This window comes from Corynebacterium sp. LK33, from assembly GCF_014334955.1.
Lineage (GTDB): Bacteria > Actinomycetota > Actinomycetes > Mycobacteriales > Mycobacteriaceae > Corynebacterium > Corynebacterium jeikeium_D.
The window spans coordinates 1-57,671 of sequence record NZ_PDGU01000002.1 but is presented as its reverse complement, the minus strand read 5'-3'; the positions used below and the strand labels follow the sequence as shown (position 1 = coordinate 57,671).

At 59.8% G+C, this 57,671-nt stretch carries 49 protein-coding genes and 1 tRNA gene (1 of these 50 running past the window's edge); 13 read left to right on the top strand and 37 right to left on the bottom strand.

Features of this window, described 5'->3' with window-relative positions; all coding sequences use genetic code 11:
* Positions 1-282 carry the 5' portion of an NAD(P)/FAD-dependent oxidoreductase gene (locus CRD20_RS00435; RefSeq protein WP_016422826.1) on the bottom strand. It extends 1,140 nt beyond the left edge of the window, so 282 of the gene's 1,422 nt are visible here — the first part of the coding sequence; its start codon is at positions 280-282; its stop codon lies beyond the left edge, outside the window.
* Between the two features lie 187 nt (positions 283-469).
* Between CRD20_RS00435 and CRD20_RS11260 the strand changes: the two genes are divergently transcribed.
* Both CRD20_RS11260 and CRD20_RS00425 read left to right on the top strand, forming a co-directional pair.
* Positions 470-1,924, top strand: coding sequence for a class I SAM-dependent methyltransferase (locus tag CRD20_RS11260; RefSeq protein WP_187401155.1), 1,455 nt, complete (start codon positions 470-472; stop codon positions 1,922-1,924).
* Between the two features lie 117 nt (positions 1,925-2,041).
* Positions 2,042-3,751, top strand: a complete 1,710-nt coding sequence (locus CRD20_RS00425) for an FAD-binding dehydrogenase (RefSeq protein ID WP_049170503.1) — start codon at positions 2,042-2,044, stop codon at positions 3,749-3,751.
* A 38-nt stretch (positions 3,752-3,789) separates the two neighbouring features.
* On the opposite strand, the gene CRD20_RS00420 is transcribed toward CRD20_RS00425, so the two are convergent.
* Positions 3,790-4,074, bottom strand: coding sequence for an Lrp/AsnC family transcriptional regulator (locus CRD20_RS00420; protein ID WP_005511316.1), 285 nt, complete (start codon positions 4,072-4,074; stop codon positions 3,790-3,792).
* Positions 4,075-4,248: 174 nt separating this feature from the next.
* Between CRD20_RS00420 and tpx the strand changes: the two genes are divergently transcribed.
* Complete coding sequence (gene tpx / locus CRD20_RS00415; RefSeq protein ID WP_016422822.1) at positions 4,249-4,746, top strand: thiol peroxidase; 498 nt, start codon at positions 4,249-4,251, stop codon at positions 4,744-4,746.
* 64 nt (positions 4,747-4,810) lie between these two features.
* On the opposite strand, the gene CRD20_RS00410 is transcribed toward tpx, so the two are convergent.
* The 5 genes from CRD20_RS00410 to CRD20_RS00390 form a co-directional block, all read right to left on the bottom strand.
* Positions 4,811-5,848, bottom strand: a complete 1,038-nt coding sequence (locus tag CRD20_RS00410) for a hemolysin family protein (protein ID WP_187404642.1) — start codon at positions 5,846-5,848, stop codon at positions 4,811-4,813.
* Positions 5,849-5,851: 3 nt separating this feature from the next.
* Positions 5,852-7,288 carry a hemolysin family protein gene (locus CRD20_RS11255; protein WP_187404641.1) on the bottom strand — a complete coding sequence of 479 codons (1,437 nt, stop codon included), beginning with the start codon at positions 7,286-7,288 and terminating at the stop codon, positions 5,852-5,854.
* A 421-nt stretch (positions 7,289-7,709) separates the two neighbouring features.
* Entirely contained in the window at positions 7,710-7,928 is a 219-nt protein-coding gene (locus CRD20_RS00400) for a hypothetical protein (protein WP_187404640.1), read from the bottom strand.
* Positions 7,929-8,118: 190 nt separating this feature from the next.
* Positions 8,119-8,829 carry a YceI family protein gene (locus CRD20_RS00395; protein WP_187404639.1) on the bottom strand — a complete coding sequence of 237 codons (711 nt, stop codon included), beginning with the start codon at positions 8,827-8,829 and terminating at the stop codon, positions 8,119-8,121.
* A 17-nt stretch (positions 8,830-8,846) separates the two neighbouring features.
* Positions 8,847-9,239, bottom strand: coding sequence for a hypothetical protein (locus CRD20_RS00390; protein WP_241486342.1), 393 nt, complete (start codon positions 9,237-9,239; stop codon positions 8,847-8,849).
* Between the two features lie 81 nt (positions 9,240-9,320).
* On the opposite strand from CRD20_RS00390, the gene CRD20_RS00385 reads away from it, so the two are divergent.
* Entirely contained in the window at positions 9,321-9,710 is a 390-nt protein-coding gene (locus CRD20_RS00385) for an RNA polymerase-binding protein RbpA (protein ID WP_005511311.1), read from the top strand.
* Between the two features lie 321 nt (positions 9,711-10,031).
* Here CRD20_RS00385 and CRD20_RS00380 read toward each other — a convergent pair whose 3' ends face one another.
* From CRD20_RS00380 to CRD20_RS00360, 5 genes are all read right to left on the bottom strand, one after another.
* A complete protein-coding gene (locus tag CRD20_RS00380; RefSeq protein ID WP_187404638.1) occupies positions 10,032-10,847 on the bottom strand; it encodes a polyprenol monophosphomannose synthase in 816 nt (271 codons plus the stop codon).
* 12 nt (positions 10,848-10,859) lie between these two features.
* Entirely contained in the window at positions 10,860-12,548 is a 1,689-nt protein-coding gene (gene lnt, locus CRD20_RS00375; RefSeq protein WP_187404637.1) for an apolipoprotein N-acyltransferase, read from the bottom strand.
* A gap of 38 nt (positions 12,549-12,586) precedes the next feature.
* Positions 12,587-13,207 (bottom strand): FxsA family protein, encoded by a 621-nt coding sequence (locus CRD20_RS00370; protein WP_187404636.1) that lies wholly within the window; start codon positions 13,205-13,207, stop codon positions 12,587-12,589.
* Between the two features lie 87 nt (positions 13,208-13,294).
* Positions 13,295-16,945 carry a cobaltochelatase subunit CobN gene (gene cobN, locus CRD20_RS00365; protein WP_187404669.1) on the bottom strand — a complete coding sequence of 1,217 codons (3,651 nt, stop codon included), beginning with the start codon at positions 16,943-16,945 and terminating at the stop codon, positions 13,295-13,297.
* 173 nt (positions 16,946-17,118) lie between these two features.
* Entirely contained in the window at positions 17,119-18,681 is a 1,563-nt protein-coding gene (locus CRD20_RS00360) for a lipase family protein (RefSeq protein ID WP_187404635.1), read from the bottom strand.
* A 251-nt stretch (positions 18,682-18,932) separates the two neighbouring features.
* On the opposite strand from CRD20_RS00360, the gene cobG reads away from it, so the two are divergent.
* From cobG to cobJ, 3 genes are read left to right on the top strand one after another with little or no spacing between them, the layout of a single operon-like run.
* A complete protein-coding gene (cobG, locus tag CRD20_RS00355; protein ID WP_255468649.1) occupies positions 18,933-20,108 on the top strand; it encodes a precorrin-3B synthase in 1,176 nt (391 codons plus the stop codon).
* An 11-nt stretch (positions 20,109-20,119) separates the two neighbouring features.
* Positions 20,120-20,770 (top strand): precorrin-8X methylmutase, encoded by a 651-nt coding sequence (locus CRD20_RS00350; protein ID WP_070602648.1) that lies wholly within the window; start codon positions 20,120-20,122, stop codon positions 20,768-20,770.
* 3 nt (positions 20,771-20,773) lie between these two features.
* On the top strand, positions 20,774-22,384 hold the full coding sequence (gene cobJ, locus CRD20_RS00345) for a precorrin-3B C(17)-methyltransferase (protein ID WP_187404633.1): 1,611 nt from the start codon (positions 20,774-20,776) through the stop codon (positions 22,382-22,384).
* A gap of 3 nt (positions 22,385-22,387) precedes the next feature.
* Here cobJ and CRD20_RS00340 read toward each other — a convergent pair whose 3' ends face one another.
* The 15 genes from CRD20_RS00340 to CRD20_RS00270 form a co-directional block, all read right to left on the bottom strand.
* Positions 22,388-23,128 carry a cobalt-precorrin-6A reductase gene (locus CRD20_RS00340; protein WP_187404632.1) on the bottom strand — a complete coding sequence of 247 codons (741 nt, stop codon included), beginning with the start codon at positions 23,126-23,128 and terminating at the stop codon, positions 22,388-22,390.
* Positions 23,116-23,889 carry a precorrin-4 C(11)-methyltransferase gene (cobM, locus tag CRD20_RS00335; protein ID WP_070602643.1) on the bottom strand — a complete coding sequence of 258 codons (774 nt, stop codon included), beginning with the start codon at positions 23,887-23,889 and terminating at the stop codon, positions 23,116-23,118. Before cobM ends, CRD20_RS00340 begins: the two co-directional genes overlap by 13 nt.
* A 46-nt stretch (positions 23,890-23,935) precedes the next feature.
* Positions 23,936-25,162, bottom strand: a complete 1,227-nt coding sequence (gene cbiE / locus CRD20_RS00330) for a precorrin-6y C5,15-methyltransferase (decarboxylating) subunit CbiE (protein WP_187404631.1) — start codon at positions 25,160-25,162, stop codon at positions 23,936-23,938.
* A complete protein-coding gene (locus tag CRD20_RS00325) occupies positions 25,159-25,923 on the bottom strand; it encodes an SDR family NAD(P)-dependent oxidoreductase (protein WP_070602640.1) in 765 nt (254 codons plus the stop codon). The genes cbiE and CRD20_RS00325 overlap by 4 nt, the downstream gene beginning before the upstream one ends.
* 32 nt (positions 25,924-25,955) lie before the next feature.
* Positions 25,956-27,071, bottom strand: coding sequence for a Xaa-Pro peptidase family protein (locus CRD20_RS00320; RefSeq protein WP_069359532.1), 1,116 nt, complete (start codon positions 27,069-27,071; stop codon positions 25,956-25,958).
* An 89-nt stretch (positions 27,072-27,160) separates the two neighbouring features.
* Entirely contained in the window at positions 27,161-29,947 is a 2,787-nt protein-coding gene (locus CRD20_RS00315) for an RNA helicase (protein WP_187404630.1), read from the bottom strand.
* 24 nt (positions 29,948-29,971) lie between these two features.
* Positions 29,972-31,198: a twin-arginine translocase subunit TatC gene (gene tatC / locus CRD20_RS00310; RefSeq protein ID WP_070862689.1), complete on the bottom strand. Its 1,227-nt coding sequence runs from the start codon at positions 31,196-31,198 to the stop codon at positions 29,972-29,974.
* An 18-nt stretch (positions 31,199-31,216) separates the two neighbouring features.
* Positions 31,217-31,528: a Sec-independent protein translocase subunit TatA gene (gene tatA, locus CRD20_RS00305; RefSeq protein ID WP_187404629.1), complete on the bottom strand. Its 312-nt coding sequence runs from the start codon at positions 31,526-31,528 to the stop codon at positions 31,217-31,219.
* 74 nt (positions 31,529-31,602) lie between these two features.
* Positions 31,603-32,634, bottom strand: coding sequence for a YafY family protein (locus CRD20_RS00300; RefSeq protein ID WP_070862691.1), 1,032 nt, complete (start codon positions 32,632-32,634; stop codon positions 31,603-31,605).
* A complete protein-coding gene (locus CRD20_RS11250) occupies positions 32,634-33,662 on the bottom strand; it encodes a WYL domain-containing protein (protein ID WP_187404628.1) in 1,029 nt (342 codons plus the stop codon). The genes CRD20_RS00300 and CRD20_RS11250 overlap by 1 nt, the downstream gene beginning before the upstream one ends.
* Before the next feature lie 43 nt (positions 33,663-33,705).
* On the bottom strand, positions 33,706-35,166 hold the full coding sequence (gene pafA / locus CRD20_RS00290) for a Pup--protein ligase (protein ID WP_049189969.1): 1,461 nt from the start codon (positions 35,164-35,166) through the stop codon (positions 33,706-33,708).
* 69 nt (positions 35,167-35,235) lie between these two features.
* A complete protein-coding gene (locus tag CRD20_RS00285) occupies positions 35,236-35,430 on the bottom strand; it encodes a ubiquitin-like protein Pup (RefSeq protein ID WP_005510795.1) in 195 nt (64 codons plus the stop codon).
* 61 nt (positions 35,431-35,491) lie between these two features.
* On the bottom strand, positions 35,492-37,069 hold the full coding sequence (gene dop / locus CRD20_RS00280; RefSeq protein WP_187404627.1) for a depupylase/deamidase Dop: 1,578 nt from the start codon (positions 37,067-37,069) through the stop codon (positions 35,492-35,494).
* Positions 37,062-38,639: a proteasome ATPase gene (gene arc / locus CRD20_RS00275; protein WP_246819667.1), complete on the bottom strand. Its 1,578-nt coding sequence runs from the start codon at positions 38,637-38,639 to the stop codon at positions 37,062-37,064. The genes dop and arc overlap by 8 nt, the downstream gene beginning before the upstream one ends.
* Positions 38,640-38,748: 109 nt before the next feature.
* Positions 38,749-39,591: a tRNA (adenine-N1)-methyltransferase gene (locus CRD20_RS00270; protein WP_005510776.1), complete on the bottom strand. Its 843-nt coding sequence runs from the start codon at positions 39,589-39,591 to the stop codon at positions 38,749-38,751.
* A gap of 116 nt (positions 39,592-39,707) precedes the next feature.
* Between CRD20_RS00270 and CRD20_RS00265 the strand changes: the two genes are divergently transcribed.
* Positions 39,708-40,595: a RecB family exonuclease gene (locus CRD20_RS00265; RefSeq protein WP_187404626.1), complete on the top strand. Its 888-nt coding sequence runs from the start codon at positions 39,708-39,710 to the stop codon at positions 40,593-40,595.
* Between the two features lie 184 nt (positions 40,596-40,779).
* Here the strand turns inward: CRD20_RS00265 and CRD20_RS00260 are convergent, their stop codons facing one another.
* From CRD20_RS00260 to CRD20_RS00240, 5 genes are all read right to left on the bottom strand, one after another.
* On the bottom strand, positions 40,780-42,093 hold the full coding sequence (locus tag CRD20_RS00260) for an anaerobic C4-dicarboxylate transporter (RefSeq protein WP_187404625.1): 1,314 nt from the start codon (positions 42,091-42,093) through the stop codon (positions 40,780-40,782).
* A 39-nt stretch (positions 42,094-42,132) separates the two neighbouring features.
* Positions 42,133-43,581 carry an aspartate ammonia-lyase gene (gene aspA / locus CRD20_RS00255; RefSeq protein WP_069359542.1) on the bottom strand — a complete coding sequence of 483 codons (1,449 nt, stop codon included), beginning with the start codon at positions 43,579-43,581 and terminating at the stop codon, positions 42,133-42,135.
* A gap of 293 nt (positions 43,582-43,874) precedes the next feature.
* On the bottom strand, positions 43,875-44,720 hold the full coding sequence (gene hisG, locus CRD20_RS00250) for an ATP phosphoribosyltransferase (protein ID WP_016422792.1): 846 nt from the start codon (positions 44,718-44,720) through the stop codon (positions 43,875-43,877).
* A gap of 14 nt (positions 44,721-44,734) precedes the next feature.
* Positions 44,735-44,998, bottom strand: coding sequence for a phosphoribosyl-ATP diphosphatase (locus CRD20_RS00245; protein WP_005510825.1), 264 nt, complete (start codon positions 44,996-44,998; stop codon positions 44,735-44,737).
* Positions 44,999-45,020: 22 nt separating this feature from the next.
* Positions 45,021-45,704, bottom strand: a complete 684-nt coding sequence (locus CRD20_RS00240; RefSeq protein ID WP_187404624.1) for an HAD family phosphatase — start codon at positions 45,702-45,704, stop codon at positions 45,021-45,023.
* A gap of 155 nt (positions 45,705-45,859) precedes the next feature.
* Here CRD20_RS00240 and CRD20_RS00235 point away from each other — a divergent pair, with 155 nt between their 5' ends.
* Complete coding sequence (locus CRD20_RS00235) at positions 45,860-46,765, top strand: thioesterase family protein (protein ID WP_076772023.1); 906 nt, start codon at positions 45,860-45,862, stop codon at positions 46,763-46,765.
* A 7-nt stretch (positions 46,766-46,772) separates the two neighbouring features.
* Here CRD20_RS00235 and metH read toward each other — a convergent pair whose 3' ends face one another.
* The 4 genes from metH to CRD20_RS00215 are packed head-to-tail and all read right to left on the bottom strand — an operon-like array spanning position 46,773 to position 53,147.
* Complete coding sequence (metH, locus tag CRD20_RS00230; RefSeq protein WP_187404623.1) at positions 46,773-50,432, bottom strand: methionine synthase; 3,660 nt, start codon at positions 50,430-50,432, stop codon at positions 46,773-46,775.
* A 49-nt stretch (positions 50,433-50,481) separates the two neighbouring features.
* Positions 50,482-50,889, bottom strand: coding sequence for a hypothetical protein (locus CRD20_RS00225; RefSeq protein WP_016422788.1), 408 nt, complete (start codon positions 50,887-50,889; stop codon positions 50,482-50,484).
* Positions 50,890-50,891: 2 nt separating this feature from the next.
* On the bottom strand, positions 50,892-52,247 hold the full coding sequence (gene mshC / locus CRD20_RS00220) for a cysteine--1-D-myo-inosityl 2-amino-2-deoxy-alpha-D-glucopyranoside ligase (protein WP_076772024.1): 1,356 nt from the start codon (positions 52,245-52,247) through the stop codon (positions 50,892-50,894).
* 18 nt (positions 52,248-52,265) lie between these two features.
* Positions 52,266-53,147, bottom strand: a complete 882-nt coding sequence (locus tag CRD20_RS00215; protein ID WP_040361409.1) for an undecaprenyl-diphosphate phosphatase — start codon at positions 53,145-53,147, stop codon at positions 52,266-52,268.
* 132 nt (positions 53,148-53,279) lie between these two features.
* Here CRD20_RS00215 and CRD20_RS00210 point away from each other — a divergent pair, with 132 nt between their 5' ends.
* From CRD20_RS00210 to CRD20_RS00200, 3 genes are all read left to right on the top strand, one after another.
* The gene (locus CRD20_RS00210) at positions 53,280-54,215 is read left to right on the top strand and encodes an aldo/keto reductase (protein WP_016422785.1); all 936 of its coding nucleotides are present in this window, start codon (positions 53,280-53,282) and stop codon (positions 54,213-54,215) included.
* Between the two features lie 108 nt (positions 54,216-54,323).
* A complete protein-coding gene (locus CRD20_RS00205; protein ID WP_179078157.1) occupies positions 54,324-55,487 on the top strand; it encodes a hypothetical protein in 1,164 nt (387 codons plus the stop codon).
* Positions 55,488-56,588: a quinone-dependent dihydroorotate dehydrogenase gene (locus tag CRD20_RS00200; protein ID WP_076772026.1), complete on the top strand. Its 1,101-nt coding sequence runs from the start codon at positions 55,488-55,490 to the stop codon at positions 56,586-56,588. It begins immediately after the preceding gene.
* A 138-nt stretch (positions 56,589-56,726) separates the two neighbouring features.
* Here the strand turns inward: CRD20_RS00200 and CRD20_RS00195 are convergent, their stop codons facing one another.
* A complete protein-coding gene (locus CRD20_RS00195; protein WP_049170574.1) occupies positions 56,727-57,299 on the bottom strand; it encodes a YbhB/YbcL family Raf kinase inhibitor-like protein in 573 nt (190 codons plus the stop codon).
* A 226-nt stretch (positions 57,300-57,525) separates the two neighbouring features.
* On the opposite strand from CRD20_RS00195, the gene CRD20_RS00190 reads away from it, so the two are divergent.
* Positions 57,526-57,611: transfer RNA gene (locus tag CRD20_RS00190), tRNA-Leu, on the top strand.
* Positions 57,612-57,671 lie beyond the last annotated feature (60 nt).

Sequence of the window (57,671 nt, the reverse complement as noted above, 5' to 3'; positions counted from 1 at the left end):
CTTTTCGACGTCGATGTCGGTGACATCGCCCTTGACAACACGAACGTTCTGAACACCGTCGAAGATCGTACGAGTGGACGGAGCGATTTCGCCCGAGGACAGGATGCCCGTTGCTACCTGGTAGAGCAGTGGCTGGAACAGGTGGTGGTTAGTGCGGTCGATGAGAGTGACGTCGACCTCGGCGCCCTGCAACTTCTTCGCCGCGAACAAGCCACCGAAACCCGAACCGATGACGACCACGTGCGGGCGTCCGGAGTGCGGGCGGTACGGAGTCTCGGTCATGTATTTTCTCCTCACAGACTTTAAAGTTCTCGAAGTTTTAGATTCGGCTTTTAGCCGGCAAGCCACAATAGTAATCCTCTCGGTGCGCCACCGCCTATTCTGGGTCCCTGCGCGGTAGGCTGCGAGAGCAAACTCAGTTCGTTATTCGTACCTTTATGCGGCGCGATTGTTAGGAGGTTCGGGCAGGGTGAATTCGGCAAGCCGGCAGGCAATTGACGCAGAGCGATGGCCTCGGGTTGCGCGTATTCCAGAGGGGCGTTTTCTAGCGAAACGTGCCGAAATGATGGAACGCTCTTTTGAGCGACTCTGCCAGGATAACGGCATTGAGCTGGTTGAATCCGGTGAGTTTGTCGGGGAGTCTTTCATTACTCGGTCGACGGGTGACGCCGATTTGGCTGTCGACGGAGTCGGTGGTGCCAGCTCTAGCGGCGGCAGTGAATCTCCCACTAGTTCTGAATCGTGTCGTCCAGTCGTTTTCAGCGTCATTGATCCTGTTTTCTATTCTCGACTAGCTGATTCAGAATGGCTCGGATTGGGGGAGGCCTATCTCGCGGGCGAGTGGTCCAGTGATGACTTGCCAGAGCTTCTCAGCCGACTGCTTAGCGCCGAGCTTGATATTGCTTCGTTGGGGCCGTTGGCACGTGGTCTGATGAAAGTCGCGCGTTCACGTCCGCGTCTCGATGGGCCAGATATGGCGGGAGAGTTGCCGACCTCATTGCTGGAGCTCTATTCCGGCGAATTGCTGATGGGCGGTTCCGGCCTGTTCGCCTCCGGAGTGCGAACCTCGTCGCGGGAACAGATTCAAAACTATGCCCGTGGTGCTGGCAAGGGTGGGGTTCCCTCGCACTGGTCAGTTGACGTGACTTATGTCGATGCCCCGAAATCCGTCGCGCGTGCCGATTTTCTGCATGCCCAGGTGCGCAATATTGAGCACATGCTCGATCTGGCTCGAGTCCGGGCCGGCGACCGTGTCGCCGAATGGCCGTCGGCAGGCGGAGAAATTGCCCTTCGAGCTGCAGAAAGGGGAGCGGGCGCGGAGGTTATTACCGTCTCTGATGACCACACCGAAACGGTGCTGGAACGGGTGGAAAAAGCCGGATTGCGCGGCGCGGTCGATGTGATCCAGATGGATCGCAACATTCCGTCGCCACGCGAATTCGAGTCCGACTTCGAGGCGGTTATCAACGTCGGGCGTCTGGAGACCTTCGGTCGTGCAGGTGCGCTGCGCTGGCTGAAGAGCGCCGAGCGTCTGCTTGTCGACCGCGGCACCATCGTCGTCCAAATGGTGGTAGCGACGGACAAATTCGATGCGCTCGCCGAGCGCAGCTTGGACCTCGTACGCGCTTACGTGTGGCCGCAGCTGCAGCTTTTCACTGTAGAAGAGCTGCGCAAGATGGTGGACCGGGAAACCGGCCTGCGCATCGCGGCGGAAGAGTACATTCCGGCGCACTTCGCGACGACCTTGCAGCTCCAGCGAGATTTCTTTGCGGCGCATGCGCGCGAAGCCGCTGGTATCGGGTACGACAGAGTGTTCCGGAGGATGTGGAATTACTATCTGTCGCTGTTTGAAGCGCTCGTGCGCGCAGAGAAAGTCACGCTCGTACAGGTCGAGCTCGTGCATGCGCCACGCAGGCCTCACTAGCAGTGGGCAGCTCCGGGCGCGTTGGAAATTCGCCAGATAAATAAAGCCTGTAAAAATAAATCACGTTTTTAGGCAAAACCACCTCAAAGGCGATGTTTAGGGTCTAAAAACGAAACTATGAACGCACAGAGCACCACACGTACTGCAGACATTGTTGTCGTCGGCGCCGGACTTGCCGGATTGGTCGCGACGTATGAGGCCACGCAGGCCGGCAAGAAGGTCATCCTTGTCGACCAGGAGAATGCCAACAACCTCGGCGGACAGGCTTTCTGGTCGCTGGGAGGAATCTTTCTCGTCGACTCGCCAGAGCAGCGCCGCCTCGGAGTCAAGGACAACCGCGAGCTCGCTGAAGCTGACTGGTTCAACTCCGCGCAGTTCGACCGCGAGGAAGACAACTGGGGACGCAAGTGGGCCAAGGCCTACCTGAACTTCGCGGCAGGGGAGAAGCGTGACTACCTCCGCAATCTCGGCGTGAAGTTCCTGCCTGTCGTCGGGTGGGCTGAGCGCGGTGAAGGGCGTGCCGACGGTCACGGCAACTCGGTACCCCGATTCCACCTCACCTGGGGCACAGGCCCCGAAATCGTCCGCGTATTCGCAGAGCCGGTCGCTGAAGCTGCGAAGAAGGGGCTGGTGGAATACTGCCATCGCCACCGCGTTGACGAGGTAATCGTCGAAGATGGTCGCGCCGTCGGCGTGCGTGGCAAGATTCTGGTTCCCTGTGAATCGCTAGAGCGAGGAGTGGCGTCGTCACGCGAGGAAACAGGGGAGGACTTTGAGATCCGCGGGTCGGCCGTGTGCATTGCGACGGGCGGTGTTGGCGGCAACCTGGAAGCCGTGCGTAAGTGCTGGCCGACCGAGCGCCTGGGCGAGATGCCGAAGGATATGGTCTGCGGTGTGCCAGAGCATGTTGACGGTCGTGGTATCGAGATTGCAGAGCAGGCCGGCGCAAACCTCGTCAACCGTGACCGCATGTGGCATTACACCGAGGGCATGAAGAACTGGAATCCCGTGTGGCCGAATCACGGTATCCGTATCATCCCGGGGCCGTCGGCCATGTGGTTCGACGCAGAAGGAAACCGCCTGCCAGCGCCATATATTCCGGGCGCGGATACTGTCGGCACGATGAAGCACATTCTGGCCACCGGACACTCGTATTCCTGGTTTGTGCTGAATAAGAACATCGTGGGCAAGGAGTTTATTTTCTCTGGCTCAGAACAGAATCCGGATCTGACCGACAAGGAGATCAAGAAGCTGATTGGCAAGGTGACCTCTGGTGTTGCCGCACCTATTCAGGCGTTTATGGATAACGGCGAAGACTGGGTGGTTGCCGACGATCTGCCAAAGCTGGTCGAGGGGATGAACGAGATTGTGGAGGCGAGCTCGGGCGGGGAGTCCGGAGCCGCAGCGCCGAAGATTGACCTGGAGAAGCTCGAGGAGCAGATTCGTCAGCGCGATATGCAGACCGGTAACCCCTTCTCCAAGGACTACCAGGTCAATTACGTCAACGTGGCCCGGAACTTCCTCGGGGACAAGATCATCCGCTCCGTGCCGCCATCACCGATTTTGGATCCGAAGAACGGCCCACTGATTGCTATTCGTCTGCGCATGCTGACCCGCAAGACGCTCGGTGGCATCGAGACCACCCTCGACGGCCAGTGCTTGCACCCGGACGGAACTCCCTTCGAGGGGCTCTACGCCGCAGGCGAGGCCTCTGGCTTCGGTGGCGGCGGCGTCCACGGCAACAACGCGCTGGAAGGTACATTCCTGGGCGGCTGTATTTTCAGTGGCCGCCAGGCAGGCCGCGCGATGGCGGAAGTGGTTAAGTAGCTACCGCATACCGCACAGTTCGGTAGAAGAATCCGCGACTACTCCAGCCCGATGGAGAATGCACTTTCCAGGTCGTGCTGAGAGTAGGTGCGGAAAGCCAGCTGAGTCTGAGTGCGAATAACACCGTCGACCTTGCTGATGAGATTTGGAATGATTTCCGCCAAATCATCGTGATTAGTTGCGCGCACCACGACGACCAAGTCCCAGTCACCAGTAACGGAGTAGACCTCAGTCACGCCGTCGATCTCGACGATGGTCTCGGCGGCCTCCGGAATCTTGTCAGCTTCGACATCGATGGACACAATTGCGGTAATCAAACTCATGGCTGCCTTTCCTCGGAGTTTAAACGTGGGGCCCGCTGAATAGCGTGGCCCGGACCGCAAGGTACGCAAGATTGCTCAAGATACTGCGGCCCGGAATTTCATTTCTGTCACGATTCTACTGATTTCCAGAAAACAGCCTGGAGGATCCGGACGAAAGTCGGTAAAAAGGGCGCTATGACACAAACCGCATTTCAGTCCAACCCAGTCCAGCTTTCCGGAGACCTGCCCCAGGTGGGCAACAAGGCTCCGGAGTTTACCCTCACCGGTGGTGACCTCGGTGAGGTCACCAATGAGACCTTCGCTGGTAAGAAGGTCGTCTACAACATCTTCCCGTCGGTAGACACCGGTGTTTGTGCAGCTTCGGTGCGTCACTTCAACGAGGACGCTGCTGGGCTGGACAACACCGTCGTAGTTAATGTTTCGCGTGACCTGCCGTTCGCTCTCGGCCGCTTCTGCGCTGCAGAAGGCCTGGACAACGTTGAGGTTGCCTCGGACTTCCGCCACGGCTTCGGCGAAGCCTTCGGTGTTGTCCAGCAGGATGGCCCGCTCGCCGGCCTGCTTGCTCGGGCCGTAGTCGTCACTGACGAAGAGGGCAAGGTCATTTACAACCAGCTGGTCGATGAGATCACCACGGAGCCGGACTACGACTCCGCACTGGCTGCACTGAAGTAATTAGCTAACAAGCTTTCAGCAGCAAGTAACCAGCTGGAATCGACGGGGCTCGTCGGCGCACTCGCTAGGCTGTTGCCTGGCGGACTTCGCCGACGAGCTCTTCTAGTACGTCCTCCAGCGCAACGATTCCGCTGACAGAGTTCTCCGAAGTACTATCTTCCTCCGTCACCAAGGCGAAGTGAGCCTGCTCGCGCTGCATAAGCCGCATGACCGTCTGGAGCTTGGCATCCGGGCTGACGCTTGCGAAGGTGCGAATCAGATTCCGCGGGAAGGGTCGGTCGCGGTGACCGTCGTCAAGCGAGAGCAAATCCTTGACATGAAGGTAGCCGATGAAGCTGCTGTCGGCATCGGTGATGGGGAAGCGGGAAAAGCGCGTGCGTGCGCTGAGCTCTTCGATGTCGGCGACAGTGGCGTCGGGGCCAATGGTGACGAGGGTGTCGAGTTGCATAGTGACATCCGCGGCGGTCAGATGCTCGAAGCCGAGAGCTTTGTGGAGGAGCGCGAGCTCGTCATTGTCGAGAAGGCCCTGACGCCCGGACTCGGCGACGAAATCCTGCACCTGACTAGCGGTGAAGGAGGAATCGACCTCGTTCTTCGGAGTGGCGCGAAGAACCTTGCGAACCACGATGTTCGCGGTCGTATTCATCGCCCAGATAACCGGATTGAGCACCCGCACAATCACATACAGCGGAATAGCCACGAACTTCGCCGTCGGGCTGGGGGCCGCAATAGCGATGTTCTTCGGCACCATTTCGCCGACAACCATGTGTAAGAAAGTGACAATCAGCAGCGCCAACGCCAGCGCAACCACGTGGGCGGTGCCCGCGGGGAGTCCCAGCGCTGTCATGTAGGGCTCGAAGAAGTGCGCAATCGCAGGCTCGCCGACGGCACCGATGAGCAGGGAACAGGCGGTAATGCCCAGCTGTGTTGCCGCCAGGGAGACCGACACGTTTTCGATACCGCGCAGCGCGTACTTTGCGCTGGTAGAGCCGCTGACGGCATCCGGTTCAATCTGGTCGCGGCGAGCCGAGACCATCGCAAATTCAGCGGCGACAAACCAGGCATTGAGGGCCAACAGCAAAATAAGAGTAAGTAGTGGCATGTTCTAGCCCTCCTTTTCGCTGTTGTGCTCGACGTGGTTGTGACTGGTTCCGTCCTGGTGAGCGCCTTCGTCCGTGCGCGTGACCTTGTTGCCGGCGCGGTCCACCTGGACGCGAATACGGCCAACGCGGTGACGCGCCATGCGCTCGACTCGAAAAGCAACTTCAGCGGTGGTAGGCAAGTTCTCCTCATCGAGGTTCTCGTGGTCGGTGGCTTCGACCGTAATCGTGTCGCCGAAGCGAGGCATGCGATCCAAGCGTTCGGTGATAAATCCACCAATAGTGTCGGATTCTTCGCCCTCCGGCAGGACCAGGTTTAGAATCTCTCCCAACTCATCAGGGCGCATGAGACCGGAAACAATCACCGTATTGGGGCTAATCCGGCTGTAGAGCAACGAACGATCGTCCTGTTCATCGTCAATTTCACCGACGATTTCCTCGACGAGATCCTCCAACGTCACAATGCCGTCCGTGCCGCCGTACTCATCGACAACCACCGCGAACTGGTATGCATCCTCACGCAGTTGCCGCATCAGCGGATCAAGTGTGGTCGAGTCGTTTACCACGAGTACATCTTTGGCCAGGCTCGCAGCCGACGTCGTCAAGCGTTGTGCGTGTGGCACGCTGAGCAGGTCGGTGTAATGCACCACGCCGCGAATGTCGTCGACGCTGTTGCCGACGACGGGGAAGCGGGCGTGCCCGGAATCTGCGACGACCGTCAGCATCTCTGCGACGCTCTGATCTTCGATAAAGATGATCTGCGTGCGTGGCGTCATCACATCAGCCGCTGTGCGCTCGCCGAACTCGATCGATCGCGCCACCAACTCGGCGGTCTGCGGGTTAATCTTTCCTTCATCGCTAGAGCGCGTGACGACGGCACGGAGTTCCTCCGCGGTCCTGGCACTGGCGACCTCTTCCTCAGGGGAGAAGCCGAGCCGTTTTAGCACCCAATTAGCCGCGCTGTTGAGTAGCCAGACCAGCCAGCCGAATGCGAACATAAAGGCATTTTGTGGCCTGACCACCAGGTTTGCGACTTTAGCGGGCTCGGCGATGGCCCAGTTTTTGGGGACGAGTTCGCCAAAGACCATTTGAGTGAAGGTCGCGATAATGAAAGCGCCCGTAGTGCTGATTGCAGTGACGGTGGCGGGAGAGATGCTAGTGCCACCAAATGCGGCTTCGAGGAGGACGCCGAGGGAAGGCCCGGTCAGGAAACCAGCGACGAGGCTGGTGACGGTAATTCCCAGCTGTGCGCCGGAGAGGTTAGTAGAGGTGCGTGATAGAGCACGGTCTACTAAATATGCGGACCTTGAGCCGGCGTTTGCGGCGTTCTTGACATCGTTCCTATTAACCGTGAGGTAGGAAAACTCGACAGCAACGAAAATTGCATTGGCGAAAACGAGGAAAAGAAAGACCGCTAATACGATAAGCGCGGATACGATCACGCGGCATCACCTGAAGTGTTCGCTGCGTTCGCTGGGGATGCTGCGGCGGTTGCTGCGGTGATTGCGCTTACTGCGGCTACTGAGAGCCCGTCAACGTTGGCGCGAGGCTCTGGGTCGTCGGACGAGCCAGAGCTATCTGATGTGTCGGACGCATTGGATCTGTCTGAGCTGCTGGATGTGTCTGAGAGTTCAGGCATGCGAGAAATCTTACTAAAAATTCCTTAGACCTGACGGCAATGGCGCATCGGCGGTAATGGGGAGGACGAGACCTTAAGGCCAAAATGTCATAATGTATATTATCGGACAAATACTGAAAGTGGTTGGCCCTGGGGTTTTCTGAATTTCCAGGCCTGTCGCCTTTTTCGCCGCCGCCTTTTCTGCTGCCGTGTTCTATCTTGGCGCTTGATCCATGCCGTCGGGCTTATTGCTCATTGTCCTTGGCGTCCGATGCAAGCTCATCCGCGGTGCGAACGGCAATCTCTTCCCGCAGTCGCTTGTTCTGCCACAGGGTCATGCCAATCAGGAATGCGCCGACAGCCGCGAGCCACCACACGCCCTTGTAGGTCACGAACGCGATGAAGATAATGAGCAGCACCATTCGCACCTTTCGTGCGAGCAACATTGCTTCGTAGGTGTTCATATCGTTGTGACTCCCAACTAGCCAACCAAAAATGTTTTTGGTGGGATGTCTGTGGTGTGTGACTAAATGGCTTTATTACGTCACAGTGACGAATCGAGGTGTATTTTCGCTGGCTATAAGCCGATTTGGATTAGCGCTACTGCGATTCTCTTTAGATGGCTGTGTCTGCCAGCCGCGAAACCTACCCGTCCTACGCGTCCTGCTTCTCTGCGACAATGCGTAGATTGAGTTCGCCGTTTTCCTCGATGGATGCAGCTACAAACTGTGGCAGGCGCACGTTGTAATCCAGTCGGTTGATTGGCAGAGTGCCCGACAGCAAAACCAGGTTTTCGGTACGAGCGGCCTTCATCGGCACGGTGACATCATTGGTGACACCGCGGATGGTCAGGCGTCCCGGAATCTCGATATTCGCCCACTGGCCGTTATCTGGAATGTTTGAAATATCGAGCGGCTCTGCAAGCTCAAACTTGGCTTCTGGGTACTGCTCAACACTGAAAATATTGTTGCGGACATTGATGTCACGACGTTCAATATCGCTAGTCAAAGTTGCCATGTCAACAACAATGGATGCATCCTCAAGATTGTTGTTAGCAACCTTCAGCTCGCCGGTGACATCGTGGGTGGAACCGGACGTCGTACGCCTGCTGCCCGGCAGTACCTCGTTAAAAGTAAAGCCAACGGAAGTGTTCTGTGAGTTATCGCCACCGATAATCTTCCAGGTGCCATTCGCGTCAGTTGTTGCTGCAGGCAGCTCCGTCGCCTCGAAATCCCCAGTACGCACCCCTTCATGCGTGAAAACGCGATACAAAACTGGCCCCACAATAACAATTGCGAGCGCAACAACTGCAACGGCTATCAAAGTAATAATTGACTTACGGACACCAGAATTCATAGTGCTCATCCTATCCTTTTAATCCGCTATGGGATAAACCGTTCCACCTCACGCGTTTTCATAATCAATTCCTGCGTAATCTCCTGCAGGACGGCAGTCTCCATGCCGTCGTCAAGCGCGGTGCGCAAGTCTTCGGCGAGACAACGTACTTCGAAGAGCCCGTCCCCTATTCGCTTTACGACGTCATCGTCCGCCGGCCTGCTCGTGGCATCGGTGGCGGTCTTCAACGTGAGATCCGAATTGATTCGCTCGGCAATCGGCCTGGAAGCGCCTTTTGCTACGCCAGTGCGTTTTTCATACGCGCGCTGCCGGCAGGCTTGGCTGCAGAACTTGCGACGGCGACCGCGGATAGCGACCTCCATTTCGCGGCCACACCACTGGCAATTGGCGGTAGTTGTGCTCGGCTTTTGATCTGACACAGAAGTCAATTATGGCATGAATACAGATTAAGGCGTTATAATGTGTGGTCTAGTATTTCTACCAAAGGGGGCACGTTCCACATGGCAGATCGAGTTCTTCGTGGCAGTCGCATGGGCGCCGTTTCGTATGAGACCGATCGCGATCATGACCTCGCGCCGCGAATGATGGTCCGCTACCGCACTGAATCCGGTGAGATCTTCGAGGTCCCATTCGCGGATGACGCGGAAATTCCAGGTGAATGGCTGTGCAAGAATGGCCAGATTGGTGAGCTGGTTGAAGGCGAAGGCACTGAAGCCAAGCCGGTGAAGCCTCCGAGGACTCACTGGGACATGCTCCGTGAGCGTCGCTCCATTGAGGAGCTCGACGTGCTGCTGGATGAGCGCGTTGACTTGCTGCGCAAGCGTCGTCGTAACGCCGCTCGCCTGCTAAAGGCTCAGAAGGAAGCCGAAGAGGCAGAGAAGAACGCTTAAGGTTTGAGCTGGCTTGCGCTAGTGAGCTTTAGAGCTTTGTAGCCGTCAATCAAACACTGAAATTCGGGTCCGGATAAGGTTTTGCTCCTTATTCGGACCCATTTTTCGTTGGTGCCTGGCTGCGGCGGGTCGAGCCGAGTTACTGACTGCGTTTATGACAAAAATGGCCTGAAAAATGGCTTGAAACTGTCATAAACTAAGACAGTTTCACATTTGCAGCCCCCATTCATACAGGCAGCCCGTATTCACATTTGCAGCCCCCATTCATACAGGCAGCCCGTCTCCGCACGGGCAGGCCGCAATCTTTGGGCTGCCCTAGCCCTACTTGCGGAATCGCTGCTTAAACTCGTGACCAGCCAGGCGACCAATCTCCGACCCCAGGTTTTTTACCTGCTGTGAGCGGTGCTTAAATCCCCACTTGGTGACCTGCAGCAGTGACTGCTTCACAAAGCTGCCATCCATCTTGGACTCGCCGTACTCGCGCTCAGTAAAGGTGATCGGAACCTCTTCCACCAAGAAGCCAGCCTGTACAGCCTCAAAAGCGAGCTCGGTCTGGAACAGGTACGCAGCCTTGCCAATGTTCTCGAGGTCAAGGGTTTCGAGAACTTCTCGTCGATAAGCACGGTAGCCAGCGGTGATATCCGAGATGCCCGCGCCGAGCGCCAGCGAGATGTAGAGGTTGCCGCCGCGGGAGAGAACCTGACGGCTCATTGGCCAGTTGACGGTCTTGCCGCCCGGAATGTAGCGGGAACCGATGACGACATCGGCACCGTCCTCGAGCTTCTCCAGCAGCAGATGGAACTGCTCTGGTGCGTGGGAGCCGTCGGCATCCATCTCGCAGAGAACCTCGTAGTCTCGCTCGAGACCCCAAGCGAAGCCCGCGCGGTACGCACCCCAGAGACCGCCCTTGCCCTCGCGGTGCAGGACGTAGATGTGCTCTTCGCCGTTGTTGTCCGCCTTGTCAGCGGCAGCGATTTCATCGGCGAGTTCACCGGTGCCGTCTGGCGAAGAGTCATCGACAACCAAAATGTCGACGCGAGGCTCCGCTGCGCGCAGGCGTGCAATCACGCCCGGCAGGTTTTCCCGCTCGTTGAAAGTGGGAATGACAACCAGCGTCGACTCATTTAGGGCAGTCACTCGTGATTCTCCTTAGTGCATGTTCTGCTCAGTATCCCGGCCATCAACTTCATCTGCGCCTGCCCTGGCATCTCCGCCACGGCGACGCAGGACGGCACCAACCACACAAAGAATACCGAATGCAGTCAGTAGACCTTCAATCCACGTCCCGAAGCGGGCTGCAAAAGTCAGGTGGGAGTACTGAGGCAAAGTCTCGGTGAGCACCTTCTGCTCGAAGATTTTGCTCTGCTTTACGACGTCTCCGTGCGCATCCACAATCGCGCTCACACCGCTGGTTGCGGCGACGGCCGTGGAGCGTTGGAACTCCATGGCTCGCATGCGGCTCATGGCCAGCTGTTGGTAGGTCATGTCGGTGAAACCGAAGGTGGCGTTATTTGTGGGCGTGGCCAGCATGGTTGCGCCGTGGTTGACCGCGTTGCGGAAGGCACCATCGAAGACCACTTCGTAACAGGTGGCCACGCCCAGCTCGACCTTCTTTAAACCATCTGTGCCTGGCGTTGTGACCACGGCATCGCCGTTGCCCGGAGTCATGTCTCCGGCGTGAGCGACCATGTCGGAAAAGTGGCGTAGTAGCTCGCGGAATGGCATGGTTTCGCCGAAGGGCTGGAGATAGATTTTCTCGTGCTGATCGCCGGGGCCGGTCTGTGGATCCCAGACCACCATGGTGTTTTGCACCCCATCAGTGTAGGTAAAGGTGCCGACCACGATGGGAGCGCCGATGTTCATCGCGGCATTTTCGATAATGCGTGCCGCTTCCCCATCCGTAAACGGGCTGACATCAGAGGAGTTTTCAGGCCAGATAACGATGTCCGGTTGCTGTTCCTTACCTTGGTGGACACGTCGTGCCAGCTCATTGGTGGCATCGGCGTGGTTTTGCAGCACTGCGCGGCGCTGGGCATTGAACTCTAAACCGAGGCGCGGAACATTGCCCTGGATAACCGCGACACGGGTGTTGTCAGCGGCCGTAGGCTCAGGCAGCTGTTGGGTCCACGCAGGAAGAGCCCAGCCGACGAATAACGCTCCCACCAAAAACGCAGCGGAGGTTGCGTAGGAACGTAGCGTGAGCGCGACCAGACCCGCACCAACGCAAGCAGCGAGGAAAGTGACCAATGCAGTGCTGCCGATTGCCACTGCTGGGGCCAGCGGGCCGTCGACCTGTCCCCAGGCAACGCGGAGCCAGGGGAAGCCTCCGAAAGGCCAGCGGGCTAGCAGCGCCTCCCCTGCCACGAGCGCAGCGGCCATGCCGGGGAGCCTCAGCGCGAGGGGGAAACTGGATTGCGCAATCAGCCACATCGCAAACGCCGCCGGAATTGTGAGAAGACCCAGCACAATTGAGAGAGCCACGTAGGGGCCAATGCCGACGAAGGAGCCGATCCACGGCAGTGAGAAAAGTGCCGTCGCTGTTGCCCAGCTGAAGCCCACCACTACGCTGGATTTCCAATCGGCTGCGCAGAAGAAGGCAAAAATGAGCAGGGCGAGGCCGATCCAGGCCGTCCACCACCAGCTCATGGGCGCATAGCTTAAGAACTGCAATCCACCAGCGAGGATTGCAATGAAGGCGAGAACGAGGCGCTGCTTTAGTGGGGTAAGCGCGCGAAAGCGCGCCTGCCAGCGATTCGGATTCTCCGGAATGTCTTTCGAAGCGTCTTTCTGAGCGACGTTCCCGTGCTCGCTGGAGCGCGCTTGGCGGTTAGTGTGCACTTGTATAAGAGAACTCTCTACGTTCGCGAGTTTTTGAGTTAGCGCTTGTCGCTGTCGTCCTGGTCATCATCCCAGGCGTTGTCCGGTGCCGGTGGGACGATTTTATCCTGTGGGAAGGCCTTGCCATCCGCACCCGGGAAACCACCAGAGAATCCAGGGAAACCCGAAAAACCGCCAGCACCAGCGCCAGTTCCTGGAGCACCGGGGTTCATGCCGTACTGAGAGACCACCATCATGCTGCGGTCACTGAAGTTGCGGAGTCCGTTGAGCAGCGCCACCGATCCGCTCTTACGAATCAGCCAGCGAGTCGGCGGTAGCACCATGAGGAAACCAACAACGGTGGTGATGACGCCCGGCAGGGCAATCAGCCAAGAGCCAACCAACAGAATTGCCGAGTCAGCCACAAAGTGTCCCGCGCCCTTTGCCGAGCGCTTGATTGCCTCCTCTGGATGCTTCTGTCCGTACTCGGTAAGAGTACGAGAAGTATCCAGCAATAACTTCTGGTAGATGCGTTTGAACTCGATGGCGGCGAAGACCAACCCCACAATGAACAGGCCCAAAACCAATAGGACGGTCCAGCCGTAGCCGATCCATTCACCGAGTGCGATAAAGGCCGCAATCTCGGCGATGAGGTAAATAATTGTGAACCACTTGCTCATAGTTCCCCAGTGTAACCGCCACTAGATGAGCAAGTGGTTACGGCTATCGGCCGGTTAGACGACGACTAGCGGTCGCCTATCATTCGCCTACCGGTCAGCGCGCTCCTCCAAGTCGCCCTCTGTATCCAGGTAGGTCTGGCGCAGCAGATCCATGCGTTCCTGGTCGGGGTTTTCCCACATACCGCGCTCGGCGGCCTCCATCAGGCGCTCGGAAATATCGTGCAAAGCCCACGGATTCGACTGTTCAAAGAACTCGCGGTTTTCCGGGTTCGCAACGTACTCGTCGGTAAGCGTTTCGTACATCCAGTCATCCATGACCTGCGCCGTCGCGTCGTAACCGAAGAGGTAGTCGACGGTTGCGGCCATTTCGAAGGCGCCCTTGTAGCCGTGGTTACGCATGGCCTGCATCCAGCGTGGGTTGACTACGCGGGCTCGGAAGACGCGTCGAGTCTCCTCGTGCAGGGTGCGGGTGCGCACGGCGTCCGGGCGCGTGGAATCTCCCACATACGCCTCTGGAGCGGAACCCGTCAGTGCACGGACCGTGGCGATCATGCCGCCGTGGAACTGGAAGTAGTCATCGGAGTCGGCGATATCGTGCTCGCGGGTATCGGCATTCTTCGCGGCAACCTGAATACGGCGGTAGGCCGTCTTCATGTCGTCAGCTGCCTCTTCCCCATCGACGCCGCGGCCATAGGCGTAGCCACCCCAGGTCGTGTAGACCTTTGCCAAGTCCGCGTCATCGCGCCAGGAACCGGAATCGATCAGCTGCAGCAGGCCAGCTCCATAGGTGCCCGGCTTGGAACCGAAGATGCGACGCGGGCGCTCCTGCTGGTCGGCCTTCGCATGGGCGCGCACGTAGTTGTCCTCATCGGATTCATCAAGCTTGACGACGAGCTGAAACGCATCATCCAAAAGGTCGATAACATGCGGAAACGCATCACGGAAGAAGCCGGAAATACGGACGGTCACGTCAATGCGCGGGCGGCCCAGCTCCTCCAGCGGAATCGGCTCAAGGCCGACAATACGGCGAGATGCGTCATCCCACACCGGATGCACACCAATCAACGCGAGCACCTCGGCGATGTCATCGCCCGAGGTACGCATGGCGGAAGTGCCCCACACCGACAGACCAACCGACTTGGGGTACTCACCGTGGTCGGCGCGGTAGCGCTCAATCAGGCCATCGGCGAGGTTAACACCGGTTTCCCAAGCCAGGCGCGACGGCACCGCCTTGGGGTCAACCGAGTAGAAGTTGCGGGCAGTCGGCAGTACATTGACCAGGCCGCGCAGTGGTGAACCAGAGGGGCCAGCTGGAACGAATTCGCCATCGAGAGCGGAAAGAATGCGCGGGATCTCCTCGGCGGTAGCAGCCAGGCGCGGGAGAATTTCGTCGCGGGTGAACTGCAGCAGCTCGACAACCTGATCAAGGCCGTTTGGTGCCGCGATATCGGCAAATTCCTCGGAGCCGAGCACATCAGCCGCGATCTGTGTCACCGGTTGGTCGGGATTCTTCACCACGGCGGTTACCAGCGCCGTAGCCAGTGCATCGATAGAGTCCACAGCGTGGCGTTCATCGGTGCCATCCTCGGCCAGGCCGAGAGCTTCGCGCAGGCCCGGCAGGGTCTGCTTGCCGCCCCACAGCTGGCGGGCGCGCAACATGGTGGTCACAGTGCCGATTAGAGATTCGTCTTCCGGTGCCTGGCTGAGCACGTGGAGGCCACCGCGGATGGCGACGTCCTTAATCTCGCAGAGCCAGCCGTCGACATGCATGAGCATGTCATCGAAGACCTCCTCGTCCGGGCGCTCGTCCCAGCCGAGGTCGCGGTCCATCTTCGCGGCGGTCAGCAGCGTCCAAATCTCCTGGCGGATGGCCGGCAGCTTGGCCGGGTCCATGGCGGAGATGTTCTGGTGCTCGTCGAGAAGCTGTTCCAGACGGGTGATGTCACCGTAGGATTCGGCGCGGGCCATCGGCGGAATGAGGTGGTCGACCAGAGTGGCGTGAGCACGGCGTTTGGCCTGTGTGCCTTCGCCCGGGTCGTTGACCAAGAAGGGGCAGATCATTGGCAGCTCGCCGATGGCAGCATCCGGGCCGCAGGAAGCGGAAAGGCCGACGGTCTTGCCCGGCAGCCACTCCAGGTTGCCGTGCTTGCCCATGTGAACCACGGCATCAGCGCCGAAACCGCCCTGCGCCTGCGACAGCGACAGGAAGCGGTAGCAGGCCAGGTAATGGTGCGTCGGCGGCAGATCCGGGTCGTGGTAGATACCCACCGGGTTGTCACCGAAACCGCGCGGTGGCTGCACCATGACCACGACATTTCCGAAGGTCAGGCCCGCAATGTAGATGTCCTGGGTATCCGGGTGGACGTACAGGGTGCCCGGCGCGGCACCCCACTTGTCCTGCATGTCGGAGCGAAGTTCTTCCGGCAAGGTAGCGAAGAACTTCTCGTAGGTGGCAGCGGGCAGGCGAAGCTCGGCTGCCTCCATAACCTCTTCGGTCAGCCAGTCCGGGTCCTGGCCGCCGGCCTCGATGATGGCGTGCATGAACGCATCTGGTTCATCGGCACCATCCTCGGCGGTGGCATATCCGGGGATTTTGGTGGTGTCGCCGAGGTTGTATCCGGCGTCGGCAAGCGCGTGCAGCACCTTCAACGTGGATGCTGGTGTGTCCAGACCGACAGCGTTGCCGATGCGGGCGTGCTTGGTCGGGTACGCAGAGAGCATGACGGCGACGCGCTTGTCAGCGTTGTTGATGTGGCGGAGCGCGGCGTAACGGGTGGCGATGCCGGCGAGGCGGTCGCAGCGCTCGAGATCCGGGACGTAGGAAATGAGCTCGTCGGAGTCGATTTCCTTAAACGAGAACGCGACCGAGATGATGCGGCCGTCGAATTCGGGGACGGCGACCTGCGTTGCGACGTCCAGCGGCGACAGGCCCTCGTCGTTGTCCTCCCATGCCGTCTTGGACGAAGTCAGGGCCAAACCCTGGATGATGGGGATGTTCAAGTCGGCGAGTGCGGCGACATCCCAGCCGTCATCGTCCTGGCCAGCCTGCGCGAGTGCCGGGCGGTTGCCGCCAGCGGCGAGCACCGTGGTGATGAGCGCGTCGCAGGAAGCTAGCTCTGCCAGCAGTTCATCGCTGGCGGTGCGCAGGGACGCGGCGAAGATAGGCTTGGCGACGTAGCCGCGAGCCTCGACCGCGTCAGCAAGCGCCTCAATGTAGTGCGTATTTCCCGCCAGGTGCTGGGCGCGGTAGTAAATAATGCCGACGGTGCCGCGGGAATCCTCCGTGGCCACCTTGGAGTCGCGCTCCAGGAAACCCCAGGCCGGCATGCGAGCTGGTTCTTCAAAGCCAAGACCGGTCAGAAGCAGTGTGTCCGACAGGAAATTGTGCAGCTGTGCGAGGTTTTTCGCGCCGCCTTCCGCCAGGTAAATGTGCGTTTGCGTGGCGACGTTTGCGGGAACTGTCGAATACTCGGTGAGTTCGGCATCGGGCGCCTGCTCGCCCGAGACGAGGACGGTGGGAATACCGGAGTTCACAAAGTAGTCAATGCCGGATTCCCAGGCGCGGCGGCCACCGAGAAGTCGGATGATGACGACATCGGCGCCGTCGGCAAGCGTGGGCAAATCATCGTCGAGCAGACGCGCCGGGTTTGCCCAACGGTAGGACACCTCCGGGTTGGCCTGAGCGGCCGCGCGGGCGGACAGAAGGTCGGTATCCGAGGTCGACAGCAGCAGAATCACGGTGTAGTCATTCACTTCCTGGGGAGCAACGCGTCCCCGGTCGGCGGGAGTCTGCCTTCTAACCGATGACGAGGTCTGACTGTGACAGTGGCGCGACCGTGCGGATTTTCACCGAGCTTCTCGTCAGCGGCATGGCAGTGGATTTCTCCATCACTCTACTGCAGGGGCTATTGCTAGAGTTCCAGCGACTGCTCCGCCGGCTGATCTGGGAAGTGGGACCAGAGGAAGTCGGTGGCATTAGTCAGTTCCGCGAGCATCGGAACGATATGGTTAATGCCCGTCTTCGGTAGCACCGGTGAAGTCGTGTTTTCGACGTACTCCAGGTCGGTGAAGCCGAGATTCAGCCAGGCATCGCGCAGCTTGCGAACCTGGTTGATGGGGATGATGTCATCATGCTCACCCGAGTAGAGGTACACCGGCGCATTGGGGACGAAGTTGCCGACGCGCTGGCGTGCGAGTTCCTTCTGCACCGGCTCGTAGCGCTTAATCATCTCGCTGAGCGACTCACCGCTAGTCGTGTACTGGTCAGTGGTTTCAAAGGAGTGATGGAAACCCAAGCCACCCGCGCAGTAGTTGCCTACGTTGTCCAGCAGTTCTTTGCCTTCGGGGCTGATTTCTTCCTTGAGGACTCGGCGCAGCTCCGGATCCTTATCCAGGACAGAATTGATTGCCAGTGCAATCGCGGCGGTCAGCGTAGTGCCATCAATCTGGTCGAGGACGTTTGCGAGATCGGACGGCGGGCCGCCGGCGGCAGATGCGGCGACGTTGAGCTCTGGAGCGTAGACACCTGCACGCTCAGCGGCTGCAGCGGCTGCGGAGCCACCCTGGGAGTAGCCATAAATTCCCACGGGCGCATTTTTGTCCACGCCGAGCTCGTGTGAGGCAGACACGGCATCAAACAGCGACTGTGCTGAGGCGATGTTGTCGACATAGTCCTGATTACCCTGGGAATTGCGGTGGTGGTCGATCATCACCACAGTCGCGCCTCGCTTCAAGTTCGCGACCATCGGAATCGTCTCGTATGGAGCAATAATGTCCAACGGGCCGAACTCAATCTTCAGGCCGGTCTGTGAGGAGATTGATGGGTCGCACTTTTCCGCGCCACCCTGCGTGCCCGGCGCGATTGCCACGACCGGACGCGGACCGCTGCCCTTCCACTCCGTCTTCGGAGTCACCACAAGGGCTGTGTCCACACTGGGATTGCCGAGGGAATCCGTGGAGTTGTAGTGAATACGCTTGGCATCCACATTCCACAGCTTGTCGTTCACCATCATCTCGGCATCCTCGCTGCTGACCAGCGTGCCGGCATTTGCCGTGCGCGACGGGGTCAGCGGCAGAGAATTCAGCGGAGAGGCTGCGGCCACGCGAGCCTGTTCCGGGGTCAGCTGCCTGCCTGCGCCCTCGCTACCAGACTCCTCATCGTCTTTCTCGATGCCGAGTAGCCTCTCCATATTCGGGTTCGGTACATGGCCGAAACCAGGTAGTTCGCGGTTTGCGCTTGACGACGACACCTTATCCGCCAGCCCACTATCCGATAGGCCCGGGATGTTTAGTGGCTGTGCGTTTGCAGGTGTAGCCAGGCCGATGGTCATAAGACCTGCTAGCGCTACCCCGATTCCCGTTCGGATTGTGCGACGGTTTCGTCGTGAAGCAGAGCGTGTCTGTGTCGAGGCACGGTCGGTGCCGACGGTGTCGTGTGCCTCGTGCGTGAGTGCTTCAGCGTCGTGATGTGGCATGAAATCTCCTGAATAACCCCAGATTGAAAACCCAATGAAAACTTCCCTTAATTCAGAGGAAGTTAGGTTATGAAAACAATAAGGTTTTAAAAAGGTAAATCGGTGGATTTTCAGTGAAGAATTTGTGTGTTTTTGCGGAGGGGTATGAAAACTCCACTTCAGGATGGTTTCGTTGGGCTGGAAAGGAGCTGGATAATGTGCCCCTGTTTTCGGGGGCTCAGCTCTGTGTGTGTTTGCGTATTCTTGAGAGTATGACTGCATCTGATCAAGGAACCCGCACTCGTCAGGACGGTTGCCCCGGCAGCCGCAAGGTTCATATCGCAGCTGATGGCGCAATTGGTCGTCTGCGCTTCCCCGGAGGCTTTCTCCCCGCGCCGGGCTTCGCCGTACTCGCCGATTTGGCCGAGAATTTCGGCGACGGTGATATTCACTTCACCTCCCGCGGCAATGTTCAGATCCGTGGCATCACCAACACCGGCGCATTCGCCGATGCCGCGGAAGAAGAGAAGCTGGTTCCCTCCACCAGCCACGACCGCGTACGCAACGTTCTTCAGTCGCCGCTGTCCGGTCGCGTCGGCGGTAAAGCTGATGTGCGCGGCCTGGTTCAAGAGTTCGACAAGGCCCTCATCGCGGAGCCGTCGCTGGCAACACTGCCAGGTCGCACGCTCATGGCTTTCGACGACGGCCGCGGTGACGTGCTCGGTGAGCGCCCCGACTTCGGCGTTGTCGCCCACGATGAGGGCACGTTCGAACTCATCATTGGCGGCGCGACCTCGGGGGTTGTCGTCTCGCGTGACGACGTCGTGGAGGCTCTCATCACCACAGCGAAGGTGTGGAATGACAGCCGTGGTTCAGCCTGGCGCATCGCGGAAGCCAATGCGGCCGAGCGCATTGCCGATGCCGTAATCGAGGAATTGGGGGCGCGAGTCCGTCGCCAGGAGCCGACCCCGGCTGAGAGCTTTGATGCCACCGCCAGGCTTTCCCGCCAGATCGGTTGGATTGACCAGCCGGATGGCCTGGTTAGCCTGGCCGCTGGCCTGCGCTTTGGCGTCCTCCCGGCGCGTCTGGCCCGTGCGATTTCGCATACGCAAGTTCCTGTGCACGTCACTCCGTGGTACTCGCTGATTCTGCACGATTTGGAAGAGGAAGTTGCCGAACAGGTCGTCAAGGTATTGGCGCCCAATGGCCTGATCTTCGACCGGAAGTCCACCTGGTTGCGCGTCAGCGCCTGCACCGGACGCCCTGGCTGCGAAAAGTCTCTGGCTGACACCCGCGGCGATGCTTCTCACGCAATTGCCGATGGCCGACTGCCCGAGGGGCGCGTGCACTTCTCCGGTTGTGAGCGTCGCTGCGGCAAGCCCAAGGGCGGTTACTTCGACTATCTCGCCACCGGGGACGGAGAATACGAAGTCACTGCTGTGGACTAGGCTTTAAGCCTATGAAGCGCTTTGAGTACAACACCGACGGTGCGGATATTTACCGTAACTCGTTTGCCATCATTCGCGAAGAAAGTGATCTTTCCCGCTTCGATGCCGATGAGGAAACCGTCGCTGTCCGAATGATTCACGCAGCAGGTCAGACCGACCTGGCCAAGGACATCGTCTTTTCCACGGGAGCTGTGCGCGCAGCTCGCCAGGCTCTCGAGGAAGGCGCTCCTATCTTCACCGATGTCAACATGATCGCCTCGGGTATTACCCGCAAGCGCTTACCTGCTGACAACGAGGTCATCTGCCTGCTGCGTGATGAGCGCGTCCCCGAGCTGGCTCAAGAACTCGGCACCACGCGCACTGCTGCCGCCGTGGAGCTGTGGAAGCCACGCCTAGAGGGCGCGGTTGTCGCCATCGGCAACGCTCCCACCGCCCTCTTCCACCTGCTCAACCGCATTAATGAGGGCTCCTTCCCCATGCCCGCTGCCATTTTGGCCATGCCAGTGGGCTTCGTCGGTGCCGCGGAATCAAAGCAGGCCACTATCGACTCCGGTGCCGAAAACCCAGAGCTGAAGTACATCACCGTCACCGGCCGTCGCGGTGGCTCGGCTATCACCTGTGCTGCCCTCAATGCCATTGCCACCGCAAAGGAGATCATCTAAACCATGTCCGGCTCCTACAGTGCTCAGCCTGGTCATCTCTACGGCGTCGGACTCGGTCCCGGCGACGCAGGTCTCATTACACTCCGCGGTGCCGACATCATCCGCACAGCCGATGTCATCGCCTACCATGCCGGCACTCACGGACGTTCCACGGCGCGCTCAATCGCCGCCGAACTGATTGACGCGCGTGACGACGCTGCCGTGGAAGAGCAATTGCAATACCCGGTGACCACCGGGCGCCCAGTCGACTACCGCGAGCAGCTCGCCGGTTTCTATGCAGAGGCCACTGCACGCCTGCACAAGCACTTGGCCGAGGGACGAAGTGTTGCAGTGCTTTCGCTCGGTGACCCGATGCTCTATAGCTCGTACCAGCATCTGCATCACGCCCTCAGCGAGGACTTCCCCACTGAGATCGTCCCCGGAGTGGCCAGCATTACTGCGGCGGCAGCAGAGATTGGTCAGCCGCTCGGCGAGGCTACCGAAATCGTCAGCGTTGTTCCCGCCACCGCTGATTCCGAGCGCATCGCTGCGGTTCTTGATGCCTCAGACTGTGTAGTCATTATGAAGCTGGGGAAAAACGTTGAGAAGGTTCGTACAGCGTTGCAGGCTGCTGGCATGCTCGAGCGCGCCTACGTTGTCGAGCGAGCAACGATGAATGAGCACACCAGCTACCCGCTGGCCGATGCAGACCCGGAGAAAGTTCCGTACTTTGCAGTAGCCGTCGTGCCTTCCGCTGTCTACGGAACTGAACGGAGTGTTTCTGGGGCGCCTGAGCCAGCTAATGATGCGGCGAGCGATACAGTCACCGATACGGCGACTGAGTCGGCTGCCCCAGCAGTTGGTGAAGTCGTCGTTGTCGGCCTGGGCCCAGGTGCGGAGCGCTGGACCACCCCAGAAGTCACCGAGGAACTGGCCCGAGCCACGGATCTGGTGGGCTACTCCACCTACATCAACCGGGTTCCTGAGCGCGCTGGGCAACGCCGCCACCTCTCAGACAACCGCGTAGAGGCAGAGAGAGCCACTATGGCGCTGGATATCGCCAAGCGTGGAGGTCGAGTTGCGGTGGTCAGTTCCGGTGACCCGGGGGTCTTCGCCATGGCGGCCGCAGTGCTGGAAGTCGCTGACGACGATATGTGGCGAGACATTCCAGTTCGAGTCGTGCCAGGCATGACTGCGGCTCAGGCTGTCGCAAGTCGAGTGGGCGCTCCCCTTGGCCATGACTTTGCGATGCTCAGTCTCTCCGACAGGTTGAAGCCCTGGGAGGTCGTCGTTAAGCGAGTGCGTGCCGTAGCCGGAGCAGACATGGCATTTGCTGTCTACAACCCGGCATCCAAGTCGCGGAGATGGCAGATCCGAGAGCTGCGAGCCTTGGCTTTGGAATACCGCGAGCCGACAACGCCTGTGATTGTGGCACGGGCAGTTGGCTCGGAGCAGGAAAACGTTACCGTGACCACGTTGGCGGAGTTCGATCCGGATGTCGTCGATATGCGAACCATGGTGATTATCGGTTCGTCGTCGACGAAGGCGTATCGTGCCGGCAAGACCACTCGTGTCTACACCGCACGTCACTACGGGGAGGGCGGCACCAGCGGAACTGGCGAGTTGCTGCGTTAGCCGCTACGCCCGGCGGAGGACGGCGTTGTACGCCTCATCCACCGTTGTGGCGACGGTGGCGATATCCGCGCCGGGCAGCTGCGGACGCTGCACGATAACGACCGGCTTCTTTAGGTCGCGGGCTGCCTCAATCTTTGCGTAGGTAGCAGCACCCCCGGAGTTCTTGGTTACCACGCAGTCCACGGCGTAATCCCGCATGAGCTTGCGCTCCGCTGCGACATCGTAAGGCCCACGGCTGAGAATAATCTTCCGATTCTTCGGCAGCGGCGGCGCGGGCTGTTCCACACAGCGAATGAGGTAACGGCCGTTGGAGTCACCGGCAAATGGAGCAAGCTGCTGACGGCCAATAGTGAGAAACGGGCTGTAGAAACGGTCGGCAACAACGTCCGCGGCCTCCTGCATGGAGGACACCTCAATCCAGTTGTCGCCAGGCTGCTTCTCCCACGCAGGGCGATGCAGCGCAACGAGCGGAATACCGGTGGCTCGGGCAGCTTCAGCAGCAGATTCGCTGATCTGTTCTGCATACGGATGCGTGGCATCGATGATGACTTCCGTGGCATCGGAGATTAGCCACCGAGTCAGTCCTGCGGGACCGCCAAAACCGCCGATACGGACATTGCCGACGGGCAGCTTGGGGTTTGAAACGCGACCGGCCAGTGAAGAGGTGACAAACCAGCCCTCGCCCACTAAGCGCTTGGCCAGGGCGCGGGCTTCAGCAGTCCCACCCAGAATTAGTGCACGCATGGAATGGTCCGTCCGTGTTCATCGCGTGGGCGATCATCGCTGTAGAGGTAGCTATCCGGGAACGCCTCGGCGGTGAGCACCTTGCCGACAATGATGACAGCCGTACGAGTCACACCGGCATCCTTGACCTGCTGCGCGATATCAGACAGCGTGCCGCGGAGAATAACCTGTTCCGGGCGGGATGCGAAGGCCACGACTGCCACCGGACCGTGCTCACCATAATGCGGGGTGAGCTCCTCGACCACACGATCGATGTCGTGGGCGGCCAAGTGAATGCACAGAGTCGAGCCCGTGCGGCCGAAGTTCTCCAGGGTCTCGCCCTCCGGCATCTTGGAAGCGCGCCCGGAGATGCGAGTCAGCACCACTGACTGCCCAACAGTTGGCACCGTGAGCTCATGGCCAAGAGCGGCCGCAGCCGCGGAAAATGCCGGCACACCCGGAACGATTTCGTAGTCAATGCCGAGCTCGCTGAGACGACGGACCTGTTCTGCCAGCGCCGACCACACCGACGGGTCGCCGGACTGCAGGCGTGCGACATCCTTGCCCGCCGCATGCGCTGCCTGAATGGTCTCGATGATGGTATCCAGCGGCATTCGCGCAGTATTGATAATCTCTGCGCCTTCGGGGCAGTTCTCCAGCACCTCAGGCGGGACAATCGATCCCGCGTAAAGACACACTGGGCAGGAACGAATAAGCCGGTCCGCGCGCAGCGTCAGCAAATCCGCTGCCCCCGGGCCTGCACCGATGAAATACACAGTCATTGTGAGTTACAGAGTCCTCAATATCTTCTAGACAGAGAAATTACGTCTATGGTAGCGCAGGCGCTACTGGCTTCACCGCCACCCACTGCACCACCGGCAACGCCGGCCGCCACGCAGTGAAACTGCCGACTGCACCTGCGCGCTCCACGGAAAGCCGGGTGACATCCCCGCCATAGTCGCGACGCGCCTGCCACAGCAAAGCCTCCGACTCCAGCGTCACGGTGTTTGCGACGATGGTGCCTCCCGGGGCAAGGCGCTGCCAACAGGTTTCAATCATTCCGTCAGCAGTGAGACCTCCGCCGATGAAAATGGCATCTGGGCGAAGATTCGAGTCTGCCAACACCGCTGGTGCCGCTCCGTGGTGGACGGTCACATTGCCAGTCAGAGCCGCCACATTCTTAGCAATTCGCTCTGCACGAACAGCATCGCGCTCGAAAATTTCCGCACGTCCGCCGTGCCGAGCCCACTCAATGCCAATCGACCCCGTGCCACCGCCGACATCCCACAGCAGAGCTCCCGGCCGCGGATCCAATGCAGCGACCGTCATTTGGCGAATCGGCGCCTTCGTCAGCTGGCCATCTGAATCAAAGTCACCGTCGCGCAGCCAGCCGCGCGCGCTTCCCGACGGCTCCACCGCCAGCACCGTGAGGTTGCCAGCTGGAACTGGTGGGTTCGCCACCGTGCCTGCGGCAACGGACTCCGGCAGCCCTGTAGCTTCCGTGCCGCCGAGATTGGTCAGCGCGGTGAGCTTGGTTTCTGGGCGGTCGGCTAAAACCGTAGCGACCTCTTTCACTGAGTCCGCGTTTCGGCACAGCACCAGGAAGGGCCGTAGTGAATCCGCTACCGGTACCACACGCGCGGCTCCAGGTAGCCCCGGCTCCCCTGCCACCAGCGAAATCACCGGAGTGTCATGCAAGGGCCAGCCGAGGTAGGCGCAGGCCAATGAGGCTGACGATGGCGCTGGAATAACCTCCACGGCGCCACGGCCGAGCTCCCGAACCAAGGATGCGCCGACACCGTGGAACATGGGGTCGCCACTGGCGAGGATGACATCGACTGCGGGGTCAATATCTGCCAGGGTGGCCCGCCAATCCTTCCAGAAGCCACCTGGCCAAGGTGAGAGGTCGGCGTCCAGGTTGACGTCGGCAAGCAAATGGAGCTGACGGGGAGAGCCAATGATGCGGCGAGCCGACGACAACGCCTCGACAGCGCGGGCGGATAGGCCAGGGTACCCGTCGCAGCCGATGCCGACGACGCGAAGCTTTGGGCTCATCGGGGCATCTTCCGCCAAATCCAGCGCGGAGTCAGATGTGTGGCGCGTGCGAGCAATGCCAATTTACGCGGCACCCAGACGTGGGGCTTCCGACCGTCGAAAGCAGTGACGGCGGCCTCCGCGACCTCGGCGGGGCGCGAGGACATCGGCGCTGGCTTCATGCCTTCGGTCATGCGGCCGATGACGAAGCCCGGCCGGACAATCGTCAGCTGAATATGGCTCCCGTGCAGGCGGTCCTGCATGCCCTGGAGGAAACCATCGAGACCGGCCTTCGCCGAACCGTAGACGTAGTTGGCGCGGCGCACGCGGGCACCTGCGATAGAGGAAAAGGCCATGATGCGGCCCGCGACCTTATCGCGCACAGGCAGAGTGCCGGCGGCGATGTCGGACTCCATGCGCGCGACAATCTCGGTGAGAATCGACGCCTGTGCCGTGAAGTCGGTATGTATGACTGCCGCAGCAGCCTCGCCGGACTCCTCACACTTCCGCTGATCGCCGAGGATACCGAACGCGACAATCACCGTGTCAATGGGACCGTGCTGCCAGGCGTGCTCGACGAACTGGCGGTGTGCCGCGATGTCATCGGCATCAAAGTGGATGCGGTGCACCGCGACGGCACCGGAGTCGATGAGCCGACCGGCAATGCCGTCGAGCGCCTCAGTGCGGCGCGCAGCGAGCGTGAAGGTGTTGTGGTTGGCCAGTCGCGCGGCAACTTCCCCGCCGATCTCGCTGGTGGCACCAAGAACGAGTACGTGTCCCATGTGCTAGAAAATACCTTTCCTCTAAACCTCGATTAGACGGTAATTAAATCGTGCGGACCATTGTTGACCGATTCTCCGCCGTCTTCGGTGACAACGATGATGTCTTCCAGCCGCATACCGAACTCACCCGGCAGGTACACACCCGGCTCCACCGAAAACGCCATGCCAGGCTCGAGCTTGAGCTCATTGCCAGCCATAATGAACGGCTCTTCATGCGTGGACAGGCCAATGCCATGACCAGTGCGGTGAATGAAGTACTCGCCGTAGCCCGCAGCGGTGAGGCTATTACGCGCAATCGCATCGATCTCTGCAGCCGTCACACCGGGGCGCACCGCCGCCACGGCAGCTTCCTGCGCCTTGCGCAGAGCCGCCCACGCTGCAGCTTCCTTCTCCCCCGGCTTGCCGACGACATAGGTGCGCGTGCAATCGGAGTGGTAGCCAAGCGGCAAGGTGCCTCCGATATCGACGACCACCACGTCGCCTTCCTCGATGACGCGGTCGGAGAAATCGTGGTGCGGATTCGCACCATTTTCAGCGGAGCCGACAATGACGAAGTCAATGGCGACGTGCCCCTCCTCCAGGATGGCAGCCGAAATCTCATCGGCGACCTCGCGCTCAGTGCGACCTGCGCGCAGCATACCCGGCACACGAGCGTGAACGCGGTCAATAGCGGCGCCGGCCTCGCGCAGCTGATCAATCTCAGCGGCGTCCTTGCGCATGAACAGTTCCTTCAGAAGGTCTCCGGCCAATACAGTCTTGGCTCCAGTGAGATCCTGAATGGGAATCAAGTGGTCAGCGGTCAACGAAGCGCCCACTGCGAGGGTGCCCACGTGGCCCACCAAGTCGGCGACAATGCGGTGCGGATTCTCTCCGTCTTCCCACAACACCACATCGGCGTTGAGATCACCGATAGCGCACAGCGGCAGATCCCCGCGCTCCACGGCGGGCAGTACCAGTGTGGTAGTGCCGGATGCAGTGACCACCAGCGCCGTCAGGCGTTCATGCGAAGTGACCGCAGAACCAATGAGATACTGCAGGTCAGCGCCGGTTCCAAAGACTGCAGCGTCCGCATCGCGGCTGCGGAGTAGCTCCGCAGTGCGATCCAGACGCTGCTGATAGATGCCAAAGCTAAAGATACCGTTGCTCATAGTTGCCAACTGTACCCGTCGGCCTGTGCCCGTCGCCGGTTGAGTGGCCTCGGGGCGACGAGGCTTCGGCTGACCAACGTAACCGGCAACTAATTGTTCAGCGCCACTACGCCCCTGCGAATTGCCTGAATAGCCTCGGCGGACTTGTCGCGAATGTCCGTGGAGTAGCCCGTCTTCTTGATCTGCTGCAGCAGGTCAATGACCTGACGGCACCAGCGGACAAAGTCGCCCGGGGTCAGCTCCGCGCCACTCTCGGCGGCGGCTTGCAGGCAGTACCCCAGCGGTGCACCCGCAGTCCACTGATGAATTGCCGTAGCAAAAGCCATATCCGGCAAGTCCGTTACCGGCAGCCGGTAACGGCGCTCATCCTCCGACAGTTCCTCCCAGATGCGGTAGGTGTTCCCCAGCGCCTTGGCCAGCGGCTCGGTAGGCACCTCATCACTGCCTTGACTGGCCTTGCGGTTTTCAAAGACCAAGCTCGACACCGCACCGGCCAGTTCCGCGGGGTCCAGGTCATCCCAAATACCGCGGCGCAGACACGTGGCCACCAGCAAATCCGAGCCGTTGTGAATCTGCGCCAGCCGAAGGCCTTCCTCGGTAATTGTCGGCTCCGCGCCCTCCGGCCATTCGACGTAGTCCATCTGTGTTAGCAACTGCAGCATGCGGTCGAATGTGCGCGCCAATGTATCCGAGGCGGAATCGACGCGCTTCTGCAGCTTGGCCACATGCGCCTCGGCCTGCCGCAGCGTATCGGCGTGACGAGCCATCGTCTCCACCGCAGGATCGCCATGTAGCGGATGCTCGCGCAGCTCCTGGCGCAACTTCCTCACCGCCGGCGAGTTGCCACCAGTGCGACGCTTCAGCCTCTTTGGTCCCTTTAGCCCCTTGCGGCCAATCTCTGCGCGCACAATTCCGAGCGCACGTCGCGGATGCCGGTCCGCATCCCGAGGCAGCTTAATCGCGCCGACCGTCTGCGGCGCCGCTGGGAAGATATGCGGCTCTACACGCCCCACGAACCCGCCGACACTGATGACACCGGGACGTGGATTCGACTTCGAATGGTCCTCTCGGTACACCACCGCCAGCTGCACCTTCTTACCCTTCGGCAGCGGAATAACCTCGCCTCGACGGAGTCTGCGCAGCGCGGTCACTGTTTCCGTGTGGCGGTCTTCAATATTGCGGCGCTTGGCGTTCTTCTCCTCCTGGGTCAGCTTCGCGCGCAGATCCAGGTATTCAAGCATCTGGGTTAGGCGCTCGTCGTCACGCGAACTGCCTTCCTCGCTTGACGACGACCCCTCAGCCTCCGCCCCTTCAGCGTGCGCATCGGCTCCCCTGCCGAGCAATTCCGCACGCAGGGCCGCGGCTTCCTGCTTTGCCTTGGACAGTTCGGCGGCGACTCCGACAATGTCGCCATCCGCCTGGAACTGGGCGAATGAGCGCTCCATGACGCGCTTCGAGCCTTCGTAGCCGAGCGTCTGCAGGAGGTTGACGCTCATGTTGTAGCTCGGCGCGAAGGTGGAAATCAGCGGATATGTGCGCGTAGATGCCAGCCCTGCGACAGCCTTCGGATCCATTGCCGGGGCCCACTGCACCACTGCGTTGCCGACAGTGTCGATACCGCGGCGGCCAGCGCGACCGGTCATCTGCGTGTACTGCCCCGGCGTGAGATCCACATGTGCTTCGCCGTTGAACTTGACCAGCTTCTCCAGCACGACCGTGCGGGCAGGCATGTTGATGCCCAGCGCAAGCGTCTCGGTGGCGAAGACAACCTTGACCAGGCCTTCGTTAAAGAGCTCTTCCACAATGTGCCGGAACGCCGGCAGCATGCCCGCATGGTGCGCCGCAAAACCACGGATGAGAATGCGGCGCCAGCGCAGGAAACCGAGAACCTGCAGATCTTCCTTCGGAATGTGTGCAACACCGTCATCGATAATCTTGGCGATGCGCTCCTGCTCATCCCGGTCGGTGAGCTCTGCGCGCGTAGCACCGACCTGCGCCAGCGCGCCTTCGCAGCCCGCGCGGGAGAAGATGAAAACGATCGCGGGCAGCATGTTCATGGAGCCGAGCATGCGGATAACATCGCCGCGCTTCGGCGGGCGGAATTTGCGCTGCCCCTTATCACCCCAGCTATACGAGCGCCCACCGCCCTTGTGCTTCTTGTACTGGTAGCGCTCCCTGGCCCCAGCGTCGCCGTAGCCGAACTCGGCACGACGGCACGCCTCCAACAGGTCCTGATTGACCTTGTCCGACTTTGCCTCGAAGAGTGGATAGAGACGGTTTCCCACCAGCATGTGCTGATGCAGCGGAACCGGGCGCAGATCCGTGACAATGACGTCCGTGTGCCCGCGCACCGTGGACAGCCAGCGGCCGAACTCCTCGGAGTTGGACACCGTCGCGGACAAACCGATGACGGCCACGGACTGGTCGAGGTTCAAAATAACCTCTTCCCAGACAGCGCCGCGCTCGCGGTCTGCGAGGTAGTGAATCTCGTCCATCACCACATGCGTGAGTTTCTTCAGCGTCGGTGAGTTCGCGTAAACCATATTGCGCAGCACCTCGGTGGTCATCACCACGATGTCCGCGTCGCCATTAATAGAAGTGTCGCCAGTGAGCAGGCCTACGCGGTCCTCGCCGTAGTCCTCGACTAGGTCGTGGTACTTCTGGTTGCTCAACGCCTTGATAGGTGTGGTGTAAAAGCACTTGCCACCGCGCTCAAGAGCTGCATAAATAGCGAATTCGCCAACAATGGTCTTGCCCGCACCGGTGGGTGCACAGACGACAACGCCCCGCCCTGCCTCAATTGATTGGCAGGCGCGGAGCTGAAAGTCGTCAAGATCGAAATCCTGTTGGCTGACGAAATCGCCGAGAAGAGTCATGCCTCTAGAGTGTCATAAACCGCGCTAGAGAACATCATCAAAGTCGCTCGTCGGACGATTTCGCAAGTCCTGCGTCGGCATCGGAGTCTCCGGAATCATGCCCTGTGGCCGTGGTGGACGCGAATTGCGAGTAGGACGCATCTGGGATGCCCGCGTCGGCGTCGGCGCGTTCACTGGCGTGGGGCCAGAGACCGGAGAGGTCGTCGGGGCCGCTGATGCCGTCGGCATGCCGCCCGGCTGAATCGACGTCGGCGCACTTACTGAAGTCGGGGCGTCGATGCCGCCCACGTCACCGATACCGCCGGCGGAGCCAATCGGACCGGAAGCCGTAATCGGTCCGGAGCCTTGCTCGTCATCGACGTCCAACCACTCCGGTCGCTCATTTGCTTTACGACGGTCATGGAGACGACAAATCTGGATTGCGATTTCTACCAACAATGTCAGTGACGTCGCCATTGCGACCATGGATATTGGTTCCTGCCCCGGAGTCATGAAGGCCGCAAAGATGAACAGCGACATAATGATGATGCTGCGCTTGTCCTTGATGCTCTCGTAGGTAACGACACCGGCCATGTTCAACATGACCAGGAAAAGCGGAACCTCAAAGCTCACGCCAAAGCAGACGATGAGCGCCAAGAGGAAACCGAAGTATTGCGAACCGGTGAGTGCAGAAATTTGCGTCTCTTCACCAATCTGGAGCAAGAACTCCAGACCGATGGCGACAACGTAGTAGGCCAGGACGGAACCCATGACAAACAGCAGCGCGGCGGCAGTCACAACTCTGCGCGTGGTGCGGCGTTCCTTCCGAACCAAGCCGGGAGTGATGTAGGCCCAAATCTGGTAGAGCCACCATGGCGACGACATCACCAGACCGGCCAGCGCACCGACCTTCAGCCGCAGCATGAACATTTCAAACGGACTGGTCGCCAGCAGACGACACTCCGCGCCCTCACCGCCGCCGAGACGCATCTCGGGTGGAAGCTGACAGTACGGATCCTTGAGCAACTCACCCAGGGACTTAAAGTGCACAGGGCCAACATTGACCGAGGTAAACGGTATGCGGAACTGACCAATGGTAAAGGCGGTCTGATACCAGATAAAGCCCACAACAGTGCCGACGGCAATACCAGCGAGGGCGAGAACGAGGCGACGCCGGAGCTCTTGAATGTGCTCGACAATAGTCATCACGCCCTCGGGATTGCGCTTACGCTGGCGCTTCCGAGGACGTGATGTGGATGTAGCTGAAGTCACGCTTCAACCGGCCTTCTACTACTGCTGCGGCTGGCCAGGGTTGTTCTGGCCAGGCTGCGGCTGGTACGGCTGCTGCGGCTGAGCCTGCGGTGCCGGCTGCTGGTACTGCTGCTGCGGCTGGTACGGCTGCTGTGGCTGGGCCTGCGGAGCCTGCTGAATTGCAGTCTGCTCCTGCTGCTCGTCATCGTTGCGCATTTCCTTGACCTCGGACTTGAAGATGCGCATGGAGCGGCCGAGCGAACGTGCGGCATCCGGCAGCTTCTTTGCACCAAAGAGCAAGACAAGAACGACCAGGATAATGATGATTTCCCAGGGACCAAGGTTCGGCATCCGCTTAGAGACCTTTCAAATGAAAATAAATACAAGTGGCAAGTTGCCACATCGTGTGCGATTAAAGCTTTGATTTAAGCCTTGTCGTTTCGACCATACTCTGCCAAAGCTTCGCGGGCTCGCGCAACAACGGCGTTTTTCAATTTTAAGGGCTCAGCGACCGTTACGCTCGGTGAACGGCGGAGCACAAAGGAGGCTGTTGCGGCCAAGTCGGACATCGGCACGTCAGCGACAAACTCCGACTGCCCTAAGCCTTGGTCAGAGACCAGTTCGGTATCCTCTTCTTCTCCCTCATCTTCAGTAAAGAAGACCGGTTCATAGTCTGCGATCCAGGTGGCGTCGGCGTCGATAAGCACACTTGCCCATTCGGACGTTCCCGTTTCCGCACCAAAGGCGTGGGGATCACGGATATCGACAGGCTCTGGGCGGTGGAAACCGGCGGGAGTGTCGAGGACCTCGGCGGCCTCCAGACGGTCGACGCGGAAGCTCTTCTGGCGACGGTCTTCCTGCGCACGGTCCACAGCGCGGAGGTACGTCGTGGATTCAACTGTATAAACGTTGACACAGTCAAGCTCACGGGCTGTAATCTGCCCTGAGGCATTCCGGTAGCGCACCTTCAACACCTTGCGCTGATGCAGCGCGGAATAAATCTGCTCAGAAAAGGAAAAGGCCTTGCCATTTTCCGCAGCGGTCGAGTCAATGATGGGGACGTTTATTCCCAGAGCACTGCGTAGTTTTGTCGCGGCCGTCTGCGCGGCCTCGGAGGAAGTGGTGGCTGCGGAGTCCTCGATGGTTTCCAGGATGAGCAGCAAGGTCGCGGTTTCTTCGGCTGTGAGCGCACGTGGCTGGCTGAGCACCGTTGCCTGAGGGCGAATACGGACATCAAAGCTGTTGCGGTAATCAACTTCAAAAGCCCGCACTCCGAGGAGTCCCGGCTGGTCGATGTCGGCAATCTGCTCCACGATTGCCCGAATTCGGGCAAAAGGTATGGCCAGCTCGGTAGCGGCCTCTGTCATTGAACGGTGCTGCGAAAAGTACGGTACGACCGCCAACAACTCGTCGACACTGACATTCGCGTCAAGTTCCCGGGCTGCATGCACTGTCATTAGTTGCCCTCCAAAGCGTTCTTCGCACCATTCGATCCGCCATGGCGAGCGAGTACCTGCTCCAACCGAGCAATAATCTCCGACCGTGCCTCTTCAGGTGATTCCACAATCAAATCCGGTGCGTAACTCAAACCTGTGGACACAATCTCACTCACAGGTGCCGCTGGCAGCTCGTAGCGCCCATCCCCCAACGCGGTCGCTTTCATCACCACATCAGCGCAGGTATTCGGAGCGATACGAACAACCGCCTGATAGGTCTTGCCACCGCGGTGCAACATGTTTTCCGCAATCTGTTGCAAGTCACCATCGGGCATTGGCTGGGTCGCCGACGTCCCTGTATCCGACACATCGCGGATACGGCTGAGCCGGAACATACGCGCCGCCTCACGCTGCGGATCAAAGCCCAACACATAAAAGCGCCCGCGCAGGTTAATCAGACCCCACGGCTCCAGCACGCGCAGTTCATCATCCACGCCGTACTGGCGGGAGTACCACATCTCCACTGTCCGGCGCGGCGAGGTCATTGCAGTCAGCAGTGTGCTGAAATCCACTCGACTCATATCCACCGCATCGGCCACCACCACCGACTCATCCGGCTTCGCAATGGCGCTGCGCTGCGCAAACGATGCGAGCTTCCGCCACGCCGCCACAGCCGTCGAGCTCAGCTCCTCCGAACCAAACGCCGCATTCGCCGCCTGGAAAACCACCGAAGCCTCCGCTTCAGTGAACTCGGGGTCGTGCTGGGGCCACCGTAGTCTGTTCAGGCGCAGACGTTTGACCTTATCGCCCGCGCTTGACGACGAAACCTCCACCGGGACCCCGGCTGCCAGGAGTGCCGCGGTGTCCGCACGTAAATAACGAGCCCGGGAATCCTCGGAAACACGGGAGTAACCCTCGACATGTTTGGAGATCCACGACTCGCTGACCCACCCGGTGTCGTCGGCAAGCGCCAACAGCAGCTGAACCTGACGTTGGTTCTCACTGATCGCAGCGGATCCGGGGTTTTCCGATACCGGTGAGACAGACACGACTGTGGGGCTCCTTTTCCTGGGGCAGTTTCCGGGGACGGAACTAGTTATTCGAATCCGTATCCGAGGTCTTCTTCGCGGCCGTCAGAATCTCGATCATCTCATTGACCTCATCGTTTTCCGTGGCAAAGGGGTCGCCGAGCATAGTGGAGATGGGATCGTCGCCGGAGATTTTCAGGTGTGTCCAGTCCACTACGGTCTTCAAACTGGAGTCTTCGGCTGCAACGAGGAAATCACCGCGCAGCTTCGCACGAGTAGTTGGCGGTGCGATGCGGACCGCCTCAGCGACCTGCTCATCGGTGATCCACCGCGAGGCAATGCCACGGGCTTCCAGCGCGCGGAAGATGCCTCGGCCGGGACGGATGTCGTGGTAGGCCAAGTCGATTTGATGAAGCTTGGGGTCCTCCAGCGTTAGACCGCGATCCAGGTAGCGTTTCATGAGCGAGTACTTAATGGCCCAGTCAATGTCGTGCTCAATGAGAGACCAGTCACCGGTTTCCACGGCATCGAGCGCGCGACCCCACAGCTCGACAATGCGGCTCATTTCTTCGTTGGACGTGCCGGCACCGGCAATGCCCTTGTCTTCATTGACCATGTTTTCTTCGCGGACCTTCAGCCACTCCGTCGCAGCGTCCAGGAACTCGCGTTGAATCTGCAGCGCGGTGGCAGTTTCGCCACTTCGCAGTGGAATCTCGGCCTTGCCAGTCATATCGCGGCTCACCGCACGGATGGACTTGATTTCGTTGGCGACTTCGAAGTCCGGCAACTTCACGCCGGCTTCAATCATCTCCAGTACCAGCTGAGTGGAGCCAATTTTGAGCGCAGTCGTCGTCTCACTCATGTTGGAGTCGCCCACGATGACGTGCAAGCGGCGGAATCGGTTGGAGTCCGCGTGTGGCTCATCGCGGGTGTTAATAATCGGCCGGGAGCGCGTCGTTGCACTGGAGACACCCTCCCACACATGATCCGCGCGCTGCGAGAAGCAGTACTGAATCGGATCGTTGTGATACGGCGAGGTTGGGTACGGCAGGAAAATCTTCCCCGCGCCACAAATGAGCTGTCGTGTAACCAAGAAAGGTAACAGCAGTTTGGATAGGGACTTCAGTCCCAGTTCACGTCCAACCAGGTAGTTTTCGTGACAACCGTAGGAGTTACCGACGGTATCAACGTTGTTCTTCAGCAGGTAGACCTTGCCACCGATGCCCTCGTCGGCAAGCTCTGCTTCAGCCTTTTCAGCGAGTTCATTCAAGATGACCTCGCCCGAGCGGTCGTACGCTACCAGCTGCGAGACCGAATCGCACTCAGCGGTGGCGTACTCCGGGTGGCTTCCGACATCGAGGTACATACGACCAGCATTGGGGGTGAAAATGTTGGTTGCCCCGTACTTAGCGATCACCGGGCGGAACATGTAGCGGGCAATCTCATCCGGTCCCAGACGGCGCGAGCCATCCAGCGTCAGAGTGATGCCGAACTCGGTCTCAATGCCGGTGATGCGTCGGGTCAACGCCTGCGCCGGTACCGGTGTCGGCGTTGCTTCCGGTTCCTGCTGCCCTACCTGCTGGTCAGTCACTTTTTACTGTCCACCCTTCTGGACATACGAGCGCACGAACTCCTCGGCGTTGTTCTCCAGCAGACCATCAATTTCATCCAGCAGGTCGTCAGCAGCTGCAACGTGCTCCTGAGCCTGACCGCCGCCAGCGACCTCGCCGAACTCTTCCTCGTCGCCTCCGCCGGAACCGCCGCCGAAAACCTGAGTGTTACCAGCCATGATTTTGCTCCTTCAAGAAAAACTTTTGAGTATTACTGCTCTATTACTGCACTATGCGTGCCTATTGTTCGCGGATAGCCCCGAGCGTACGCAGATGCTCGACCACCTCGGCCACTGTCTCCGCAGACTCCAACACGTCACCGCATTCTGCGGCAGTGAAACGGTCAACTTCATCCAGCGTAATGTAGGCCAGCGTAATTCCAGGCGACTCCACGTCACGAGTGCTCCGATACACCCCCGCGGTGTCCACCACCAAGCTGGTCCAACTGCCCGCGACGACATCCTTGCCAAAGCGGCGCAGAATGCCACCGCGTACATACGCACGCGTGGATTCCGGCGCGTATTCAACCGCGCGGTCGACTTCTTCCTCTGTCACGAGCGTGCGCATCGAACCACGGCGCACCAGCGCATGGTACAGCCCACGAGCCGGATCAATATCCGAGTACTGAATATCAATCAACGCCAACTTCGGGTGGTCCCAGCCCGCGCCCAGGCGGGTACGCAGGCCCTCCATGAGGTTGTATTTCGCCACCCAATCCAGCAGGTGGGCTGCCTTGCGGGGGTCGTCGGAAAGCACGTCGAGCACTTCACGCCAGAGCTTGACGACGTCGCCCTGCTGGTCGTAGCTCTCCACGCGACGCAGGTACTCGTACTGCATTTCCACTGCGGACATCCAAGTGACATGGTCTGCCAGCTGCAGCTTCTCGGTGCAAGTCAGGTCTCGGGAGACCTTATGGACAGCCTCGACGGGGTTGCGGAACTGCAGGTCGTCGAAACGCACGCCGTCCTCGATGGCGTCGATGACCAAACCTGTGGTGCCCAGCTTGAGGAAGGTGGCGACCTCACTCATGTTGGCATCCCCGATGATGACGTGCAGGCGGCGGAAGCGATTGGAGTCGGCGTGTGGTTCATCGCGGGTGTTGATGATGCCGCGGTTCAAAGTGGTCTCCAGCGAGACCTCAGTCTCGATGTAGTCCGCACGCTGCGAAATCTGGAAACCCGACTCCTGCCCCGTTTGCCCCAGACCTACGCGACCAGCGCCCGTGAACACCTGGCGAGTGACGAAAAACGGCGTCAGACCGGCGACAATGTCATCGAACTCGGTTTCTCGGGAGAAGAGGTAGTTCTCGTGGGCACCATACGAGGCGCCCTTGCCATCGACATTGTTGCGGTAGAGCTTCAGCGTCGGACCTAGATTGCCCTCGGCGTCGGTGGCTTCGGCGGCAAGCTGAGCTGCGCGCAGCATAATCTTGTCACCTGCGCGATCAGCAATAACCGCTTCGCGGGCAGTTGCCGTCTCTGGCGAGGAGTACTCCGGGTGCGCGTGATCGACGTAGAAACGGGCACCATTTTGCACCAGCAGGTTTGCAGCGCCGACGGCATTCGGGTCAACAATCGGTGGCTGGTGGTAACGGCGCAGGTCGAAACCACGGCTGTCGCGCAGTGGCGACTCTGGTGCGTAATCCCAGCGGATGCGCCCCGACAGGCCCTCCTCCTGCTCGTGCGCGAAAGCGAGCACGGCCTGCGTGGAGGTGAGAATTGGGCTGACATCCGGGTTGTCCGGGCTGGAAATGCCGTACTCAATCTCCGTGCCGAAGAAGCGGTTCGACTGTGCAGAACTGGCGGCGGATTTAGCCATGGCGAATCACCTCGACCGAGGCAACGCGCGCCGCTGGACGACCGGAGATGCGAGCCCACTCATCCGGGTTCGAGGTGTTTGGCAGGTCCTCGTTCTGCGCGAACTCCTCCGCCACTGCAGACAGCAGGTGATCCAAGCTAATACCAGCCTCGCCGCCAGCGATAACCGACTTGATGGCGGACTTCTTCGCACGGTCGACGATGTTGGAAATCATCGCGCCGGAGTTGAAATCGCGGTAGTACATAACTTCGCTGGTGCCATCGGCATAGCGAATCCGCACGTACTCGTTTTCTTCCGTCTTGGCGTACATCCGCTCAACAACCTGGTCAATGAGGTGTGCGACATTCTGCTCCACCCCACCGCGCGCTTCCACCTCGGCTGCGTTATACGGCAGCTCAGGGGTTAAATACTTGCGGAAGATATCCTTCGCCGCAGCCTCATTCGGGCGCTCAATGCGGATCTTCACATCCAGGCGTCCCGGGCGCAGAATTGCCGGGTCAATCATCTCCTCGCGGTTGGTGGCACCAATCACGATGACGTTTTCCAGCCCCTCCACACCGTCAAGTTCACTGAGCAGCTGCGGGACCACTGTGTTTTCCATATCCGAGGAGATGCCCGAACCACGAGTGCGGAAAATCGAGTCCATCTCATCGAAGAAGACAATAACCGGCTTGCCATCCTCGGCAATGTCACGAGCGCGGTCAAAAATCAGGCGAATCTGACGCTCCGTCTCACCCACGAACTTGTTCAGCAGCTCCGGGCCCTTGACATTTAAGAAGTACGACTGCGCCCGCTGCGCCTCCGCCTCGGTCTTACCCCGGGATAGCGCAATCTTGTGCGCCAACGAATTAGCCACAGCCTTGGCGATCAGCGTCTTACCATTGCCGGGAGGGCCGTAGAGCAGCACACCCTTCGGTGGACGCAGGTTGTACTGCTCAAACAGTTCTGGCTGCAGGAACGGCATCTCCACGGCGTCGTGAATCTGCTCAATCTGGCTATCCAGACCACCGATATCCGTGTAGGTGACATCCGGTACCTCTTCCAGCACCAGGTTTTCCACCTCGGATTTCGGAATGACCTCAAACGCATAGCCCGACTTGCGGTCAATCATCACCGAGTCCCCCGGCTTCGGCGACAGATCCCCCGCCAGAGACACCACGAATTCCTCACCGTGAGTATCCGAGGCCAAAATGCGTTCCCGATCCGGCAGCACCTCACGAACATTGGCGATGTCGCCGCTTTCCGGATAACCGCAGTCCTCCACGATTATCGAGCCCTCATTCAGACGCACCTGCGCACCCGGCCGAAGCGCCCGCTCATTAATCTCCGGCTGCACCCGCAGGCGCATCCGTCGATTTCCGGTAAAAACCTCTGCGGTGCCTTTCTCCGGCCCCGGCTTAAGGAAAATACCGTACGTGCTAGGCGGCTCCAGCATGTCCTCCATGTCTTGGCGCAGTAGCTCTAGCTTGTTACGGGAGTCCCGCAACAGCTCAACCAGGCGATTATTACGAATGCCGAGGTTGTAGTTCTTCTGCTCAAGATCACGGATTTTGTCAGACGGCGTTGTCATGTATCCCAGATTACCCATAGGGCCAGATGCCGTTGTTGCTTGGTCGATTTAGACCGTGTGTCGCATCACGCTTTACGACGGCTACACCTCCCAGCGCGTAGCGGCGGGTTTAGAGTTTCTTTTGATTTCGTCGCTGTGGGCGCGGAGGCACCGTGCCGTCGGCAAGCCTGCGTGCCCACACCAGGAATGCGGTATGCGCCTGCATACGGTGCGCCGGGCGGACGGAGAGATCCTGAACATTCCAGTCGCGGACCAGGGATTCCCAGGCGCGTGGTTCGGTGAAGCACTTCTGCGCGCGGATGCCCTCCATGACCTTCATTAGCTGCGGAACGGTGGCGACATAGACCATGAGCACGCCGCCAGGCTGAAGCACCTTCGAAACGGTGTCCAGGCATTCCCATGGAGCGAGCATGTCCAGAATGACTCGGTCGACCGGGCCGCCGAGCGACTCGACGGAGGCCTCGTTGAGATCGCCCAGGCGCAAGTCCCAGTTGTCGGGCTTGTGACCCATGAAGTCGACAACGTTGCGTTCCGCGTGCTCGATGTGGTCCTCGCGGACCTCGTAGGAAATAAGCTGCCCGTCAGCGCCGATGGCGCGGAGCAGGTTGAGGCTGAGCGCGCCGGAACCAGCGCCGGCCTCCAACACGCGCGCACCTGGGAAGATGTCGCCCTCGACGATGATCTGTGCAGCATCCTTCGGGTAAATCACCGCAGCACCGCGCGGCATGGACAGGACGTAATCGACCAGCAAGTGACGCATCGCCAGGTAGACGGTGCCTTCGCCGGAGGTGACGGTGGTGCCTTCCTTGGCGCCGATGAGGTCGTCGTGGAGGATGGTGCCGCGGTGAGTGAAGAACTTGCCACCCTCCTCGAGGATGACGGTGAAGTGGCGATTCTTCGAGTCAGTCAGCTGGACTCGGTCGCCGACCTGGAATGGTCCGCTCAATGCCATAGGTGTGTGGGCTCCTTTTTGGGGTTTGGTTGGGTCGGGGTGGGTCTGGTTCGGTTTGGTTGGGTCGGGTTGTGTCGGGTGCAGCCAAATCCGGGCGGTACTCTAACCTGGCTAGTATGCCCGACAATGCCCAAAGTTCTAAGTCAGCAGTTCAGCCTTCCCGCCGCTCTAAGTTGGCGCTGTCGCCGTCGAGAGCTAATGACTACCGCCAGTGCCCGCTGAAGTACCGGTTCCGTGCGATTGACAAGATTCCGGAGCCGTCGACTGTCGCGCAGGTCAAGGGCACGTTGGTGCATGCTGTGCTCGAACAGATGCATGCCTGGCCCCGTGAAGAACGCACTTACCCCGCAGCGGTGAAACGGCTGAAGCCGACCTGGGAGGACATGCGTGCAAAGGACGAGGAACTGATTGAGCTAGTTCCGGAGGATGATTACTACGACTTCCTGGTCGAATGCCGCGGCCTGCTCAAGGGGTATTTCATGATGGAAAACCCCATGGGCTTCGATGCGGCCGAGATGGAAAAGTTCGTTCAGCTGGTTATCGATCCGGATGCGGATCAGACTGTGCCATTGTCAGTGCCACTTCGTGGTTTTATCGACCGCGTCGATATTGCCCCGACCGGTGAGGTCCGGATTGTCGACTACAAGACGGGCAAGAAGCCCTCTCCTCGCTTCCAGGATGAGGCGCTCTTCCAGATGCGGTTTTACGCGCTGATGTGGTGGCGGCTCACCGGTCGTATCCCGGAACAGTTGCGGTTGATGTACCTGAAGGTTGCCGATGATCTGGTGCTGAGTCCCAACGCGACAGAATTAGAGGCCTTCCAAGCGGAGATTGCCGACTTGTGGTCGGCGATCGTGCGCGACGGTGAAAACGGTGACTTTGTACCGAAGAAGTCCAAGCTCTGCGGGTGGTGTTCTTTCCAGGAGATGTGCCCTGCCTATGGCGGGGTCACACCGGAGTACCCCGGTTGGCCGGGTGCTGTCGGCGATGGCGGCACTGAGTAAAAGCTGCGGATGGGGGTGGCTCTCGCGGCGATGTTAGCTTTCGCGGGGTGCCGCCGTCGGCGGTAACGGTGTCAATACAAGTTACTGACTAGGTTTATGACAGGTGAATGGAATTCACAGCTTTGATTTTGGCATAAACCTAGTCAGTTTCTCTATGCGGTGTTTTAGGTAGTCCCCCCCCCCACTACAGCAGTGCGCTGCCGAAGGCGAAACCGAACGCGACGGACAGGGCAATACATAAGGTGCCTGGGATGAGGAACGAGTGGTTAAACACGTATTTGCCAATTCGGGTTGTGCCAGTGTCGTCCATCTCCACCGCGGCAAGGAGCGTCGGGTAAGTAGGCAGTACGAATAGCGCGGAAGTCGCTGCGAAGGAAGCAATCGCAGTGATGGGAGAAACTCCCACCGCGAGTGCAGCGGGCATGATGGCCTTTGCCGTGGCCGCCTGCGAGTACAGCAATGCGGCCGCAAAGAATAGCACGATTGCCAGCATCCACGGCATTGTGGTCAGTAGGCTGCCGGACGCGGCCTTAATGTCGTCGATGTAGTGGTTGATAATTGTGGTTCCCAGCCACGCCACACCGAGAACGCAGACGCTGGCGGACATGCCCGATTTGAACACCGGTGTGTTCAAAATGGTTGCCGCGTCCAACTTGCAGGCCAGCACGATAACAGTGGCGGCGGTCAACATGATTGACATGATCGCCTCGTTTCGTGGGAGCGTGGGGTCAGCGATGAGGCCGACCTGTTCAGTGCTGATGGTCGCGTAGACCATCACCGCGAGAATCGAGAGTAGGAAAATCGCCACGGACCACTTGGCCGACTTGGTTGGCACGTATTCGCTCATCTGGCCACGTGGCTTGGAGACTAACCCCTTTTCCAAGCGGCTTTGATACTCCGGATCGTCGTCAAGCTCTTTGCCTAGGTGATTCGTGACAAAGGCGGTCGGAAGGATGGCGAGGAACGTCGAAGGAATGACAATCGCCAGGAGTGTGAGATAACCAACGCCGCGGGGTTCCATGAGCGAAGCCATCAGCACCACAGCCGCTGAAATGGGTGATGCCGTAATCGCCAACTGAGATGCGATGACCGCCACGGACAGCGGGCGGGACGGGCGAACGCCTCCCTCCTTGGATACTTCGGCGATAACTGGGAGGGTGGAAAATGCGGTGTGGCCGGTGCCGGCGAGCAGTGTCATCAGGTAGGTGACAACCGGGGCCCAGTAGGTGATGTGTCGTGGATTCTTGCGCAGCAACCGTTCGGCAATGTGGACGAGGTAGTCCATGCCTCCGGCCTTCTGCATAGCGGCAATTGCCGCGATTACCGACATAATGATGCCGATGACATCGAACGGAATGTCGTCTTTGGTGACCGGAACCCCGGTGATGCCCAGCGCCAAAACGCCCAGCCCACCGGCGAATCCGATAGCGATTGAACCAAGACGCGCGCCAAGGACAATCGCTGCTAGAACGATAAAGATCTGGACGGCAACTAACATGTGTATCTCCGAAAAGTCACTCGTTAGACTTGTTGCCGCTTAGGACAGATCGTCGAGGCGAGACTCCCCTGCCACATAGCGCTTACCCCGATATTCCGGGTGCATGAGGTTCTCGGTGCTCAGGACCTGGTTGAGCTCCTTCTCGTCCATCAGCCCGCGTTCGAGGACAATGTCCCGGACGGAGCGGCCGGTGCGAGCGGCTTCCTTGCCGACCATATCGCCCTCGTGGTGGCCAATGACCGGATTCAGGTAGGTCACGATACCGATGGAGTTTTCCACATAGCCGCGGCAGACTTCCGGGTTAGCGGTGATGCCGGTAATGCACTTGTCGCGCAGAGTATCGGTAGCGTTGCGCAGCAGTTCAATCGATTCGAAGAGGCATGCGCCGATGACAGGCTCCATCACGTTTAGCTGCAACTGACCGGCCTCGGCTGCCCAGGTCAGGGTCACGTCGTTGCCGAAGACCTTGAAGCAGGCCTGGTTCGCGACCTCCGGGATTACCGGGTTAACTTTTGCCGGCATAATCGAAGACCCAGCGGCGCGCTCCGGCAGGTTGATTTCATTCAGTCCTGCTCGTGGACCCGATGCCAGCAGGCGCAGGTCGTTGCACATCTTGGAAATCTTCATGGCCGCACGCTTCAGGGATGCATGCACGCTGACGTAGGCGCCGGTATCGCTGGTGGCTTCGATCAGGTCCTTCGCAGAGGTCACCTTAAAGCCACTGACCTCACGTAGCGCCTGGGTCACGGCCTCGCGGTAGCCTGCCGGCGCATTCACGCCGGTACCGATAGCGGTTGCTCCCAGGTTGATTTGCAGCAGGCGTGCCGACGCAGTTGCGATGGACTCCTGCTCTTCCTCAAGGTTGTGGGCAAATGCGTGGAAAGCCTGTCCCAGGGTCATTGGAACGGCATCCTGCAGCTGCGTGCGGCCCATTGTGATGATGTCGTTGAATTCATCACCCTTGGCGTGTAGGGCCTCAACCAGGGAGTCGAAGTGCTTCTGCAAGCTCAGTAGCGACATGTGGATGGCAAGACGGAAACCTGTTGGGTAGGCGTCGTTGGTTGACTGGCACTGGTTGACATCATCGTTGGGGTGAATGACGTCGTATCGGCCCTTTTCCAGACCGAGCAGTTCCAGAGCGAGGTTAGCGATGACCTCGTTGGTGTTCATGTTGAGACTGGTGCCAGCGCCACCCTGGAAAACATCGATCGGAAACTGATCCATGCAGCGTCCCTTTTCCAGAATTTCATCACATGCGGCGACGATGATGTCTGCAACATCGCTGGGCAGCGTGTGGACGCGCTGGTTGGCAATGGCCGTGGCCTTCTTCACCATCACCATGCCACGAATGAATTCGGGCACGTCGTTGATGGTCTTGGCTGAGATTTGGTAGTTGTCGATTGCGCGCAGGGTGTGGATGCCGTAGTAAGCCTCTGCTGGAACCTCCATAGAGCCAAGCAGGTCGACCTCGGTACGTGTTGCGGACATGTGGAAGCAATCCCTTCTCGTAGGCGCAGTCTTATGAACCACAATTCGTGGCGCTGCGGTTACACCGTCAAAACTACAGCGCTGGCGCAACTGCCGCTTTTCCGGCATAAGGGGACTATGTCAGTACGGCTAACGCCGTGCGCACTCTTAGTGTCAAGCCTACTACTTACGTCGACGTAGGTGGGAGTGAAAATGCATTGGTCAGTTCCCCGCTCGAGATGGGGATCCATCTCGAAATGGGCCCCTACTTGAGAAGGCACGCCCCCTCACCCCTCGAGCAGGTCACGTCTCCACTAAATACGCGCGATACGGATATTCGAGGCCAAAATCGCCTCGGCACCAATCTTCGCCAGGGCATCCATGAGCGGGTTGGCCTCTGCCTTCGGAACTAGCGCGCGAACTGCTACCCAATCCTCGTTAGCCAGCGGCGACACGGTCGGGCCAGACAGTCCCGGGGTGAGCTTGGATGCCTCTTCCAGCGCGGACGCACGGATGTTGTAGTCAATCATCAAGTACGTCTTGGCATGCAGAATGCCGGTCATGCGACGCAGGAACACCTGCTGCTCCTCGGTGACCTCTACACCCTTGCGTCCGACAACAACTGCCTCAGAGCTGACCAAAACATCGCCGAATGGCTTCAATCCCTGCTTGCGCAGGGTACGACCGGTGGAGACAACATCGGCGATAACGTCGGCAACTCCCAAGCGGATGGAAATCTCCACTGCACCATCAAGGCGAATGACGGTGGCGTTAATGCCACGAGCCTTCAGATCCTCGCGCACCAGATTCGGGTACGAGGTGGCAATGCGCTTGCCCTCCAGAGCTTCTACGGTCCACTCCTCATCGGCCGGAGCGGCGTAGCGGAAGGTCGAGGCGCCGAAGCCCAGATTCAGAACCTCATCGACCGGAGCCAGCGAGTCAGCGGCCAGGTCGCGGCCGGTGATGCCCAAATCCAGATGGCCGTTGCCAACGTAGATAGGAATATCCTTCGGGCGGAGGAAGAAAAACTCAATGTCGTTGGCTTCGTCGTGGATGGTCAGGCTCTTGGAGTCGCCTCGACCCGGGTAGCCAGCTTCCTTCAGGATTTCGACTGCCGCCTCGGACAGCGATCCCTTGTTGGGCACGGCAATACGCAGCATGGTGTTGATTTCTCCTACAGGTACTTGTAAACATCCTCGGGGCTCAGCCCGCGACCGACCATGACCACCTGCAGCCAGTACAACAGCTGCGAAATCTCCTCTGCGAGGGCTTCGTCAGATTCGTGCTCAGCTGCAAGCCAGACCTCACCGGCCTCTTCGACAATTTTCTTGCCCTGGAAATGCACACCAGCGTCCAGCGCCTTGACTGTGCCCGATCCCTCGGGGCGCGACTGTGCTTTTTCCTTCAGCTCTGCAAACAGGTCATCAAAGTTCTTCACCCGGTCTATTGTTCCATGTCGTCTACTCGCCCGCGAAAGCAGCCCGCAATAAGCCCAAATTCGAGGTATCCAAATTGCCCGAAATGAAGCGCGCCGGGGGTACTAACGTCTCCACATCAGCCTGCGAAACGCTCACATCCGGCATTGGATTCCACACCACCGTGCATCCCGCAGCGAGTGCAGAGCGCACCCCCGTTGAGGAATCTTCGATAGCCAGGCAGTCCTCTGGCGCAAATCCGGCTAGCTCTGCGCCACGCAAGTACGGATCCGGTGCCGGTTTGCCGTTGGCCACCTCATCGCTACACACTGTTGCGGCGAAGTGCTGCTCCCCCATGACATCAATGCAGGGTTGCGCCACGTGCCGACGGGTATTGGTCACCAACACCACCGGAATGTCAGCAGTCCGGGCCTGGTCCAAAATCTCCGGCACACCCGGGCGCCACTCCACCCCATGTTCTAGAACCAATTCAGTGAAGCGACCTTCGACGAATTGGGAGCCCGAGGCAAACAGCTCGTCGTCAAGCGTGCGTCCCGCATGATCAGCACAAATCGACAGTGTGTCCCAGAGCGTGTTGCCGACGCATTGCAAGCGCAACTCCGGAGTCAGGCGACGGCCTACGAATTCCGAGAGGTCGTACGTGGCAATCTCCCACAGAGGTTCCGTGTTGATGAGGCTGCCGTCCATGTCCCACAAAATTGCTTTCACACCATGCGACTATGCCAGGCAATCAAGCATTTAGCGATTATGTCAGCAAAACCGTCGGATGAAGGTTTAGAGTTTCAGGAAGGAAAGTATGTTGCGGTGCTGCATGAAACCACCGCATGAACGTGTCCCGCGTGAATGAAAGGCATCGACTCGCTATGACAACCACTGAAGATTCGCTCGCCCAGGCTATCGACCAACCCGAGGCATATTTCATTCCGCTAGGGACGGTCACCGAAGGCGAGCTCAGCTACGAGCGCTTCATGCCCACCAGCTTCACTTATGGGGCGTGGGGGCCGTTTCAGCACGGTGCGCCGCCGTCGGCGCTGCTGACGCGCATGTTGGAGCGCCGCCGTCTGGAAAGCGAGGGGATGCGTATTACTCGCATCGCCGTGGATCTGTTGTCGGCTGTACCGTACACGGAGCTCCGCGCGCGCTCATGGGTCTCGCGCTCGGGGCGGCAGATTGCCAAGGTCGAAGCCGAATTGCTTGCCGACGTCAAGGGTGCCTGGCGGCCAGTTGCCACGGCGTCCGCATGGATGATGGCCACTGCGGATACGCGGGATATTGAGCGTGCATTCGACAAGCAGGTGCCCGGGCCGGAGGAATGCAGCGCCGAGTACATTCCGCTTACCGACGATTGGAGTGGCGGCTACATCGAATCAATTGAAGCCCGCGCAGGGGCGACGGAAGAGCTGGCCGAGACACAGATTCACTGGGTTCGCGCGCAGTACCCAATCGTGCTCGGGGAGGAGCCGACTGCGGTGGAGCGAGTCATGCAGGTAGCTGATACCGCCAACGGTATCGGGGCCACGCTGAGCCCGCACCAGTGGGCGTTTATGAATACCGACTTAGTGGTTCACCTGCACCGACTCCCCCAGCTCGGCGCCTCGGAGAAGTCGGCGGAATCGGAGTCGCAGCCGGAAGACGGCGGCTGGGTTGGCATCGCCGCCCGCGGTTCCATTGGGCCGGACGGAATCGGCATGACCGCGGGCGAGCTCTACGATGTGCACGGCCCCATCGGCCGCAGCATGCAGACCTTGCTGGTGCGACCGCAGGGATAACGCGAAGCTACACGTTAAAGTACTTCGCTTCCGGGTGGTAGAGCACGAACGCATCGGTGGACTGCTCTGGGTGCAGCTGGAGCTCCTCCGAGAGTTCCACGCCGATGCGCTCCGGCTGCAGCAGGTCAATCATGCCCTGACGGAAGGTCAGATCCGGACAGGAACCATAGCCGAAGGAGTAACGAGCGCCGCGGTACTTCAGGTCAAAGAAGTCCTGGGTATCGTCGGAGTCTTCCGCGCCAACACTTGTGCCGTCGGAGAACGCGAGCTCGGAGCGAATGCGCTGGTGCCAGTACTCGGCCAGTGCCTCGGTGAGCTGCACGCCGATACCGTGAACCTCCAGGTAGTCGCGGTATTCGTTCTTGGCGTAAATATCGTTGGCGAAGTCAGCGATGGGCTGTCCCATGGTCACCAGCTGGAACGGCATGACGTCGGTCTGTCCTGCGGCGATGGCATCTTCGCGCGAGCGAATGAAGTCAGCAATGCATAGGAAGCGACCACGCTGCTGGCGCGGGAAGGTCCAGGACACCACTGGCTCTGCCGCGGGGTCGGGCTGCTCCCCTTCCGCAGGTAGCGGCAGTACGTGTACGGTATCGCCCTCAGAAACTGCTGGGAAGTAGCCATAGACGACAGCCGCATGCTGGAGGATGTTCTCGGCGCGCAGGCGCTGCAGCCATGCGCGCAGGCGTGGACGACCATCGGATTCGACCAGTTCCTCGTAACTCGGCCCCTCGTCGCCGCGGGTGCCGCGCAGTCCCCACTGCCCCATGAACAGAGCGCGTTCGTCGAGGGTGGTCAGGTAGTCGTCGAGGGGCAGGCCCTTGACAATGCGGGTTCCCCAGAACGGCGGTGTCGCAACGGGGACATCAGCGGCGACATCGGAACGCTCCGGCACCTCGGGGGCTTCAGCAGCAGCCTTGGCGGCGCGCTGCGCGGCGATGCGCTTGGAGCGCTCACGGCGGGCGCGGCGAGCTTCCTTCTTCTCGCGGGCAGCAATGGCCTCTGGCGAATTCTCGTCTGGGCCGAGGCCCTTCTTCGCTGCCATCAGCTCGTCCATGATGCGCAGTCCTTCGAAGGCATCCCTGCCGTAGTAGACATCGCCGTGGTAGAGCTCGGACAGGTCGTCTTCTACGTAGCTACGCGTCAGCGCGGCGCCGCCGAGCAGTACTGGGAAGCGGGTGGCATCGCCGGCGGAGTTGATCTCCAGCAGGTTGTCCTTCATCACCACAGTGGACTTCACCAGCAGGCCGGACATGCCGATGGCGTCGACATCCAGTTCCTTGGCGGCGGACAGAATCGTAGCGATCGGCTGCTTAATGCCCAGGTTATGCACGGTGTAGCCGTTGTTGGAGAGAATAATCTCCACCAGGTTCTTGCCGATGTCGTGGACATCGCCCTTCACCGTGGCCAGCACAATCGAGCCCTTGGAGCCCGTGGCATCCTCGGCATCCATAAAGCCCTCGAGGTAGCCCACCGCGGCCTTCATCGTCTCGGCCGACTGCAGCACGAATGGCAGCTGCATCTGGCCGGAACCGAACAGGTCACCAACGGTCTGCATGCCACGCAGCAGGTCCTCGTTGACAATCGCCAGCGGTTCCTTTTCCTTCATGCCCTCATCGAGGTCAGCCTCGATACCCGTGCGCTCACCGTCGATGATGCGCTGCGCCAGGCGGTCGAACAGCGGCATGGCGGCAAGCTTTTCGGCCCGGGCGTCCTTCGCGTCAGCGGCGGAGACTCCTTCAAAGAGCTCCATGAATACCTGCAGTGGGTCGTACTCCCCGTCGGGGTGTCCCGCTTCACGACGGCGGTCGTACACCATATCGAGAGCGACTTCGCGCTGTTTGTCGTCGATCTTGTTCATCGGCAAGATCTTGGAGCTGTGGGCAATGGCGGAGTCCAGGCCGGCCTCGATGCACTCGTTGAGGAACACCGAGTTGAGTACCTGGCGAGCCGCCGGGTTCAGACCGAAGGAGATGTTGGATAGGCCGAGCGTGGTGTGCACGTTCGGGTGGCGACGCTTAAGTTCGCGGATGGCTTCGATGGTTTCGATGCCGTCGCGGCGAGTTTCCTCCTGGCCAGTGGAAATCGGGAAAGTCAAACAGTCGACAATAATGTCCTGCTCGCGCAGTCCCCACGTGCCGGTGATATCGGCGATGAGGCGCTCGGCAATCTCAATCTTCTTGTCCTTCGTACGCGCCTGACCTTCTTCGTCGATAGTCAAAGCGACCACGGCAGCACCGTGCTCAACAACCTGGCGCATAATGCGCTGGTAGCGCGAGTCCGGGCCATCACCGTCTTCAAAGTTCACAGAGTTGACCGCGCAGCGACCACCGAGGTGCTCCAGGCCAGTCTTCAAAACTTCCGGTTCCGTGGAGTCCAGCATGACCGGCAACGTCACCGAGGTGGCGATCTGCGATGCCAGGGTTGCCATGTCATTGCGACCGTCGCGCCCCACGTAGTCCACACACAGGTCGATCATGTGTGCGCCATCGGTGACTTGACCGCGGGCGGTGTTTAGGCACTTCTCCCAGTCGCCGGCCAGCATGGCCTCGCGGAAAGCCTTGGAACCGTTGGCGTTGGTGCGCTCACCAATCATGGTGATGCCGGTTGTCTGCGTCAGCGGGGTTGCCGAGTACAGAGAAGCGACCTCATCGATTGGCTTTGCATTCGGATCCGTCGATGGGCGTGCTGCCTGAACAGCAGGGCCCTGCTCGGCGTAGGCGCCTGCACCGGTAATAGCATCGCGCACAGCGGAAACATGCTCCGGTGTGGTACCACAGCAGCCACCGACCATCGCCAGGCCAAACTCTTCAACAAAGCCGCGCAGCGCTGTGGCTAGCTCTGGTGCGGTCAGCGGGTAGGTCGCACCGTTCTTACCCAGCACTGGCAGGCCCGCATTCGGCATCACCGATACCGGAATGGAGGCGAAGTTGGACAGGTAGCGCAGGTGCTCGCTCATCTCGTCCGGACCCGTTGCACAGTTCAGACCAATCATGTCGATCCCCAGCGGCTGCAGCGCTGCCAGGGCTGCACCAATCTCCGAGCCCATCAGCATGGTGCCTGTGGTCTCGACGGTCACGTGGACGACGATCGGAATCTTCTTGTCAGCCTGTCGCATGGCGGCCTTGACGCCGTTGACGGCCGCCTTTACCTGCAGCAAGTCCTGACAGGTCTCAATCAAAAACGCATCCGCGCCACCGGAGAGCATACCGAGTCCGGCCTCGGTGTATGCGTCGCGAAGCTGAGCGTACGGAGCGTGCCCCAAAGACGGCAGCTTCGTGCCCGGGCCCAGCGAACCGAGGACAAAGCGTCGCATACCCTCGCGCCCCGGCCCCATTTCGTCAGCGACCTTGCGGGCGATTGCGGTGCCCTTGTGCGCTAGCTCCTGGATACGGTCTTCAATGTCGTAATCCGCGAGGTTCGGGAAGTTGCAGCCGAAGGTATTGGTTTCCACCAGGTCGGCGCCCGCCTCGAAATAACGCCGGTGAATCGTCTCGATGATGTCGGGACGAGTGTCATTGAGAATCTCATTACAGCCCTCGTAGCCGAGGAAGTCCGCGTCAACGTCGAGGTCAAAAGACTGCAGCTGGGTACCCATGGCGCCATCGCCAATGAGTACACGGCTGTGCAGTGCGGTGAGGAACTCGGAAGAGTGGCGATCAGTCATGAATAGACACCTTAGTCTACTTTCATAACCGCGCCGTTAATCGGGCTGGTTATTCCATCTCAAAGTAGCTTTCCGCCTTCACCGCAGGCAGGTCCAAACCGACAGCCTTCGTTGCGGAATTGATAATCGCGAGAATCTCGTCGAGCTCCTCATCAAAAATCGAGCCACCGTGCTCATGCTCAATCGCAGCCACGCGCTGTAGGCAGTTCTCTACCGCCTGCGTTGCGGCTTCTTCTCGCTTATCGACGGCCAGTTCCGCCGCCTGATCAATACCAGCGGCGGCCTCACGGAGGGCTTCCCCGACCTGGTCGGCTACCGATTCGTCAAAAAGTGGCTCCCAGAACTCGCGTTCCTCGGGCTGCAGGTAGCTGCCGGTGGCAAACATGCGCAAATCGGCAACTAGCTTATCGATGTTCTCTTGCGTTACTTCGACAGCAGACAGATCTGAGTTGCTCATGCTCAAATTTTAACGCCAAGCAGCGCGTCCAGCGCGGCGGCAACGAATTCTCCGGCACCCGCTGCGACGGTTACTGTGCCAGCATCTGCCTTGTTGCTGGTATCCGAGGACCACTCCGCAGCCCAGGCATCGATAGCGGCCAGAGCAGCCGGCGTATCCAGGTCATTGGCCAGGCTTGCGCGCACATCGGCAACCAGTGCCGCTGCTGCGCTCACAGCCTTCTCATCGGTGGCAGTCTTTGTAGTTGCGCAAGCCGCACGCCAGGCCTCGTGACGTGCCTTGGCCGCCTCCAGCACCTCGTCCGACCAATCGCGATCAGAGCGGTAATGGCTGGCGAAGACGCCAATGCGAATAGCACTCGGGTCGACGCCGGCGGCCACCAGCTTGGAGACAAACACCAGGTTGCCCAGCGACTTGGACATCTTCACGCCATCGAGCGCAATCATGCCAGCGTGAACATAATGGCGCGCCATACGTGCACAGCCAGTAGCGGCTTCAGCGTGAGCCGCCGAGAACTCGTGGTGCGGGAACGCGAGATCCGAGCCACCGCCCTGAATGTCGAAGCTCTTACCCAGGCGGTTGGTGGCAATCGCCGAGCACTCAATGTGCCAACCCGGCCGGCCCGCACCAAAAGGAGCCTCCCAGCTTGGCTCCCCGGGGCGAGCGGCACGCCACACCAGCGCGTCCAGTGGGTCCTCCTTGCCCGGGCGATCCGGGTCGCCACCGCGCTCCGCAAAGAACTCCGCCATCTGCTCTGCCGAGTAATTGGACTCGTAACCAAAGTTCTCAGTGGCACTCTTGCGGAAGTACACATCCGGGTACTCGTCATCGGTGAGCTGGTAGGCCGAGCCATTCTCCAGCAGCTTCTCGACCATTTCCACGACCTCGCCCACGGACTCAATGGCGCCGATGTAGTCGCGCGGTGGAATCACCGACAGGTTTTCCATATCCGAGCGAAACAAATCAATCTGCGAGGTGCCCAGCTCGCGCCAGTCCACCCCATCGCGCTCCGCACGTTCGAACAACGGGTCATCGACATCGGTGATGTTCTGCACGTAATGCACCGAGTGTCCATTATCCAGCAGCTGACGGTAAATCAGATCAAAGGTGAGGTAGGTTGCTGCGTGCCCCAGGTGCGTGGCGTCATAGGGTGTGATGCCACACACGTACATGGTCGCCTCCGGTCCCGCTTCCACCTGGGAGACCTTCTGATCCGCGGTGTCGTAGAGGCGTAGGGGTACCGATGTTGAGCTTTCGTCGTCAAGCGAATGCGCCTTACCTGTATTGCTGGCGCGGTTGAACACATCGAAACGCGCATCGCCGAGACTGGGAACCTGTGGTTGGGGCCACGAATGCATTAAATACTCACTACCTCACTAAACAGCGTTGATCGTGCCGAAGCCGAGCAACACCATAACAATCAAACCGACCGGGATGCGGTACGCGGCGAACCAAGCGAAGGAGTGGTTCGACACGAACTTCAGCAGCCATGCAATAGACGCATAGCCGACGACGAAGGCAATCAGCGTACCGATGGCCAATTGCGCTCCACTAGCGGCCTGTCCCGCCGCAGGGTCAAACGCGTCTGGAAGCGAAAAAATTCCAGCAGCGAAAACAGCGGGGATAGCCAGCAGGAAGGAAAAGCGCGTTGCAACCTCTCGGTCCAAGTGCAAGAACAGGCCGGCAGACACCGTACCGCCCGAGCGCGACACACCCGGAATGAGCGCCAGGCACTGCGCGAAACCCATGACGATGGCATCTCGCATGGTCAGCTCTTCATAGTTGCGCTCACGACGGCCGAACTTCTCTGCGGCGATAAAGACAAAGGAGAAAAGCACCAACACAGCGGCTGTAATCCAGAGATTGCGCAGGTTATCGCGGATGAGGTCCTTCCCCAGCACACCGATGATGGCAATCGGCAGCGTACCGACAATCACCATCCAACCCATGCGGTAGTTGAAACCGCGGGCTTCCTTATTGAACAGACCGGCAAACCAGCCAGTGAGGATCTGCCAGATGTCCTTGGCGAAGAACACCAACACAGCCAATTCGGTGCCAAGCTGCACCACAGCGGTGAAGGATGCACCGGCGTCCTGGCCCCACAGCAGCTCGGAGACAATCCGAAGGTGCCCCGAGGAACTCACCGGGAGAAATTCCGTCAGACCTTGCACTACGGACAGGATGATTGTCTGCGCCCAGGTCATACCGGTGCCGGCGGTATCGGCAGCGGTATCTGCTGAGGCGCTTAGTGTCGTCATGATAGTCACGGGTGTATAGGCTACTCGTCCGGTTTGTGTTGTGGCTATAGCGAGGTTTCGGTGCGGCGATAGCGAGACCTCTCCCGCGGAACTTTTCCCGCGACCGCACACGGGTGTCCTAAAGTAAAAATCGTGCAACAACGAATTCTGGGCAACAGCGGTTTACGCGTCTCCGCCTTGGGGCTGGGTACGGCCACCTGGGGTGCGGGTACCAGGCAAGACGAAGCCGGACGCATCCTGACGGACTTCCTCGACGCCGGAGGCAACCTTGTCGACGCTTCCCCACTCCACGGCGGCGACACTGTTGCCGACATGCTGGGTGCAGTCATCGCAAAGCGCGGTGTCGCCGACGAATTGGTGCTCTCGGTCGCATCTGGCATACACCCCGAGCGGCCCGTCGGCAGGCGCGTGGACTGCTCGCGTAAGACACTGCAAAAGGACCTCGACGATACGCTCGCACGCCTCGGCGTCGAACACATTGATCTGTGGTCGCCCGGCTACTGGGATGGGCTGACCCCACCGGAAGAGGTCGCCGATACCCTGGAATGGGCTGTGCTCACGGGGAAAGTACGTTACGCCGGAGTGCGTGGATACAGCGGTTGGCAGGCGGCGGTGACGCATGCCGCCGCGGATCGAATCGCTCCGGTGTTCGCACAGCATGAGTACTCGCTGCTCCAGCGAAGCCCTGAGGCTGAACTACTGCCCGCCTGTGAGCATTTGGGGCTCGGCTTTATCGGTGGCGCCCCACTGGCCCAAGGCGTTTTGACCGCCAAATACCAGCACATCATTCCCGAGGACTCCCGCGCTGCTTCCGAACACGCCGACGCAGAGGTACAGGACTATCTCGACACGCGCGGCGTCACGGTTGCAGGCGCGCTGACCACCGCAGCCAAGGGGCTCGGCGTCAGTGCTGCCGTCGCAGCGATTTCCTGGGCACGCGATCGGCCGGGCGTCACCTCGATCCTCGTTGGCGCTCGAGACCGCGCTCAGCTACGCGAAAACCTCACCGCCGAACAACTCACGCTGCCACCGCAGATTTGCAACGCGCTTGACGACGTCACGCTGTAATCAGTAACCGCATTCTTATAAAGACTTATAAGGCACAACGAATGCGAGAGCCTCCCACGGCTGGAGGCGTCCACAAAGTAATCAGGCCGGGGTGGTAGTTTCTATAGCGTGAGTGAAAACAGTCGTCGACGTGTCATAACCTCCCTTCTAGCGGGGCTTTCCGCTAGCGCAGTGGTCCTGGCAGGGTGCTCCTCCGATGTGGAAGGAGACATCGATGCCGGAATGGGCAACGCCACGCCAGTGCCGGCCGCTTCACCCGCTGCTCCCGATACTGCTATCGGGAGGGCCAAGAAGATTGATGAGGACGTTACCGATGCCGTGCTGGTCGGCGACCGAGTTGTCCTGAAGGCCGGGGACAAAATCTTTGCCGGTCCGCTGAATAACCCAATTGAGCGATCAATGAAGCTGGGCGCGAAGTGTGGTGAGCTCGCGCCGGGCGGCCCTAACGCTTTGCTGCCGTGTGAAGATGGCATCCACGTCATTACTGACCAGGCTACGGAAACGGCCGTTGTCGGCCGTGGCACCAACTACTCCGCCGCAGTTGGCCTGGAAGGCGGCCGCATCATCGGTGCCCATGCGGATAGCAATGTCGTCGATGTGTTCGGCGCTGATGGTGAGTTGGCCAGTGACTTCAAGGCTGCCAATAACGGGTCGCAGCTCGTTGAGATTCCCAAAGCGGACAATGACGCGGACGTCAAGCTGTTAGAGGTCAACCGTCCGGAGACTTCGGTGCATGAGCTCAAGCTCGATGAGTCCCGCGCTGGCTCTGCGCTGCGTGCGGGTATCGGCGTCGGCAAGGTAGCTTCCGGTGATCATGTCATTGCTGCCGCAGACACCAAGGGCAACCAGCTTCTTATTTACACTGCCACTGACGTCATTCGCCTCCACCAGGCAGCTCCGGCCCCGGAGGCTCCGTGGGCGGTAGCGGTCGATGAATCGCGCGGAATTGTCTGGGTGACTTCGACGAAGGTGAACAAGCTGACTGGCTACGACATCAGCTCGGGTACCCCAGTCAAGGTCGCGGACATCAACACGGTTGCAGATCCACAGTCGATTGTTGCCACCGAGGATGGCCAGATTGGCGTCTTCTCGGCTACCGGTGACGGGGCCCAGATTTTTGACTCCGCGGACGTCGATAAGGCAATTGCTGATTTCAAGCAGGATGCAGAGAAGATTCGTGAGGAGATGTCGGTTCGGGAACCAGCCGATAAACTACCGACCGGTGCAGGTGACACCAAGGGAGCAGACGACTCCGAGGGAGAGACTAAGTAGATGCCTTCGAAACTTCGCGCCAAGTCCTATCAACTCGCGCTAAAGGCAATGTTCCAGGTCCCACCGGAGCAGATTCACGAGGCCATCTCGAAGACCCTGAAGGGGCTGCAGAAGTCGGAGAGTCTACAGCGGGCGGTGAGCAAGTTACTCGTTGTTGACGATGCTGTGCTGCGTCAAACCGTGTTCGGCGTGGACTTCCCGCGTCCGCTGGGGCTCGCCGCAGGCTTCGACAAGGCTGCTATTGCTCCGGATTGCTGGGGGCCAATTGGTTTTGGCTACGCGGAACTGGGAACCGTGACTGCCAAGCCGCAGCCGGGCAATGATCGCCCGCGTCTGTTCCGTCTGAAGGAAGACCGCGCCATTTTGAACCGTATGGGTTTCAACAACCCCGGCGCAGCTGCTGTAGCGGAGAACTTGCGGTCGCGTCGCAGTGACGACGTGATTGGTATCAACATTGGCAAGACCAAGGTGACTCCGCTGGAAGAGGCCGTCGATGACTATCGAGAGTCGGCCAGCCAGCTCGGCGGCTTGGCGGACTACGTTGTTGTCAATGTCTCCTCACCGAACACGCCGGGTCTGCGCGACCTTCAGGCGGTGGAGTCACTGCGCCCGATTCTGGCAGCGGTGACTGAGGAGACCGACTCGCCGGTGCTGGTCAAAATCGCTCCTGATCTCTCTGACGATGATGTCATCACGGTTGCTGACCTGGCTGTTGACCTGGGGCTGGCAGGCATTGTGGCTACCAACACCACCATTTCTCGTGAGGGTCTGCGTACGCCCGCGGATGAGGTCGCGGAGATGGGGGCCGGTGGAGTCTCGGGTGCTCCTGTGGCAGCTCGGTCACTAGAGGTGCTGAAGCTGCTGCACGAGCGCGTCGGAGACAAACTAGTTCTCATCAGCGTCGGCGGCATTGAAACTGCTGAGCAGGCGTGGGAGCGGATTGCCAACGGCGCTTCCCTGTTGCAGGGCTACACACCGTTGATTTATGGCGGTCCAGACTGGATTCGTGACATTCACCAAGGGTTGGCTCGCCAGATTCGAGCTCAGGGATTCTACTCCATTTCGGAGGCAGTCGGCTGTGGTCTGCCGTGGCGTGGTTAATTGCTGAAAGCCGTTGAGGCTTCCTAACCCAATAAACACGTGACCCCGGGGCCAGCTGCCATGAAGGCGCTGGCCCCGGGGTTTTCTGTATGAGTAGCGTGCCCGGTCGGTTGAGTTGCCCGTGTGGGCGGCGTATCCCTACTCCCCGACGTTCTCCCACCACGGCGTGATGATGGCACGCGCAATCGAGTGGAAGTACAGATTGAAGCCAAGCACGGTCGGCGTCGCATCTTCCGGAACTTCAAGCTTCTCCACGTCGACCGCGTGCACCGCATACATGTAACGGTGTGGGGCATGCTGCGCCGGTGGGTTAGCTCCGTAGTGACCACGCATGCCCGAGTCGCCGACAAGCTGGATAGCGCCTTCTGGCAGCTTAGAGCCGTCTTCGGAGCCAGCTCCCTGTGGCAGACCCTTTTCGGTCGCTGGAATGTTGAAGACAGCCCAGTGCCAGAAGCCCGAAGCGGTCGGAGCATCCGGATCGAAGCAGGTCACGGCAATGGACTTAGTGCCCTCCGGCAGATTTGCCCAATCCAGTTGTGGGGAAACATTCGACGGAGCGCGGAATTCATCCGCAATCTTCTCGCCGTCCTTGATATCTGGCGAGGACAGCTCGAAGGTTGGCAAATCCTTCAGCGGTGCGTACGGATCTGGTCCCGGGAAAACCGGAGCATTTGCAGTGTCGTTTGCGGTGTCGTTGGAATTCGTAGTCATAACTACCAGTGTGCCTACTTTATGAGCGCGCTGCAGGGACTTTACAAGACTCCCTATCTGCAGGGCCTGATTCTCAGTGCGAATCCAAGGCGGATGCGGGGCTAACACCGCTGATGTAATTACACCCAGGTTTGGCGCGCTAATGCCCCTCTGACCTGCCAATTTGTGTTTCATTATGTAGTCGGGATACAGTATCACAGGTCAGCACGGAAGTGCTTCCTACCCGGTCCGGGTGGCGGAATGGCAGACGCGCTAGCTTGAGGTGCTAGTGCCCTATTAACGGGCGTGGGGGTTCAAGTCCCCCTCCGGACACAAGATAAATCCCGAGAAACTGCAATTAGTGCAGCTCTCGGGATTTTTGCTTTGTCTGTC

Bases quoted from the DNA above. Each gene is read 5' to 3' on its own strand.
- CRD20_RS00420 (WP_005511316.1), bottom strand. From the start codon at position 4,074: ATGAGTTTGATTACCGCAATTGTGTCCATCGATGTCGAAGCTGACAAG.
- CRD20_RS00395 (WP_187404639.1), bottom strand. From the start codon at position 8,829: ATGAGCACTATGAATTCTGGTGTCCGTAAGTCAATTATTACTTTGATA.
- CRD20_RS00265 (WP_187404626.1), top strand. From the start codon at position 39,708: ATGCCCGACAATGCCCAAAGTTCTAAGTCAGCAGTTCAGCCTTCCCGC.
- mshC (WP_076772024.1), bottom strand. From the start codon at position 52,247: ATGCATTCGTGGCCCCAACCACAGGTTCCCAGTCTCGGCGATGCGCGT.
- metH (WP_187404623.1), bottom strand. From the start codon at position 50,432: ATGACTGATCGCCACTCTTCCGAGTTCCTCACCGCACTGCACAGCCGT.
- CRD20_RS00195 (WP_049170574.1), bottom strand. From the start codon at position 57,299: ATGACTACGAATTCCAACGACACCGCAAACGACACTGCAAATGCTCCG.
- CRD20_RS00350 (WP_070602648.1), top strand. From the start codon at position 20,120: ATGAAGCGCTTTGAGTACAACACCGACGGTGCGGATATTTACCGTAAC.
- CRD20_RS00340 (WP_187404632.1), bottom strand. From the start codon at position 23,128: ATGCGTGCACTAATTCTGGGTGGGACTGCTGAAGCCCGCGCCCTGGCC.
- tpx (WP_016422822.1), top strand. From the start codon at position 4,249: ATGACACAAACCGCATTTCAGTCCAACCCAGTCCAGCTTTCCGGAGAC.
- CRD20_RS00385 (WP_005511311.1), top strand. From the start codon at position 9,321: ATGGCAGATCGAGTTCTTCGTGGCAGTCGCATGGGCGCCGTTTCGTAT.
- CRD20_RS00370 (WP_187404636.1), bottom strand. From the start codon at position 13,207: ATGAGCAAGTGGTTCACAATTATTTACCTCATCGCCGAGATTGCGGCC.
- CRD20_RS00400 (WP_187404640.1), bottom strand. From the start codon at position 7,928: ATGAACACCTACGAAGCAATGTTGCTCGCACGAAAGGTGCGAATGGTG.
- CRD20_RS00285 (WP_005510795.1), bottom strand. From the start codon at position 35,430: ATGGCTGGTAACACTCAGGTTTTCGGCGGCGGTTCCGGCGGAGGCGAC.
- cobG (WP_255468649.1), top strand. From the start codon at position 18,933: ATGACTGCATCTGATCAAGGAACCCGCACTCGTCAGGACGGTTGCCCC.
- CRD20_RS00325 (WP_070602640.1), bottom strand. From the start codon at position 25,923: ATGGGACACGTACTCGTTCTTGGTGCCACCAGCGAGATCGGCGGGGAA.
- aspA (WP_069359542.1), bottom strand. From the start codon at position 43,581: ATGTCCGCAACACGTACCGAGGTCGACCTGCTTGGCTCTATGGAGGTT.
- CRD20_RS00320 (WP_069359532.1), bottom strand. From the start codon at position 27,071: ATGAGCAACGGTATCTTTAGCTTTGGCATCTATCAGCAGCGTCTGGAT.
- CRD20_RS00410 (WP_187404642.1), bottom strand. From the start codon at position 5,848: ATGCCACTACTTACTCTTATTTTGCTGTTGGCCCTCAATGCCTGGTTT.
- CRD20_RS00215 (WP_040361409.1), bottom strand. From the start codon at position 53,147: ATGACGACACTAAGCGCCTCAGCAGATACCGCTGCCGATACCGCCGGC.
- CRD20_RS00300 (WP_070862691.1), bottom strand. From the start codon at position 32,634: ATGACAGTGCATGCAGCCCGGGAACTTGACGCGAATGTCAGTGTCGAC.
- CRD20_RS00360 (WP_187404635.1), bottom strand. From the start codon at position 18,681: ATGCCACATCACGACGCTGAAGCACTCACGCACGAGGCACACGACACC.
- arc (WP_246819667.1), bottom strand. From the start codon at position 38,639: ATGACAACGCCGTCTGACAAAATCCGTGATCTTGAGCAGAAGAACTAC.
- hisG (WP_016422792.1), bottom strand. From the start codon at position 44,720: ATGCTGCGTATTGCCGTGCCCAACAAGGGATCGCTGTCCGAGGCGGCA.
- CRD20_RS00425 (WP_049170503.1), top strand. From the start codon at position 2,042: ATGAACGCACAGAGCACCACACGTACTGCAGACATTGTTGTCGTCGGC.
- CRD20_RS00270 (WP_005510776.1), bottom strand. From the start codon at position 39,591: ATGGCATTGAGCGGACCATTCCAGGTCGGCGACCGAGTCCAGCTGACT.
- cbiE (WP_187404631.1), bottom strand. From the start codon at position 25,162: ATGAGCCCAAAGCTTCGCGTCGTCGGCATCGGCTGCGACGGGTACCCT.
- CRD20_RS00225 (WP_016422788.1), bottom strand. From the start codon at position 50,889: ATGAGCAACTCAGATCTGTCTGCTGTCGAAGTAACGCAAGAGAACATC.
- cobM (WP_070602643.1), bottom strand. From the start codon at position 23,889: ATGACTGTGTATTTCATCGGTGCAGGCCCGGGGGCAGCGGATTTGCTG.
- CRD20_RS00200 (WP_076772026.1), top strand. From the start codon at position 55,488: ATGCCTTCGAAACTTCGCGCCAAGTCCTATCAACTCGCGCTAAAGGCA.
- tatA (WP_187404629.1), bottom strand. From the start codon at position 31,528: ATGCCGAACCTTGGTCCCTGGGAAATCATCATTATCCTGGTCGTTCTT.
- dop (WP_187404627.1), bottom strand. From the start codon at position 37,069: ATGGCTAAATCCGCCGCCAGTTCTGCACAGTCGAACCGCTTCTTCGGC.
- CRD20_RS00235 (WP_076772023.1), top strand. From the start codon at position 45,860: ATGACAACCACTGAAGATTCGCTCGCCCAGGCTATCGACCAACCCGAG.
- CRD20_RS00315 (WP_187404630.1), bottom strand. From the start codon at position 29,947: ATGACTCTTCTCGGCGATTTCGTCAGCCAACAGGATTTCGATCTTGAC.
- CRD20_RS00260 (WP_187404625.1), bottom strand. From the start codon at position 42,093: ATGTTAGTTGCCGTCCAGATCTTTATCGTTCTAGCAGCGATTGTCCTT.
- cobJ (WP_187404633.1), top strand. From the start codon at position 20,774: ATGTCCGGCTCCTACAGTGCTCAGCCTGGTCATCTCTACGGCGTCGGA.